This is a genomic window from Collimonas silvisoli (assembly GCF_018305005.1).
Lineage (GTDB): Bacteria > Pseudomonadota > Gammaproteobacteria > Burkholderiales > Burkholderiaceae_D > Collimonas > Collimonas silvisoli.
Map to the genome: position 1 here is coordinate 1 of NZ_JAGQEG010000013.1, position 57,671 is coordinate 57,671.

Sequence of the window (57,671 nt, forward strand, 5' to 3'; positions counted from 1 at the left end):
TGTATTCCTGTTTTGGATTTTTCTGTGCGTAACCGCGCAGATGAATCCCTTGCCGCAGATGGTCCAGCGCTGCCAGATGTTCGCGCCAATGGCTGTCGACGCTTTGCAACATGACGCTACGCTCGAAACCGGCGAACGATTCCTTGCCGACGATTTCAGTTTTGGCGGCATACGAACTATCTGCCGCTGCCAGCACCCGCTCCAGCAACTCTTCATCGGTCAGGTTCGGTTCCGACTTCAGCATCTCGGCGAGTGGCACTTCCAGATGCAACTCGCTGGATAGAGCGGCTTCCAGTGCGGGAATATTCCATTGTTCTTCGAGCGACTCTTCCGGTACATAGGTGCGGAAAGTGTCGTCCAGAACGCCTTCGCGCAATGATGCAACGGTCTCGGAAACGCCTTGCGCTTCCAGCAACTCGTTACGCTGCTGGTAGATCACTTTGCGCTGATCGTTGGCGACATCGTCGTATTCCAGCAACTGCTTACGGATATCGAAGTTACGCGCCTCTACTTTGCGCTGCGCCGACTCTATCGAACGCGATACGATGCCAGCCTCGATCGGCTCGCCTTCCGGCATTTTCAGGCGATCCATGATGGCGCGCACACGGTCGCCGGCAAAAATGCGCAGCAAGGCGTCATCCAGCGACAGATAGAAACGCGAGGAGCCTGGATCGCCCTGGCGTCCGGCACGGCCACGCAACTGATTGTCCACCCGGCGCGATTCATGGCGCTCAGTACCGATGATATGCAAACCGCCCGAATTGACCACATGGTCATGCAGCGATTGCCATTCATCGCGCAACTTGTCGGAGCGCAGTTGTTTTTCGGTTTCGCCGAGCGCCTCGTCGGCCTCGATGAACTGGATTTGTTTCTCGACGTTCCCGCCCAGCACGATGTCAGTACCGCGGCCGGCCATGTTGGTAGCGATAGTGATCGCCTTCGGACGGCCTGCTTGCGCGATGATTTCCGCTTCGCGCGCATGCTGCTTGGCGTTCAGCACATTGTGCGGCAGGTCGGCCTTGGCCAGGATCCCGGCCAGCAATTCCGAGTTTTCGATCGAGGTGGTGCCCACCAGCACCGGTTGTCCGCGCTCGTAGCAATCCTGAATATCCTTCAGCATCGCCATGTATTTTTCCTGGGCCGTCTTGTAGACCTGATCCTGCCGATCCTTGCGCTGATTCGGCCGGTTTTGCGGAATCACCACGGTTTCCAGACCGTAGATTTCCTGGAACTCGTAGGCTTCGGTATCGGCCGTACCAGTCATGCCGGCCAGCTTGCCGTACATGCGGAAATAATTTTGGAAGGTGATCGAGGCCAGGGTCTGATTCTCGTTCTGGATCTTGACGCCTTCCTTGGCTTCGACTGCCTGGTGCAAGCCATCCGACCAGCGACGGCCGGTCATCATGCGGCCGGTGAACTCATCCACGATGACGATTTCGCCGTTTTGCACTACGTAGTGCTGATCCTTGAAATACAAGGAGTGCGCGCGCAACGCAGCGTACAAGTGATGAATCAGGCTGATGTTGGCAGCGTCGTACAGCGACGCGCCTTCCGCCAGCAAGCCCATGTCGGTGAGGATCTGCTCGGCTTTTTCGTGGCCGGCTTCCGTCAGCAAGACTTGATGCGCTTTTTCATCCTTGGTGTAATCGCCAGGCACTTCAACCTTGCCCTTGCCGTCCGGCGTTTCTTCACCGATTTGCTGGGTCAGCAGCGGCGGCACTTCATTGATCTTGTAATACAGATCGGTATGGTTTTCAGCCTGGCCGGAAATAATCAGCGGGGTACGCGCTTCGTCGATCAGGATCGAGTCGACTTCATCGACGATGGCGAAATTCAGGGTGCGCTGCACGCGGTCGGCAGCGTCATACACCATGTTGTCGCGCAGATAATCGAAACCGAACTCGTTGTTGGTGCCGTAGGTAATGTCAGCCGCATAAGCAACTTGCTTGGCATCGTGTTCAACCGACGACAGGTTGACGCCGGTAGTCAGGCCGAGCCAGCCGTACAGGCGCCCCATCCATTCGGCATCGCGCTGCGCCAGGTAATCATTGACGGTCACCACGTGCACGCCCTTGCCGGAAAGTGCATTCAGATAAGCGGGCAAGGTCGCCATCAGCGTCTTGCCCTCGCCAGTGCCCATTTCGGCAATTTTCCCGTAATGCAACACCATGCCGCCGATCAGTTGCACATCGAAATGGCGCATTTTCAAGACCCGCTTGCCGGCTTCGCGGCAAATCGCGAATGCTTCCGGCAACAAGGCGTCGAGCTTTTCGCCGCCTGCAATACGCTGTTTCAGCTCTGGCGTTTTAGCTTGCAGCTCGGCATCGGACAGTTTTTCGAATGCGGGCTCAAGTGCATTAATTTGTCGGACGACTTTTTTATATTGTTTGAGCAGGCGCTGGTTGCGGCTACCGAAAATCTGGGTCAGTAATGACATGCTTGGATTCTAAAAAAAGTGCCGGCGACATTCCGTGGCATCTTATGGATGGCCCCGAAACCGGGCTGTGGCTAAATAATCGGAGAATTTTATCATGCAGTCCTCGACACATTGGGGTTATGCGCCAGGAAACAATAGCAAGTTGCGCAAATTGCGCCAGATCGGCGCTGCTTCCGAGCCCCCTTGCTTGTATTACGACAACATTTATTACTTCCCCGCCAATGTTGCTACCTTGGCCAGATCGGTGCCGGCATTCAGAAACTTGCGCGGATCCTGGGCCACGCCCTTGATTCTTACTTCGAAATGCAAATGCGGCCCGGTCGAGCGCCCGGTCGTGCCGATATCGGCGATATGCTGGCCGCGTTGCACAATATCGCCTACTTTCACGAGCAGCCTCGATGCATGCGCATAGCGGGTGATGATGTCATTGCCATGGTCGATATCGAGCATGTTGCCGTATTGCGGATGATATTCGGCCGCGATCACCACGCCTGCCGCTGCGGCGAAAATGGCGGTGCCGACCGACGCCGGGAAATCGAGTCCCTCATGAAATGCGCTGCGGCCGCTGAACGGATCGAGCCGCCAGCCAAAACTTGAAGAGTTGTAATTGACATTGACCGGCTGGTTGGTGGGCAGCAGCTTGGATTTGATCCGGTCGCTCATCAGCACGGTTTCAACCACGTTCAGATAGTCGGTGCGATAGCCGACATCGCGCGACATGGCGTCCAGCGCCTGTTGAAATTCACTCATGCTCATGTCGTGCGAGCGCCTGTCGTGAAGGCTGCTGGATTCGGCGCCGCCACGTCCCGGCGCTTCCTTGAAATTGAATTCTTCCGGCTTGACCCCCGCCAGCCCCTGGACTCGTTCGCCCAACGCATCCAGGCGCATCAGTTGGGCTTGCATTTCGCCGAGCTTGACGGCCATCGCCGCCAGGTTCTCTTTCAGATACTTATCTTTATCCGGCGCCCCGGCCGCGGAGCTGCTGGCTGTCTTGCCGACAACCGGCAAGAACGGCAGACCCACCGCGTAACGGGCGGTAAGAAAATACAGCAATCCAGTCGCCAGCAATACCGCCAATAAAAAACCGGCGATCATCAAGACGATGTGCTTGGCGCCTAAAGTAATGGACTTTGCGCGATTAAAACGCGGATGTAGCAGAATTACCTGCATTGCGGCTCCAGTGACGTCCTGAGCGGGTCACAGGTGTGATATGGTTTCACCATGATGCGTAGACTCTCACCTTCTTCTTACCGGCCAGCGACAACGGGTTCCAGGCCTCAAACTCAAAAAGCCGTTGCCGATTTTTTACGGGGGAATGACAAGATGGCGGCATTGCTGCCCGCTGTCACACGCATGGCGGCATTGCAAAAGCAATGTGCCATCGAATTGCCTGCCATGTTCAGTACCTGCGAAGTATTGCAATGTGAAGCCGGGCAACTGGTACTGTCAGCGCCTAACGCGGCTCTTGCCAGCAAATTGAAGCAGCAACTGCCACGCCTGCAAAACCAATTGCTGGCAGGAAATTGGCAGATTAATGCAATCCGAATCAAAGTGCAAGTAAGCCAAAACCTGGTAAAAGCGCCGACCGTCAAGCAAGCTCAACTTTCATCCAAGGCTGTTTCAGCTTTCTCTTCGCTGATGGAAGAACTGGAACCATCGGCTGCAAATGAAGCGCTGAAAAGCGCCATCGCAGCGATGGTCAGACGCTATAGCGACAAAAAATAGACCGCTATAAACAGAGGAAAACGCCATCTTGCAAAAATGGCATTATACAGAAATCGCAGAAACGCCTAACTCAAACGCCTAATTCAGCGCCCACTCTTGCCCGACCTGGCGCTGATAGGCGCCGGGCGCCTCTGCCAACTCATCGAAGCTGACTACCTCATACGCATCCGGCTGAGCCAATAAAGCGCGTAGCAACTGGTTATTCAATCCGTGACCGGACTTGTGCGCGGTGTAACTGGCCAGCAGCGGATGGCCGATCAGGTACAGATCGCCGATGGCGTCCAGGATCTTGTGGCGGACGAACTCGTTTTCATAGCGCAAGCCGTCGCTGTTGAGAATGCGGTACTCATCCATCACGATGGCGTTTTCCAGCGAACCGCCGCGCGCCAATCCCAGGCCACGCATGGTTTCCACATCTTGCATAAAACCGAAAGTACGCGCGCGCGCCACTTCTTTCACATACGACTGGATGCTGAAATCGACTTCTGCGGTCTGGCCGGTGCCATCCACCGCCGGGTGGTTGAATTCGATAAAAAACTTGAGTTTGAAACCGTTGCAAGGATCCAGCCGCGCCCACTTCTCGCGCTCGCCCTGGCCTTCACGCACCTCGACGGATTTTTTGATACGGACAAATTTCTTGGCGGCGTTTTGCTCTTCCAGCCCCGCTTGCTGCAACAGGAACACGAAGGATGACGCCGAGCCGTCCATGATGGGAATTTCTTCGGCAGTCACATCGACATACAGATTATCTATGCCAAGTCCCGAGCAAGCCGACATCAAATGCTCGATGGTCGATACCCGCACGCCGTCCTTGACCAGCACCGACGCCATGCGCGTATCGCCGACCTCGGTGGCTTTGGCCGGGAAGTCGACCGCCGGGTCAATATCGACGCGACGGAAAATGATTCCGGTATCCACGGCTGCCGGACGCAAGGTCAGCTCGACCTTGGTACCGGAATGGACGCCAATGCCTGTCGTCTTGACAATTTTCTTGATGGTGCGTTGTTTCAACATGATGACATTATAAGTCTGACTGATAATTATTCTGTAACGATGTGTATTCGCTGTGGGGTAAAAAACACGCCGTAACGCTTCTGCCCACGCATGCAAAAGCGGCGCCCCGGGGCGCCGCCTTATCTACTGACAATAAGCTAAGTTATGCCAGTTGCGCCAGCAAGGTTTCTGCGTTGGACACTTCGAACTTGCCGCCCTCTTCAACATTCAGTTGCTTGACCACGCCATCGTCGATCAGCGCGGAAAAGCGCTGCGAGCGCACGCCCATGCCGAACTTGCCGAAGTCGGCGTCCAAGCCCAGCGCCTTGACGAAATCGGCATTGCCGTCAGCCAGCAAACGCACAACGCCGGCGGCTTTCTGATCACGGCCCCAAGCCCCCATGACGAATGCATCGTTGACGGAAATCGCCCAAATTTCGTCTACGCCCTTGGCCTTGAATTCGGCCGCGTGCTGGATATAGCCTGGCAGGTGCTTGGCGGAGCAAGTCGGCGTGAAAGCGCCCGGTACTGCGAACAAGGCGATTTTCTTGCCCTTGACCAGATCGCTGACATTGAATGTATTTGGTCCGAGCGCGCAGCCTGCGGTTTCGGTTTCGATGAATTCTGCTAATTTGCCTTCTGGCAGGCGATCGCCGATCTTGATGCTCATGATGAAATCCTTGTCTAGATGATGAAGCCTCCGAAACCCGCAACGCTGAGCTGAGCTGAGCAGTGAGGCGGTATTTCAGAGGCGTCGGAGTTAGTGGATACAACAAAAGAAAACGCCGCGCCTTTCGACGCGGCGTGGAACCCGCAGTATGCCCTGTTCCGCAAAATCATGCAGAAGCCTGGCGATGATAGCGGGTATAAGAACCCGCCATCACTTCTGGCCAGGACAACGCAGATTTAGTCGGCCTGTTTGCGCAGGAAAGCCGGGATGTCGTAGGTTTCCATGCCGTTCTTTTCCAACGCCCTCACCGTGTCGGAAGCCGACTCGCGGCGCCATACTGCAGGCGCCTTCATGCCCTCGAACGACGAGCTGCCATGGCCCACCGATGGCTGGCCGTGCATCATCGGTTCGTTATGGGTACCGGTCCGCATCATCGGCGCTTGCACCAGTTGCACCGCCTTGCGCGCACGGCCCAGGCCGGTGGCCACCACGGTGACGCGGATATCGTCGCCCATGGTTTCGTCGTAGGCGATCCCTTGGGCAATCGATGCATCCGGCGCCGCAAAAGCACGCACGGTTGCCATCACTTCCTTGATTTCCTTACCCTTCAGGCTGCGGCTGGCGGTGACGTTGACCAACACTCCGCGAGCGCCGGACAGATCGATGCCATCCAGCAGCGGCGAGGCAACCGCCTGCTCCGCCGCCAGACGCGCGCGATCCACGCCGGATGCGGTGGCAGTCCCCATCATCGCCTTGCCTTGTTCGCCCATGATGGTCTTGACGTCGTTGAAGTCGACGTTGATATGACCAGGCACGTTGATGATTTCGGCGATCCCGGCAACCGCATTGTTGAGTACGTCGTCAGCGTGTTGCAGCCATTCCATCATGCTGTCGTCTTCATAAATCTCTTCGAGCTTTTCGTTGAGAATGATGATCAGCGAATCAACATGCTGGGACAATGCTTCCAGACCTTCATCGGCGATGTCCATGCACTTCTGGCCTTCGTAAGAGAATGGCTTAGACACTACCGCCACCGTCAGCGCGCCTTGTTCCTTGGCGATCTGCGCCACCACCGGCGCCGCACCGGTGCCAGTGCCGCCGCCCATGCCGGCAGCGATGAACACCATGTGTGCGCCACGCAACGCGTCTTCGATGCGGCCGCGCGATTCCTCGGCCAGCTGACGGCCAACCGACGGCTTCATACCGGCACCCAGACCGGTCTCGCCGATCTGGATCACGTTATGCGCCTTCGATTGCTTGAGCGCCTGTGCATCAGTGTTAGCAGCGATAAACTCCACGCCGGACACACCCTTGTTGATCATATGTTGGACCGCATTACCGCCAGCGCCGCCGACGCCGACGACTTTAATCACGGTGCCCAAAGTTGCATTGTCAAGCATATCGATTTCCATGATATTTCCTCATAAAGATGCAGCATTCAGTCAATAGGCATCACGCTGTGTGAGGCCTAGCAACTGACAACTGCGTGTTGCACAAACAACGTTAAAAACAAAAGTCGGATTAAAAAATATATTAAAAATTACCCAAGAACCATTCCTTCATGCGCTGCCAGATCGCCTTCGCAGAACCCTCCTGACGCGTCACGATGTAACCGCGCAGGTATTGCTTTTTCGCTTCCAGCAGCAAGCCCAGCACCGTCGAATAGCGCGGACTGCGCACCACGTCGGCCAACTGGCCGTGATACTCCGGCGTACCCAGGCGCGCCGGCTTAAGAAAAATATCTTCGGCCAGCTCGATCATGCCAGGCATCATGGCCGAGCCGCCGGTCAGCACCACCCCGCTCGACAGCACTTCTTCGTAGCCCGACTCGCGCACCACCTGATGCACCAGCGCAAACAGCTCCTCGACGCGCGGCTCGATCACTGCCGCCAGAGCCTGGCGCGACAAGGTGCGCGGATTGCGGTCGCCCAGGCCGGGCACTTCCAGCGTTTCGCCCGGATCGGCCAGAATCTGCTTGGCCACGCCGTAGCGCAATTTGATTTCTTCCGCTTCGTTGGTCGGCGTGCGCAACGCCATCGCCACGTCGTTGGTAATCTGGTCGCCGGCAATCGGAATCACTGCGGTGTGGCGAATCGCGCCCTCGGTGAACACCGCCACGTCGGTAGTGCCGCCGCCAATGTCGACCAGCACCACGCCCAGTTCTTTTTCGTCAGGCGTCAATACGGCGTCTGCCGCCGCCAGCGGCTGCAAGATCAGGTCCGACACTTCCAGCCCGCAACGGCGCACGCACTTGACGATGTTCTGCACCGCCGATACCGCACCAGTAACGATGTGCACCTTGACTTCCAGTCGGATGCCGCTCATGCCGATTGGTTCACGCACATCTTCCTGGCTATCGACAATAAATTCCTGCGGTACGGTATGCAGCAACTGCTGGTCGGTTGGAATGTTGACGGCCTTGGCCGTTTCTATAACGCGCGAGACGTCGGCGGTGCTGACTTCCTTGTCCTTGATCGCCACCATGCCGCTGGAATTGAAGCTGCGGATATGGCTGCCTGCAATCCCGGTATATACATTGCGGATCTTGCAGTCGGCCATCAGCTCGGCTTCTTCCAGCGCGCGCTGGATAGACTCGACGGTGGCTTCGATATTCACCACCACGCCTTTTTTCAGCCCCTTGGATTCAGACTGGCCAAGGCCGATGACTTCATGGCGCCCGTCGGCCAATACCTCGGCTACCACGGCCACCACTTTGGAGGTGCCGATGTCGAGACCGACGATCAAGTTTTTTGCGTCTTTTGTCATAGTGTTCCGCTTATTTTTTCTTGCTTCCCAATCCGGCCGACAAGCCGCTCGCCTTCAGCGCCAAGCCATTCGGATACCGCATATCCACACTTTCAATCCGGTTCTGCAAACGCGACAGCAGTTGCGGATAAATCTGCACCAGCCGTGCCACGCGATCTTTCAGCGTGCTCTTGTTTTGCTCGCGTCCCAACTCCACCGTCATGCCGTTGTCCAGCTTTACGCTCCATGCATAACGCGTCGATAAATTCACTTCTACCGGGTTCAGCTTCAGCGGCGCAAACCATGCACGGAACTCCGCCAGGCGCGCCGTCACATCTTTTTCACTGCCTTTCGGGCCGGACAAGCGCAGCAGCTCGCCGTCCTCTTCCGCCTCGTCCAGGTTGGCGGTAAACAAATCGCCATGCACCGACAGCAAACGGCCGTCGTCGTCCCAGGTAGCCAAGGGCTGATGCTCTTCAATCGTCACGATCAGCGTGTTCGGCCATTCACGCTGTACCGCCGCCTTGCGCACCCACGGCACCGATTCGAATGCGCTGCGCACCGTGTCCAGATTGGCAGTGAAAAAATTGCCCTTGACGCGCGGCAGCGCGCTAGCGCGAATGATCAATGGGTTGACGCGCCGCAGTTCGCTCTGCGCTGCCGCTTCAATCCGAATCGTCTTCAGCGTAAACATCGGACGCTGCGCCAGCCACCAAACGCCAGACGCCAGCAATGCGAGCGCGGCCAGTCCCAGCAAAGTGCCGGAGATCGCGTTCAACATTTTGATGTCTTGCCACATGGTTATCGACTTTATCGCTGGGATCGTTAGTTATTTCTTGAAATATTCACACTTTCTTTTTCGGACCGGGCTCAATCCGGCTTCCAGTCTTGCGACGGCTTCAAATCGAGCGAGGCCGAGTTCAGTATTTCTACGCACAGATCTTCGTAACTGACGCCATCTGCCTTGGCCGCTATCGGCACCAGCGAATGACCGGTCATACCCGGAGAAGTATTGATCTCCAGCAGGAATGGTTCGTTATCCGATGAACGCAACAGGAAATCGACCCGCGCCCAGCCCTCGCATCCCAGTGCATTGAATGCCTGCATCGCCAGCGACTGTATGCGCTGGGTCAATTCCTGGTCCAGCGGCGCCGGGCACAGATACTTGGTGTCGTCGGTAAAGTATTTATGCTGATAATCGTAATTACCTTCCGGTGCGCGAATCTCGACGATAGGCAAAGCCCGGGCGTTACGGCCGGCGCCCAGCACTGGCACCGTCAGCTCGCGCCCGGTGATGAACTCTTCCGCCAGTACCACCTCATCGTATTTGGCGCACAGGGCAAAACCCTCGCTCATGTCAGAATAGCCAACCACCTTGCTGATGCCGATTGTCGACCCTTCGTGCGGCGCTTTCAGCATCAGCGGCAGGCCCAGCACATCCGGCACCTGGCGCAGCTCTTCTCGGGTGGCGCTGCGTGCATCGAGAACGATGAAACGCGGCGTCGGCAGCGCCATGCTTTGCCAGATGCGCTTGGTCATGACCTTGTCCATCGCAATCGCAGACGCCATCACGCCCGGGCCGGTATAAGGAATGCCAAGCTGCTCCAGCGCGCCTTGCAAAGTGCCGTCTTCGCCGTAGCGGCCATGCAGGGCGATAAACACGCGGTCGAACTTTTCCGCCGCCAGTTCTGCCAAGCTGCGTTGCGCCGGATCGAAAGGATGAGCGTCGACGCCACGGCTTTTCAATGCCTGCAACACGCCCGTTCCAGACATGATGGAAACCTCGCGCTCGGCCGAACGCCCGCCGAACAGCACGCCGACTTTCCCGAATTGATTAGTCACCATTTTTTTACTCATTTTAATGCTCCACCAGTTGCGCCAACTTGCCGGGCACACCGCTGATCGAGCCCGCGCCCATCGTCATCACTACGTCGCCGTCGCGCGCGATGTTCAGAATCGATGCCGGCATATCGTTGATGTCTTCCACAAAAACCAGTTCCGCCATACCCGCCACCCGCAAAGCGTGCGCCAGAGCACGGCCATCGGCCGCGACAATCGGCGTTTCCCCGGCGGCATATACTTCCGCCAACACCAGCACGTCCACCGTAGACAGCACCTTTACAAAATCTTCAAACAGATCGCGGGTGCGGGTGTAGCGATGCGGCTGGAATACCAGCACCAGGCGCCGCCCCGGATAGGCGCCGCGCGCTGCGGAAATCGTCGCCGCGGTTTCCACCGGGTGATGGCCATAATCGTCGACCAGAGCAAATTCACCGCGTGGCTTGCCTTCGGCATCCTGCAATTTGATTTCGCCATAGCGGGTGAAGCGGCGGCCGACGCCGTTAAATTCGGTCAATGCCTGCTGAATCGCGCTATCTGCGACACCCAGTTCACGCGCAATCGCAATCGCCGCGCAAGCGTTCTGGACGTTATGCATGCCCGGCTGATTCAGGCTGATCGGCATTGCCGCATAGCCTTTTTGAATCACTGTGAATTGCATGTGGCCGGCCGCTGCCTTGGCGTCGATCGCGCGCACGTCGGCGTCAGCGTGGAAACCGTAAGTGGTAATCAGCTTGGAAATCTGCGGCATGATTTCACGCACATTGGCGTCATCCATGCACAGCACGGCGACGCCGTAAAACGGCAGACGCTGGGTGAATTCGACGAACGCCTGCTTCAGCTTGCCGAAGTCGTGATCATAGGTGTCCATATGATCGGCGTCGATATTGGTGATGACTTCGATCACCGGCGACAGATTCAGGAACGATGCGTCCGATTCATCTGCTTCGGCCACGATGAAGTCGCCGGAACCCAGCTTGGCGTTGGCGCCGGCGCTGGTGAGACGGCCGCCGATGACAAAAGTCGGATCCAGACCGCCTTGCGCCAGCACACTCGCGACCAGGCTGGTGGTGGTGGTCTTGCCGTGCGTGCCGGCGATCGCGATACCGCGCTTCAGACGCATCAACTCCGCCAGCATGACCGCACGCGGCACGATAGGAATGTGCTTTTCACGCGCTGCAACCACTTCCGGATTATCGGCTTGCACCGCGGTCGAAGTGACAATCGCGTGCGCCTGCTCGATATTCGCTGCCGCGTGTCCTCGGCTCACTTTAGCGCCAAGGCTAGCCAGGCGCCGGGTTGCGGCGTTATCGCCAAGATCGGAACCGGAAATGGTGTAGCCGAGATTAATCAGCACCTCTGCGATGCCGCTCATGCCACTGCCGCCAATTCCTACGAAATGGATATTTCTAACTTTATGTTTCATGGTCTTTACTCACTGCGCACCTGCCAATTCTTCGAGAACCTGCGCGATCGCCTGATTGGCGTCGCGCCGGCCGTTTTCATATGCTGCCTGCGCCATCGTCTGGCAGTCCTGACGCGAGATCCGCGTCAACAACGCGGCCAGGCGCTCTTTGCTTAATTCGGTTTGCGGCAAATGAATCGCCGCTTTCTGGGTCGCCATCCAGCGCGCATTGTCACGCTGGTGCGAAGTAGTCGACGCCACCAGCGGCACCAGCACGCTGGCGACACCGGCGGCGGTCAGTTCCGAAACCGTAATCGCCCCCGCGCGGCAAATCACCAGATCGGCGCCGGCGTAGCGGCGCGGCATGTCGTCGATAAACGCCACTACCTCCGCCGTTACGCCGGCCGCTGCATAAGCGCTGCGCAAGGCGTCGATATGCTGCTTGCCGGATTGATGCGTGACGCTTGGCCGTACATCGGCCGGGATCAGGGCCAAGGCAGCCGGCAAACAATCGTTGAGCGCTTTCGCCCCCAGGCTGCCGCCCACCACCAGCAAATGCAGGGGGCCGCTGCGGCCGCTATAACGCTCGGCCGGCAGCGGCAAGGCCATGATTTCCTTGCGTACCGGATTGCCGGTGACCAGCGCCTTGCTTGCCGCTCGTCCAAAATCCGCCGGAAAACCGAACAGCACCCGTTGCGCCAGCGGCGCCAGGGTCTGGTTCGATAACAGCAAGGCGGCGTCGGCATTCACCAGCACCAGGGGCACACCGCGCAAACGCGCCATCGCGCCGCCCGGCACCGTCACATAACCGCCCATGCCGAGCACCACATCGGCTTGACGCCGGCCGAGAATGCGGAAGCAAGCGGGAAAGCTGAGCAACATGCGCCAGACGCCGCGCATCGTGTGCGCCAAACCTTTGCCGCGCAAACCGGAGAACGTAATCTTGTCCATCGCTATGCCATGCTGCGGCACCAGATCGCACTCCATGCCGTGGGTAGTCCCGAGCCAGCTCACTTGCCAGCCGCGCGCGCGCATGGTATCGGCAATCGCCAGGCCTGGGAATATATGACCGCCGGTTCCCGCCGCCATGATCAGCAAACGTTTTGGGTTAGCGCTCATGCCCGGCCTCCGCGCATCAGAACCCGATTTTCGTAATCGATACGCAGCAAGATCGCCAGGCCGATGCAATTGATCAGCACCCCGGAGCCGCCGTAACTCATCAACGGCAAGGTCAAACCCTTGGTCGGCAACAGGCCCAGATTGACGCCCATGTTGATGAAGGTCTGCACCCCGATCCAGATGCCGATGCCCTTGGCAGTCAAGCCGGCAAAAGTCTGATCCATGGCGATCGCCTGGCGGCCGATTTCAAAGGCGCGCTTGATGATCCAGTAAAACAGCATGACCACTACCAGCACGCCGGCAAATCCCAGCTCTTCGCCAATCACCGCCAGCAGGAAGTCGGTATGCGCTTCCGGCAGATAGTGCAGTTTTTCGACGCTGGCGCCGAGGCCGACACCGAACAATTCGCCACGGCCGAAGGCGATCAGCGAATGCGACAGCTGATAAGCCTTGCCCAAGGCATTTTCTTCCGCCCAAGGATTCAGATAAGCGAAGATCCGCTCGCGCCGCCATGGCGACAGCCAGATCACCAAGGTAAACATCCCCGCCAGCATGGCGCCTATGCCGCCGAACCAGACGCCGTTGATCCCGCCCAAGAACAGAATCCCCATCGCAATGCACACGATCACGCCGAGCGCGCCGAGATCCGGCTCCAGCATCAACAGCAAACCGACCAGCCCGACCGCGGCGGTCATCGGTAAAAATCCTTTGGTCAGCTTATGCATGACTTCCTGTTTGCGCACCGTGTAATTGGCGGCGTACAGGACGATGAACAATTTCATCAATTCCGACGGCTGCAAGTTGAACACCCGGAATGACAGCCAGCGCTTGGCGCCGTTGACGCCGCGCCCAAGCCCGGGCACCAGCACCATCGCCAGCAAGATCAGCGTAATCACAAACAAATACGGCGCCCAGCGCTGCCAGGTGGCGATCGGAATCCGGAATGTCAGCAATCCCGCAACCAGGGAAACGCCGATAAAAATGGCTTGCCGCGCCAGGAAATGCGCATTCGTGTAGTTCGTATACTTGGGCGAATCCGGCAGCGCGATCGAGGCCGAGTACACCATCACCAGTCCGAACAGCATCAGCAGCACGACCACCCATACCAGCGGCTGATCGTATTCCATCATTTTCGAACGCTGGACGCCGGGCTTCTGGCGATCGAGCGTGCGCGGCCGCGGCGCAGCGGTATTCACTGAGCTGGCCGCAGGCTTGGCTGAAAATGATGGAAAGGCGAATTTCATAGGCCGACCTCGCCGCGTGACAAGGCCAACTCACGTACCGCGTCGACGAATACTTGTGCCCGATGTGCGTAATTGCGGAACATGTCGAAACTGGCGCAAGCCGGCGACAGCAATACGGCGTCGCCAGGATGCGCCAGCTCGGCGGCACGCGCCACGGCTTGTTCCAGCGTGGCGCAAGCAATGATGTCGATACCTGCCGCATGGCTTTCCACCGCAGCACGAATTGCCGCTGCATCGCGGCCGATCAACAGCAAGGCGCGGCCGTAAGCGGCCAATGGCGCTGCCAACGGCGCGAAATCCTGGCCTTTGCCTTCGCCACCGGCGATCAGCAACAGGCGGCTAGCGTTACCGCCGCCGTCACAACCGCGACCCAGGCCGTTCAAAGCCGCTACTGTAGCGCCGACATTGGTGCCCTTGCTATCGTCGTAGTATTCAACGCCGCCGATCGTGGTCACCAGTTCGACCCGATGCGGCTCGCCGTGATACTCGCGCAAACCGTGCAGCAGCGGCGCAAAAGGCAGATCGATGGCGCGGCACAAGGCCAGCGCCGCCAGGGCGTTGGCCGCATTGTGGCGGCCGCGAATCCGCAAGGCGTCGGCCGGCATCAGGCGTTTGACCGACACCGGCAGCAGGGCCAGTTGTTCTTTCTTGCCGCGTCGCTTCTCGACTCTTTCTTCTTCATCGCCCGGCACCGCTACTGACAACCACTGCATGCCGTTGTCGCTGACCAGGCCGAAACAATCGCCTTCAACCGGTTCGTCGAAACCGAAACTAGTGCTGTTGCCGGTTTTGAATTGCATCGTCAGAGGATCGTCGCGATTCAGCACGCGCATGGTGTCGGCGCTGAAAATGCGCGCCTTGTCGGCCACGTAGGATGCCATGTCGCCGTGCCAGTCCAGATGATCCTGGCTGATATTCAGAATGGTCGCCGCGTCGGCGTGCAGATTGCAGGTTGCATGCAATTGGAAACTGGACAGCTCCAACACCCAGACCTGCGGCAAGGCATCGTTCTCCAGCGCGCTGCGCAATACATCCAGCGCGGCCGGGCTGATGTTGCCCGCCACTTGTACCGTCAATCCGGCGCGTTCGCACAGCAAACCGGTCAGGCTGGTGACCGTGGTCTTGCCGTTGGTGCCGGTAATGGCAATCACTTTCGGCGCATAGGCCTGGCTCTCGCGCAATGCCGCCAGGGCTTGTGCAAATATTTCGATTTCACCCCACACCGGGATATTGCGGTCGGTCGCCGCCGACAAGATTTCTTTCAGCTCGCCGCCTGGCGCCAAACCCGGGCTGGTGACCGCGAAGTCGATACCGTCCAGCAAGCTGACGGCAAAGCCGCCGCCGTCATCGCCAGGGCCGACGAATTCCACTGCCGGGATTGCCTGTTGCAGCAGCGGCAGGCGTTCCGGCGCACTGCGCGTATCCGCCACGCGCACGGTCGCACCGCAATGTGCCAGCCACAATGCGGACGCCAGGCCCGATTCTCCAAGCCCTAATACCAGAACATGTTTACCCGTATAGTTCATTACCGCTTACCCGCCTACCGTAACTTCAGAGTTGAAAGCCCAAACAACACCAGCATCATCGAGATGATCCAGAAACGCACCACAACCTGGGTTTCTTTCCAGCCTTTTTGTTCATAGTGATGGTGCAAAGGCGCCATCAGCAACACGCGGCGGCCGACGCCGAAACGCTTCTTCGTATACTTGAAATAGATTACCTGCAACATCACCGACAGAGTCTCCACTACGAAAATACCGCCCATAATGAACAGCACGATTTCCTGGCGCACGATCACCGCCACGGTGCCCAAGGCGCCGCCCAAAGCCAGCGCACCGACATCGCCCATGAATACCTGGGCCGGATAGGCGTTGTACCAAAGGAATGCGAGCCCGGCGCCGGCCATCGCACCACAGAAAATCAACAGTTCGCCAGCGCCGGGAATATGCGGGATCAGCAGGTATTTGGCGAAAGTCACGTTACCGGTCAGATAGGCGAACAGTCCCAGCGCCGTACCCACCATCACGGTTGGCATGATGGCCAGGCCATCCAGGCCATCGGTCAGGTTGACTGCGTTGCTGGTGCCGACGATGACGAAATACGTCAGGGCCATGAAACCCCAGACCCCCAGCGGATAACTGATGGTCTTGAAAAACGGCACGATCAGATCAGCCTTCGGCGGCAGATCCAGGCTGAAACCGGATTCGACCCAGGCCACGAACAAATCCCAGACCTGGGTATTGTTCGGCGCCGATACCGAGAACGCCAGGTAGATCGCCGCCACCACGCCAATCACCGATTGCCAGAAATATTTCTCGCGCGAACGCATGCCGTTCGGATCCTTGTAGACCACCTTGCGATAATCGTCGACCCAGCCGATGGTGCCGAAGCCCAGCGTCACCACCAGCACGATCCAGACAAAACGGTTGCTCAGATCGCTCCACAGCAAGGTCGAAATGCCGATCGCAATCAGGATCAATACGCCGCCCATGGTCGGCGTGCCGGATTTGATCAGATGCGTTTGCGGGCCGTCGGTACGCACCGCCTGCCCGACTTTCAGGCGCGCCAGCATGCGGATCACGCTGGGCCCTGCGATCAAACCGATCATCAACGCCGTCAACGTCGCGAACACGGCGCGAAAGGTGATGAAGTTGAAGACGCGCAGGAAACTGAAATCCTGCTGAAAATTTTGTGCCAGCCATAGCAGCATGTTAGTGAGTCCCCTCAGATGTTGTACCGGCCAGATGCTGAACCGCGCGCTCCATTTTCATGAAGCGCGACCCTTTGATCAGCACCGTGGTGTCCGGTGTCATGGTGGCGTCGAGCGCGGCTAGCAACGCTGCGATGTCGTTAAAATGTTGTGCTTGCGGGCCGAAGGCAGCACTGGCGTCAGCCGCCAGCTGGCCCAGGGTGAATAACCGGGTGACGCCGCGTTGTAGCGCGTAAGCGCCGATCTCCTGATGGAATTCGCGTCCTTCGTTGCCCACTTCGCCCATATCGCCCAGCACCAGCAAGCGTGGCGCGTCGGCCGGCGCTTGCGCCAGCACATCGATAGCAGCCCGCACCGAATCCGGATTGGCGTTGTAGGTATCGTCGATCACCAGCGCGCCAACATAGCCGGCGGCCTGCGCCAGCTTGCGTTGCAGGCGGCCGCTGACCGGCGCGAACGATTCCAGGCCGCGCTTGATCGCGGCTATGTCGATGCCGATTGCCAGGGTGCAGGCGATGGCGGCGAGCGCGTTGCGCACATTGTGTTCGCCGGCGGCAGACAGTTGCACGATAAATTTTTGCGGACCCGCTGCAGTCGCCGCCGAAACCGTCAAGTCGCTGCCGAAGCCGTTCGCCGCGTTGGTGTAGCTGGCGCTGACATCGGCGTCAGGCGTCAGGCCGAAGCTGATGCTGCCCGCCTTGTCGGCGGCATAGCTGCGCCACAGGCCGGTATACGGATCATCCGCCGGGAACACGGCAATGCCGGTGGCTGGCAAGCCGCGTATCACGTTGCCGTTTTCTTCCGCCACCGCCGCCACGCTGGCCATGAATTCCTGATGTTCGCGCTGCGCATTGTTGACCAGCGCCACCGTTGGTTCGGCCAGCGCGGTCAGCAGCGCGATTTCGCCGGGATGGTTCATACCCAGCTCAATCACGGCAGCCTGATGAGCAGCCTCAAGCCGCAGCAAGGTCAGCGGTACGCCAATCTCGTTGTTGAAATTGCCGCGCGTCGCCAGCGATTTATCAACGCCAAAGGCAGCAACCAGGATCGCGGCAATCATTTCCTTTACGGTGGTCTTGCCGTTGCTGCCGGTGACGGCAATCAAGGGCAGCGTAAATTGTTGCCGCCAGCGCTGCGCTATCGTACCCAACGCGGCCCGGGTATCGCTCACCACCAGTGCCGGCACCGCCAACGTGGCTGGCGCTCGTTCCACCACCACGGCGGCTGCGCCTTGCGCCGCCACCTGACCCAGGAAATCATGGGCGTCGAAACGCTCGCCGCGCAAGGCGACAAACAACGAACCCGGTGTCACCGCACGGCTATCCGTGCACAGGCCATTCACTACGACCTGGGCGCTGCCATCGCTAGCCGCAGGCAATCCTAGCCACGCTTGCAATTGCTGCAATGAGGCGTTCATACGCTGCCGCCTTTCATGGTGGCCCGCGCAGCAAGCGCCAGCGCGGTATGGTCGGCATCCAGAAACGGCAATTTCTTTCCCTTTATTTCCTGATAAGTTTCATGGCCTTTGCCTGCCAGCAAGACCACATCGGCCTTGCCCGCATGGCGCACTGCCCACAGAATCGCGGCAGCGCGATCTTCCAGCGCCTGCGCAGCCTGCGGCGCTTTCATCCCGGCCAGAATCTGGCCGATGATGGCGCCCGGTTCCTCGTTGCGGGGATTGTCGCTGGTGACGATGACGTGATCGGCGAGTTCCGCCACGGCGCCCATCTGCGGCCGTTTGCCAGGATCGCGATCGCCGCCGCAACCGAATACGCACCACAACTCGCCGTGGCGTTGCTGCGTGACTTGCCGCAGGGTACTCAAAGTTTTTTCCAGCGCATCAGGTGTGTGTGCATAGTCGATCACTATCAGCGGTGCATCGTGGCCGCCGAACTGCTGCATTCGACCCGGCACGGCAACCAACAGTTCAATCGCATGCAGCGCGGCACTCCAGGCAACACCCTTGGCCAGCAACACCCCCAGAATGCCAAGTGCATTACTGACATTGAATTGTCCCACCAGATGCGTTTTGACCTGCGCCGAACCGAAAGGCGAATCCACATGAAATGCGGTACCGCCGGCGTTGGTGCGGATCGCCGAAGCGCGCAGCAGCGAAACGCCCGGCGGCGCTGCCAGCGCCTCGCAGGTATAGCCGATCACTGGAATGGCGGCTTGTTTCTGCTGCAAATGTTTGACCAGACGCAAGCCCATGGCGTCGTCGAGATTGATCACGGCTTGCTGCAATCCGGGCCAGTCGAACAATATGCGCTTGGCAGCTTCGTAGTGCTGTTCGTCGCCATGGTAATCCAGATGATCACGCGTGAAATTGGTGAACAAGGCGATGTCGACATGCAGCCCGTTCAGGCGCCCTTGCTCCAGACCGATCGAGGACGCCTCGATCGCCAGAGCGCTTACGCCTTGCCGGCGCATACTGCTCAACGCCTGTTGCAGCAGCAGTGCATCGGGCGTGGTGTTGCCGGTTTCTTCGAATTCGCCGCGCTGGCCATGGCTATATATTCCGGTACCCAAGGTGCCGATAACGCCGGTAGTCTGGCCCAGATGCGACAGTGCATGGCCCAGCCATTGGGTGCACGAGGTCTTGCCATTCGTGCCGGTGACGGCGACCACCAGCATGCCTTGATCGGCTTGGCCGTAATAGCCATGAGCGATCTGGCCGCTAAGCTGCTTGAGGCCGCTCACTGCGCGATGGGCAACGCTCCAGGCGGTGTCCCAGGTAAATTTCTGGTTCTCGTACAACACCGCGGACGCGCCGTTTTTCAGCGCCTGCGCAATGTAGGCACGGCCATCCGCGGCATCGCCCGGATAGGCAAAAAACACGTCGCCGGCCTTCACTTTACGCGAGTCCGACACCAGTTCCGCAGCAGCCGGGGCAACCCCCCTCAGCCACTGCTGAATCTCTTGCAATTGCTGTACCGTAGGCTTCTTCACAAGCCCTCCTGCGGACCATCGGTCGGGATAATAATATCTGTGACATTGGAATCCGGCGGCACGTTCAAAGCCCGCAAAGCGTTCGCAGCAACCGTCGCGAACACCGGCGCCGCGACGTCGCCGCCGAAGTGCGAGCCGATACTCGGTTCGTCAACCATGACGGCAATAATCAGGCGCGGATCGGAAGCAGGCGCGAAGCCGACGAAATCGGCAATATATTTTCTGACATATTTCCCGCCTTCAATCTTGTAAGCGGTACCGGTTTTGCCACCCACCCGATAGCCTGGAACCTGCGCTTTCGGCGCGGTGCCGCCTGGCGCGGTGACCCGCTCCAGCATGGCGCGCATAGTGAGCGCGGTCTTTTCCGAGACCACCCGCTGGCCAACCGGAGGCTCGATGACTTTCTGGAATGACAGCGGGATCAAGTCGCCGTTGCGCGCAAAAATCGTGTAGGCGTGCGCCATCTGGATCAAGGATACCGAGATGCCGTGACCGTAGCTCATGGTGGCCTGCTCGATCGGCCGCCATGATTTGAAAGGACGCACGCGGCCGGCAACTGCACCGGGGAAGCCGAATTTCGGTTGCTGGCCCAGACCGACGGTGGTGAACATTTCCCACATTTCTTCGGCCGGCATTTGCAACGCTATCTTGGCGGTGCCGAGATTCGAGGATTTCTGGATAATCTGGGCCACGCTCATGGTCAGCAAACCGTGCGGATGGGAATCGCCGATGGTGGCGGTGCCGATCGTCATCTTGTCCGGCACCTGAAAGGTGGTGGTGGCCTGGACCCGATTGGTATCGAGCGCCAGCGCCACGGTAAATGGTTTCAAGGTGGAGCCGGGTTCGAAGGTATCGGTCATCACCCGGTTGCGCAGTTGCGCGCCGGTCAATACCGAGCGGTCGTTGGGGTTGTAGCTTGGCAGGTTGGCCAGGGCCAGCACCTCGCCGCTCTTGGCGTCGACCACCACAATCCCGCCCGCCTTCGCCTTGAACTTTTCGACGGCTTCCTTGAGCTGGGTGAAAGCAATGTATTGGATCTTGCTATCGATCGACAACACCAGGTCTTTACCGTCATGCGGCTCCTTGACCGCTTCGATGTCCTCGACGATACGCCCGAGCCGGTCCTTGATCACGCGCCGGCTGCCGGTAGTGCCCGCCAGGTTTTTTTGCTGCGACAACTCCATGCCGTCCTGGCCGGCGTCTTCCACATTGGTAAAACCAACCACGTGCGCCGCCACTTCGCCTTCCGGATAGAAACGCTTGTATTCCTTGCGGGTTTCGATGCCATCGATGCCGAGCTTGATGATCTTGTCGGAAGTCTCTTGCTCGACCTGGCGCTTGAGGTAGACAAAATTGCGGTCGGAATCGAGTTTTTTGCTGAGTTCGGCATAGCTCATGTCGAGCAATTTTGCCAATTCCTGCAACTTCTCTTTCGGCGCCGCCTGCACGTCTTCAGGAATCGCCCAGATCGCCTTGACCGGCACCGACGACGCCAGCACCTGGCCGTTGCGGTCGGTGATCTTGCCGCGCGTGGCTGGCAACTCCAAGGTACGCGCATAGCGCGAAGCGCCTTGCTTTTGCAGAAAATCGGTGGAAATCCCTTGCAGCCACAGCGCTCGCGCGATCAACGCCAGGAAGGCCGCGAACATGGCGAACAACACCACCCGCGAACGCCATACCGGCAATTTGACCTTGAGCATCGGGCTGGCCGAAAACGGCACACCCTTGCCAGCGGCAATCCGTCCTGTATGCGAGCTGCGCGGGGGATTGCGCGTCATTTTTCCCCCACCGTCAGATATTGGGTACGGGCGGCGGTCAGCGGCACCATATTCAAGTCACGCGTGGCGCTGGCTTCAATTCTGGCGTTCTTGCCCAGCGTCGACTGGTCGAGCTGCAATTGAGCCCACTCGATGTCCAACTGGCGCGCCTGGCTGGCGGTCCGCTCCAGTTCAATGAACAGCTGGCGCGCTTGATACTGCGCATTGACCAGCGCCAATGCGCACAGCAGCAGCGCCAGGGCCAGGACAAAATTGAGACGCCCGCTCACGGCTGGCCTCCGGTAGATGCAGCGGTTCCAGTGGTTCCGGCTGCGGCCAGACGCTCGCCAACCCGCATGATGGCGGAGCGTGCGCGCGGATTTTCCGCGACTTCGGCATCCGATGGCTTGACCCGCGCCACCAGTTTCATTTGCGGCTGCGGCAGATCGACGGCACGGATCGGCAGGCGACGGTCGGGCTGCGGCAGCTTGGCTTTGGAAGCCATGAACTGCTTGACGATCCGGTCTTCCAGCGAATGAAAGCTGATCACGACTAATCTCCCTTGCTGGGCCATCTGCCGAAATGCCTGATCCAGTGCTATCGCGAGTTCTTCAAGCTCTTGATTGATGAAAATCCGTATAGCCTGAAAGGTACGAGTGGCCGGGTCTTTGCCTTTCTCGCGGGTCTTGACGGCGTTTGCCACGATCTGGGCAAGCTGTCGTGTGCCAGTAAGGGGCTGGATTGTCCGGCTAGCAACAATCGCCTTTGCAATCTGAACAGCAAACCGTTCTTCCCCATATTCACGTACCACCTTTCCGATTGTTTGTTCATCTGCAATTGCCAGCCACGCTGCTGCCGACATGCCGCGCGTCGTATCCATGCGCATGTCGAGCGGGCCGTCAGCACGAAAGCTGAAACCGCGGCTGGCATCGTCCACCTGCGGCGACGAGATGCCCAGATCCAGCAACACCCCGTCGACTTGTTGAATTCCTCTTTCCTGCAGCGCCTGCGCCATCGTCGCAAAGCTGTCGTGCACGATCTCAAAGCGCGGATCGGCGATGGTGCTGGCGGTGGCAATCGCTTGCGGGTCCTTGTCGAAGGCAATCAAACGACCGCGCGGCCCAAGGCTCTCCAAGATTTTCCGGCTATGGCCGCCGCGCCCGAAAGTACCGTCGACATAAATGCCGTCCGCGCGCGCGCCGGCAATTGCCAACGCATCGACAGCCTCATCCAATAACACGGTGCGGTGCTGGAACTCGGGCACCACTGGTTCACTCATGGCCGGCCCGTCAGAACGAAAAATTACTTAACACTTCGGGCATGCCAGCCGCAACTGCTTGCGACTCGCTCTCAGCCAGCTTGGCTGCATCCCAAATCTCGAAATGGCTTCCCATGCCCAGCAGCATGACCTCGCGCGTCAAACCGACCGCCGAGCGCAGCTCCGGCGCCACCAGAATCCGGCCGGCTGAATCAAGCTCGACGTCGGAGGCGTTGCCAAGGAAAATCCGCTGCCAGGCGCGCGCCGACATCGGCCATGCTGCGATTTGTTCGCGATGACTCTCCCAGACCGGGCGCGGAAATAACAGCAGGCAGCCGTGCGGGTGCTTGGTGAGCGTCAGCCGCCCCTCACACTGAACGGTGAGGGCGTCACGATGCTTGGACGGCACTGCCATCCGCCCTTTCGCATCGAGATTTAATGCTGACGCACCCTGAAACACCGCACACGCTCCTTTGTTTAATCCTGGAAATTTTCTTTGCTAGTCGGCAAAAATGCCCCACAAAAAGACACTTTTCCACACTTCCACCCACTTTAGAGGATGCACTATTCTAGGTCAAGCCATTTAGCAGCAGGCAATTGCAAAATATTCGAGTAAAGTCAATGACTTAGCACCGGTACCTAATAAACTGCCGAGAGTGTTCTTACATTGAATTACTAAATAAATGAAGGACTTAGCAGCATATGTAAATGTCAGCTCTCAGATATACACATGTGCTTGTCATGATTTTGCTGAAACAAAGGTTCACAATTGAACGAACCTTCCGACACGCAAAATGAGACAAATCGCAGATAAAGCGGGGAGTAGGCGGCTTGATAGTGCGGAATGGACGGCTGCAGATGACGGAAGATAATTAATTCATACTATAACGACAGAAGATAATCACAAATAATGCACTAACAATGCACTGTAATCGGGAGCGATTCCGGATCAACCTACCAGCCGGCCGCCGCGTACCCGCAAACCCTTCTTAGCCAAACCGGGCGCCAGCGCACTCAGGTGCGCCAGTGCATCGCCACTGTGCGCGTGACAGATCGCCACCGCCAGCGCATCGGCGGCATCCGTGCCCGGCAGGCCGGGTAACAGCAACAGACGCTGCACCATATCCTGCACCTGCTGTTTTTGCGCCTTGCCATGACCGGCGACCGCTTGCTTGATCTGCAAAGCGGTATATTCGGCCACCGGCAAATCCGCGCTGACCAAAGCACAAATAGCTGCGCCACGGGCTTGCCCGAGCAACAGCGTCGATTGCGGATTAACGTTGACGAAGACTTTTTCGATTGCCGAGCAATCCGGCGCATAGGTGCGGATGACTTCGGAAACGCTGGCCAGAATCACTTTCAGGCGCTGCGGCAAATCGGCGTCCGGGGTCTTGATGGTGCCCGAAGCGACATAGCTGAGCTTGCTGCCCTGCTTGTCGATGACGCCAAAACCGGTGGTCCGCAGACCGGGGTCGATACCGAGGATTTTCATATAGCCAGACGATGACCGAAGCGCTGCGCCGCCGCAAGCACGAAGCGCCGGTCGCAACTACTTAGTGACGGAAGTGGCGCGTGCCGGTGAGCAGCATGACCACGCCATGCTCGTCGGCAGCATCGATCACTTCCTGATCGCGCATCGAACCGCCCGGTTGCACCACGCAAGTGGCGCCGGCGTCGACCACCACGTCCAGGCCGTCGCGGAACGGGAAAAACGCATCCGAAGCCACCGCCGAACCAACCAGCGACAAACCGGCGTTTTGCGCCTTGATCGAGGCGATCCGGGCGGAGTCGACCCGGCTCATCTGGCCGGCGCCTACGCCCAAGGTCATGCCATTGCCGCAAAACACGATAGCGTTCGACTTGACGAACTTGGCAACGCGCCAGGCAAACATCAGATCCTGCAATTGCTGTTGGGTCGGCTGCTTCTTGCTGACCACTTTCAGTTCGCTCAGGACAACATTGCGCGCATCCGGCGATTGCACCAGCAAACCGCCGCCGACGCGCTTGAAGTCGTACTGATTGATGGCATGCGCCAACGGAATTTCCAGCAAGCGCACATTCTGCTTGGCAGCAAAGACCTGCTTGGCCTGCTCGGTGAAAGACGGCGCGATGATCACTTCGACGAATTGCTTGGCAACCGCTTCGGCGGCATTGCCGTCGAGCTCCTGGTTGAAGGCAATGATGCCGCCAAAGGCCGAAGTCGGATCGGTTTGCAGCGCTTTGCTATACGCTTCCAGCGGATTGCCGCCGATGGCAACGCCGCAAGGATTGGCGTGCTTGATGATGACGCAAGCGGTTTCGCTGAAGGTCTTGACGCATTCCCACGCGGCATCGGCGTCGGCAATATTGTTGTACGACAGTTCTTTGCCTTGCAACTGCTTGTAATTCGCCAGCGCGCCTTCGACATGGCGGGTGTCGCGGTAAAACGCCGCCGATTGATGCGGATTTTCACCGTAACGCATTTCCTGCACTTTTTCGAAATGCAGGTTCAGCGTCGCCGGATATGCGCTACGGCTAGCGTGCTGCTTGTCTTCGCCCAGCGAAGTGAAATAATTGGTGATCGCGCCGTCGTATTGGGCGGTATGGGCAAATACCTTCTTGGCCAACGCGAATTTGGTGCCGTAGCCGACCTCGCCCTGATTCGCCTTCAGCTCAGCCAGCACGCCAGCGTAATCGCTAGGATCGCAGAGCACGATCACATCTTTATGATTCTTGGCCGACGAACGCAGCATGGCCGGACCGCCGATGTCGATATTCTCGATCGCATCCTCCAGCGAGCACTGCTCCTTGGCAATAGTCTGCTGAAACGGGTAGAGATTGACCACCACCATGTCGATCATCGGAATCTGGTGCTGCGCCAGGGCGGCAACGTGCTCAGGGAAATCGCGGCGGGCCAGGATGCCGCCGTGTACTTTCGGATGGAGGGTCTTGACGCGGCCGTCGAGCATTTCCGGGAAACCGGTGTAATCCGCGACTTCCGTCACCTTGATGCCGTTGTCGGCCAGCAATTTTGCGGTGCCGCCCGTCGATAGAATATTCACTCCCAGCGCCGACAACTCTTTTGCGAAATCGAGTATCCCGGTTTTATCGGATACGGAAATGAGGGCTTGTTTAATCATGATGAAAACTCTGGAAGTGAATAACGGGAAGGAAAAGGGATAAATACATCATGCATCATTGCGAGGGAAGTGCCGCATCCCTTGACGAAAGCCATAGCCTGCTGCCGGCTTTCTGACTCTGCTGCCTACCGGCTTGGCGTCACTCGGGCATATCTTAAAACCGCGTCTTGAAACTGCGCCTTGAAACTGCTTCTAAATTTTACAAAAGACCGTGCTGCTGCAATTTCTTGCGCAGGGTGTTGCGGTTAATCCCCAGCATTTCGGCCGCATGCGACTGATTGCCTTCGGCGCGCGCGATCACGGCTTCCAATACCGGTTTTTCAACCGTGGAAATCACCATGTCATAGACGTTCGACGGCCGCTGCTCGCCCAGATCCTTGAAATATTTTTCCAGGCTTTGCCTCACCACGTCTTGGATACTTTCTTTACTCATTCTTTTTTACTATTCTTTTTTTAGGGACTTGCACAATTCCGTCAACGGCGCTATACCGCCACCTTGCTGAAGAAATCTTGCCAAGCCCTGTTTCTTGTTAATCTTCTTGTTAATCTTGTTCAGGCCGCCAGCATCTGCTCCGCCACCCCGTATTGTAACCGCTCCCCAACCGCAAACTGCGATTCGAAGAAGCTATTTACTGCGACCAGCTGCCGGCTGCAATCTTCCAGCAGATTCATGCGTTGCCGAAATGCCTCGCCGCCAGGCAAATCGCGCACATACCAGCCGATATGCTTGCGGGCGGTACGCACCCCCAGGTAATCGCCATAAAAACCATAGTGCGCGCGCAAATGCTCATCCATCAGCTGTTGCACTTCCGTCACCAGCGGCGCCGGCAAATATTCGCCGGTGCGCAAATAGTGATCGATCTCTCGGAAAATCCATGGCCGGCCCTGTGCCGCGCGCCCCACCATGATGGCGTCGGCTTTGGTGAACTCTAATACTTGCCGTGCTTTTTCCGGCGTCGTGATATCGCCGTTGGCGACTACCGGGATGGTGACCGCCGCCTTGACTGCGGCAATGGTCTGATATTCGGCGTCACCGTTATAGCCGTCGGCCCGCGTCCGTCCATGCAAGGTCAGCATGGCGATGCCGCTGGCTTCTGCCAGCCTGGCAATATTCAAGGCGTTTTTATTGAATCGGTCCCAGCCGGTGCGAAATTTCAGCGTGACCGGCACATCGACCGCACTCACTACCGCTTCCAGAATCTTCGCCACCAGTTGCTCATCTTGCAACAGAGCGGAACCACACCAGCTGTTGCACACTTTCTTGACCGGACACCCCATGTTGATATCGATGATTTGCGCACCGTGATCGACATTGTATTTTGCACATTCCGCCAGCATCAGCGGATCGGCGCCGGCGATCTGCACCGCCCGCGGCTCCATCTCGCCATCGTGATTGATGCGGCGCGAAGTCTTCTCGGTCTGCCACAGACGCGGATTCGAAGCGGCCATTTCCGATACCGCATAGCCGGCGCCCAGCTCTTTGCAAAGCTGCCGGAACGGTCTGTCAGTAACACCTGCCATGGGTGCCACAAAAACATTGTTGCGAAGGAAATAAGGGCCAATATTCACGGCGGCGTCACTAACTCGGGATGAAATCAGAAGGGGAAAGGCGTCATTTTATCGCGATTGCCGCAGCAAGCGGCGTTTTCATAGTCAAATAGGGCTTACGCAAAATTGTCCCGGCAAGGCATACCGACGCAGACAGTTCAAGCGTACGGCCAGGAGGTATAACGCCGCTGGGGCAGTTTTGCGTAAGCCCTATCAAAGTTCGTCTTCGGCCGCCGTGCTGGAGCTGCGCAGATGCTGGGTCGCGTAATGAATCAGTTCGTCCAGTCCGCGGCCGTCGGCGCCGTAAGTGGCAACCCCTACCGATAAAGCAAGCCGGATCGACCAGTTTTCGATGTTCACCGGGTGATGCTTGAAATGGCCGAGAAATGTCTCGGCCAGGTTATCGGCATCCACCGTATCGGTGGCTGGCAACACATACAGGAATTCGGTGGCGTTCCAGCGCCCGCCGCTATCGGTCTTGCGCAACTGCGCACCGGTATCCTTGGCGAATGCGGCCAGGATATTGTCGGCTACCGCCCAGCCATACAGATCATTGATCTTGTGAAAATCATCCAGCTGGCAATACAGAATCGATAACGGCGACTCATCCGTGGCGGTGACCGCCACCGCCTCTTCGTAGACGTGTACGATGCGGCGTCGTGTCAGCAAGCCGGTCAGCGAATCAAGTTGCGCTTGCCGCGTCAGCAGATGCGATAAATTGGATTGCTTCCAGATCACTTCGCAAACATGGCCGAAAGCCTGGAACGAAGCAAACCCGGTTTCTGAAAAATAATCCTGGCTATCCGCATAAAACACCATCATGCCGTGCATGCGGGCCTTTTCCGAGCGCAACGGTATGGCCAGCGCTGCCTTAACGGAACAGCGCTCCGGATGCGCTTGCCATGGCGCAAACAGCGCATGGAAATCGCTGTCATGGCCAGCCTCCCAATCGGCAATCTGGGCAAACGGTGCGACGTAATCAAAACAATCCTTGGCCAGATGCCAATGGCTCGATTCATTCAGCGCCTTGCCGACAATCGCCGCCGGTTTGATGGCCGCTCCCGAGTCGTCCTGGCAAAATCCCACCCACACCAATCGGATATGCGAACTGGCGGGCAAAATCATTTGGCACAGGCGTTTGACGCTTTCACGGCCGCTATAGGCTTGAGGCAGGGTTTGCAACAGTTGGTGCAGCACGCCAACCAGCGCCAGCTGTTCGTCATTCAGCGCTGGCGCAGCGGGGGCAGCCTGATTCCCCCCGGTCGATTCGACCAGCTGCTCGGAGTCAACGGCACGCTGAGCCCAGGACGGAAAGAGATTAAATTTCATGCTGGCGGCCCCACTGTTGTTTTAGTTCTTATCAGCAAGATTAGCACAGCCCCCCTGCTTTTATCGCAACTGTTTTTGCAGCAGCTTATACAGATTTATAACGATTTTGGGGGGCTTGCCGCCGAACGTCAACATAAGCGCCAAAACGCCGCTTGCTTGCACTCGGCAATGATCGCTTACCGGTCTCGTTTCATTGGTCAATTTCGTCGAGCGACAAGGCGTCCAGGTGCGCCACATCGGCCCAGCCATCCACCCGCAACGGTTGCGGCCATTCGGGATTCCAGCTCAGGCGATTGATGCTGGCGTTAAAAATATCGCAACTGCGCGGCTGCTCCAGGGGCAACTTATGCGCGCTTCGATAAATACCGTCGAGTACACCGCCATGGGTCACCACCGCAATCCGGCGCAAATTGCCGGGCGCCAGCAATGCCGACAAGGTCGTCACCACCCGCTCATAGAATTCACGCATGGTTTCCGCCACATGCTGGCCGGCCGGATAGCGGGCATCGACGTCACGCCCCATCAGCGCTGCATACGCTTCAGGAAAACGCTCGGCCGCTTCCGGGTAGCGCAAACCTTCCAGCGCGCCGTAGCAGCGTTCACGCAGTCCGGCCGCGAGCTGCAAACGAATACCGCGTGCGGCAGCCAACGGCGCAGCGGTTTGTTGCGCACGCTGCAGGTCGCTGCAAAAAATGGCGTCCAGTGCAACGCCATCCAGGCCGCGGGCCAGCGCTTGAGCCTGGCGCAAACCCACCGGATTGAGCGGGATGTCCAGATGGCCTTGCAGACGGCGCTGCAGATTCCAGTCGGTTTCGCCGTGGCGTATCAATAAGATTTCAGTTGTTGACATGTGTTTTCTGCAAGGCCGGCGCTTACAAGGCTGGATTCAAGGTGTAAAGACTGACAATCGATGTCTCGGCCAGAATATGCCCACGCATGGCCGCCAGCACTTGCGGCCCGGTAAATTTGCCGTCGACCGGCAAGCGCGCGATATCGAGTGCGTACAAGGTGAAAAAATAGCGGTGCACGACCTCGTCGTTCCATGGCGGGCAGGGACCGTCGTAGCCGAAATAATCGCCGGCCATCGCTGCATCGTCGGCAAACCAGCCGGTGTAGTCGTTCAAGCCATGACGGGCGCCAGCGATAGGGCCGTCATGAATTTCCGGACCTGGCTTACCGCGTGAGGTAATCCCGTCGCTAAAGGTCCCGGCTTCAATCGACGTGGCGTGCGGCGGCAGGTCGACCAGCACCCAATGAAAAAAATCGACGCGCGGCAGATCGGCCGGCACGGTCTTGCCCTCCTGATTGACGTCGTCGCCGCGCGACGGCACATCGGGATCGTGGCACACCAGCACCAGCGATTTCGTGCCGTCCGGCGGCTCGCCCCAGCCCAGATGCGGGTTGTGGTTAGCAGACAAGGTGATGCGGGTCTCGGGATGCACCACGGCGAAAGCGAATTCGCCTGGGATATATGCACCGTCGTTAAAAGAATGGCTCCAGAGTTGCACGATTAGCTCCTGTCGGTAAAGTAGTCAGGCTACGGTAAAACCATTTATGCTTTGGCGAGCGGCGGTTTCACCTGTAACCAGAAAGTCACCGGACCGTCATTGGTCAGGGACACTTTCATGTCGGCGCCAAAACGGCCGGTCGCTACCTGCGCATGCCGGCTTGCGGCTTGCCCGGCGAAATAGTCGAACAAGCGGCGGCCCTCTTCCGGCGCCGCGGCCGGTGTGAACGACGGCCGGGTCCCTGATTGCGTATCCGCCGCCAGGGTAAACTGCGGCACCAGCAGCAGGCCGCCGCCGACGTCGCTCAAGCTGAGGTTCATCTTCCCAGCATCGTCGGCGAACACGCGATATGCAAGCAACTTGCTCAACAACGCATCCGCTTCTTTTTCGCGGTCTCCGCGTTCGGCGCACAACAATACCATCAAGCCGCCATCGATGGCGCCGACGGTGACGCCATCCACCACCACACTGGCCTGGCTGACTCGCTGCAACAGGCCGATCATGCGCTCAGCGTCACCCGGGCAAACTTGCGCTTGCCGACCTGTATTACAAAGGTGGCTGCATCGATCTTCAAGCCTTTGTCGCTCACCACGGCGCCGTCAATCCGCACCCCGCCCTGCTCCACCATGCGCAACGCTTCCGAGGTGGATGGGCAGAGATTAGCCTGCTTGAGCAACTGGCCAATGCCCAGCGGTGCGCCGCTCAAGCTCAGTTCAGGAATATCGTCCGGGATGCCGCCCTTGGCGCGATTGTTAAAATCGCTCAAGGCGTCTTCCGCCGCTTGCCGGCTGTGGAAGCGCGCCACGATTTCCTGCGCCAGTGCGACCTTGATGTCGCGCGGATTCTGGCCGCCATCGACTTGCTCCTTGTAAGCGGCGATCTGCGCCAGCGACTTGAACGACAACAACTCGTAATAACGCCACATCATGACGTCGGAAATGCTCATCACTTTGGCAAACATGGTGTTGGCCGGTTCCGTGATGCCGATGTAGTTGCCCTTGGATTTCGACATCTTCTCAACGCCGTCCAGCCCCTCCAGCAAAGGCATGGTCAGGATGCATTGCTGCTCCTGGCCGTAATCCTTCTGCAATTCGCGGCCGACCAGCAGATTGAATTTCTGATCGGTGCCGCCCAGTTCCAGATCGGATTGCAGCGCTACCGAATCGTAGCCCTGCATCAGCGGGTACAACAGTTCGTGCACCGAAATCGGGGTGCCGGCCTTGAAGCGCTTGGTGAAATCTTCGCGCTCCAGAATCCGCGCCACCGTATATTTGGCCGACAACTGGATCATGCCGCGCGCGCCGAGCTTATCGGACCACTCCGAGTTGTAGCGGATTTCGGTACGGGCCGGGTCCAGCACCAGGCTGGCCTGGGCGAAATAGGTCTTGGCGTTTTCTTCGATTTGTTCGCGGGTCAGCGGCGGCCGCGTCACATTGCGTCCGGACGGATCGCCGATCATCGAGGTAAAGTCGCCGATCAAAAAAATAACGTTGTGTCCCAGATCCTGCAGTTGCCGCATCTTGTTCAGCACTACCGTATGGCCGAGATGCAAATCGGGCGCGGTCGGGTCCAGGCCCAACTTGATGCGCAAAGGTTTACCGCTTTGTTCGGAACGCTGCAGCTTGCGCGCAAATTCGCTCTCGATCAGCAGTTCGTCGACACCGCGCTTAGTGATCTCCAGCGCCTCTTGGGCCCGGTCCGACAGAATCAAAGGAGTGTTTTCGGCAGCAGAAGCAGAAGTAGTAACGGCGGCCTTCGGTGATGCGTTTTGAGAATCGTGAGCCATAAAAATCCAGCGAAAATAAAATCTAAAAGAGGTGCGCTTCCGCGCATATCACTGCGAAAACAAAGGGTTACAGAAATCGTCTGTTACATTAATCGGATTTATCCCGTTAGCGTCTAAGGTATAATCCGTGATCCCTTTTAATCCCGCCGCAAGTCGTTCAATCAAACAACAGCACAAGAATCGGTAGCAAACGGCAAATTTTAACGTATTGCATGTCTCTCAAAGATAAAATCATCAACTTGCGCTCCAGTATCAAGCCGTTTTTCGCGCAGATACCCGCGCGGGTCTATGCCTCGTTTGCCGATTCCACGCCTAAAACCCGTATTGTCTCCGCTTCCGCCGTATTGCTGACCCTGATTGCATTTGGCGCAGCCGGGGTTGCTCCGATGCCAATGGGTTCTGACGAAATCTCGGTAAAAGCGGTGGCTAAGCAACTCGAATTGCCCAGCCTCGGCGAGCAAATCGCAAAACTTGAAGCTCAGCAACAGCTGTATATTGCCGAAGACAAGATGCGCGCCGGCGATACCCTGGCGACCTTGCTGACGCGGCTTGGCGTGGACGACGACGAGGCCAGCAATTTCATTAAATCGGACAGCAGCGCACGCGCCGTGCTACGCCTCAAGACCGGCACCGTGGTACAAGCGCAAACCAGCAATGACGGCGTACTGCAGATGTTGCGCGCGACGATTGTCGACGGCCGTGACAACACCCCCAGAAATCTGCTGATTCGCCGCGACGGCGATAAATTTACTGTTGCCGAAGAAACCGCCACGATCGAACGACGCATCGAAATGCATACCGGCGTGATTCGCTCCTCGCTATTCGCCGCCACCGATGCCGCAGATATACCGGATAGCGTGGCGTCGCAAATCGTCGCCATGTTCGGCACCAACATCAATTTTGCCTCCGACCTGAAGCGCGGCGATCACTTTAATATCGCCTATGAAACATTTTGGCAAAACGGCCAGTTCATCCGCGCCGGACGTATCCTGGCCGGCGAGTTCATGAATGGCGGCAAACCATTCCAGGCCGTCTGGTTTGACGACCCGGGCAGCAACGGCCAGGGCGGCTACTACGGTTTCGACGGCAAATCGCTGAAAAAAGCATTTTTGAAATCGCCCCTGACCTTTACCCGCATTTCTTCCGGCTTCTCGATGCGGGTGCATCCTATCTTGGGCAAATGGAAAAAACACACCGGAGTCGACTTTGCCGCCACCACGGGTACGCCTATCCATGCCACCGCTGACGGCGTGATCGACTTTGCCGGCGTTGAAAGCGGCTACGGCAACGTGGTCATCATCAAGCACGATAGTAAATATTCAACTGTATATGCACACATGAGCCGCTTTGCGCCGACCTCGCGCAAGGGCGGCAAGGTGAGCCAGGGCGACGTCATCGGCTATGTCGGCATGACCGGCTGGGCTACCGGCCCGCATCTGCATTATGAGTTCCGGGTTGCCAACGAACCGCGCGACCCGATGTCGGTAGTGGTGCCTACCGCAACCCCGCTGGCCGGCGCCGAATTGCAGCGCTTCAACGCAGTTGCTGCCGATATCACGCACCGCTTTGCCTTGTTGAGCGGTAGTGAAGCAATTGCCGCACCGGCTGCCAAACTAGCTTCAAAATAAATTTGCAGCATGCCTCGGCCCTGCTGAATCTGGAATAAACATAGAACCGTTGTCAGGTCGCTAGTAAAATCAGCTGATCTCACAACGGTTTTATTATGCCCACTCCAACTATCCACAGCGGTTTGTTCATCGGCTTGATGTCCGGCACCAGCCTGGACGGCGTCGATGGCGTCATCGCTGCATTTCCCAGCGCTCCGGCGCAGCATCCGGTAGCGACTCTGGCATCGGCATACGTGCCCTTTTCAAGCGCGCTGCGAGCCGAACTGATGGCGCTGCAAACCGCCGGCCAGAATGAAATCGAACGCGAAGCGCTGGTCGCCAATACCTTGGGTTCACACTATGCTGCTTGCGTTGAACGCTTGCTCGCGGACGCCGGCTTGCGGCCGGACCAGATCCGCGCCATCGGCGTTCACGGTCAAACCATCCGCCATCGTCCCGAGCTCGGCTTTACGCGCCAAACCAACAACCCGGCACTGCTGGCCGAGCTGACCGGGATCGATGTGATCGCCGATTTTCGCAGCCGCGACATTGCCGCCGGCGGCCAGGGCGCGCCGCTGGTGCCGGCGTTTCATCAGGCGGTATTTGCCGCCCCTATCCAAACCCGGGTGGTGGTGAATATCGGCGGCATCGCCAACATCAGCGTGTTGCATGGCCGCGCAACGCCAGCGCAAAGCCGCGACGTTATCGGTTTCGATACCGGGCCTGGCAATGTCCTGATGGATCTGTGGATCAAGCGTCATCATGGCAAGAATTACGATGAGAACGGCTTGTGGGCGGCCAGCGGCCAACCTGCGCCAGCCTTACTCGACGCCATGCGCCGGGAAGAATACTTTGCCGCCGCGCCGCCCAAAAGCACCGGACGCGACCTGTTTCACGAGGCCTGGCTGGCAAAGCATCTGAGCGGCTTGCCAGCACTCAACCCTACCGACGTGCAGGCAACGCTGGCCGTATTGACTGCCACCACCATTGCGGACGCGATCGCACTGCATGCGCCGACGGCGCAAACCGTGTACGTCTGCGGCGGCGGCGCCTATAACCCGTATCTGATGCAGCAACTGGCGCAAGCGCTGCAGCAACGCCATCTGGCGGCAGCGGTGCAATCCACCGAGGCGCTCGGCATTGCTCCCAACCATGTCGAGGCGGTGGCTTTCGCCTGGCTGGCGCTGCGTTTCGACCAGCGTTTGCCGGGTAACTTGCCGCTGGTAACGGGCGCGCGCGACGCACGGATTCTGGGAGCGCTGTATCCTGCTTAGCCCGCTTAGCTAAACGCTGGCGGAATCGGAGTCAGCGAACCTGCCCCTTCCTTGACCCGTCCCGAAATAAAAAAGGACGCCCGGGGATTTCTCCCCGGCGTCCTTTTTTTAAAGAGCCGTCTATCAGTTATTAAGCTTAATCAGGCCGAGAAAGAAGAACCACAGCCGCAAGTAGTCGTCGCATTCGGATTCTTGATCACGAATTGCGCGCCTTCCAAATCATCCTTGTAGTCGATTTCAGCGCCGACCAGATATTGATAGCTCATCGAGTCGATCAATAGCTGCACACCATTCTTGCTCATGGTGGTGTCATCTTCATTGATGATTTCATCAAAGGTAAATCCGTACTGGAAACCGGAGCAACCGCCGCCCTGCACGAAAACGCGCAATTTGAGGTCTGGATTGCCTTCTTCTTCGATCAGCTGCGCAACCTTGGCGGCGGCGCTATCGGTAAATACGATCGGAGATGCGACTGCATCTTGGATTTCAGCGACAGCATTCATTTTTTGGCTCCTGCGGGGTACATACAATACTGCATTATAGGCGCTCGCCTGAATTCATGCAGGCAAAGCCTAAAACCGTGGTTTCAGGCAGATTGCGACATGGCAAGCTTCAGCACCGGCTCAGCCGCGTTCTGTTCATGGGTCAGCTTGCCGCTTACCAAAGCGCCGCTATGCATTTCCAGCGCCTTGTAATTTACATCACCGGTTATGCGGGCTTTCGGCTGCAATTCAAGCAGCTCGGCAGAATAAACATTGCCGCGGATTTCGCCGTTGACCACCAAATGGGCAACCCGCACGTCGCCTTCCACCTTGGCGCTCTCGGAAATCACCAGGACGCTGGTTTGACCAGCCTCAGCCAGCACATTGCCTTTCACATTACCGTCGATGCGGAGACCGCCCTTGAAATGGACATCGCCCTCGATACTGGTCGACGAACCAATCAAGCTATCGATAGTGCTCTTTGCTTTGCGATTGAACATGATGTTTCCTTTTTTACAAATTAGAGGTTTGCTGCGCACGCATCTGGCCTTTTTCCATGACCTTGGCTTGAATCGCCTTGACCACGGCGCCTTCCGGCAAAGTCAGTTCAGCCTCGACCCGCTGGTAATACTTGAAATCCAACTGGGAAGCGGCCTTCTCTGCGGCCGTGGCGTTGGCATTGGGGAAAGTCAGCACAACGCTTTTTCCAGCGACAGTGGCACTCACCAGCAGTTGCACGCTCCCAACAAAATTGCCGCTCTTGCCGCCTTGCATGATCAGCATCCGATAGCGCAATTGCGTCGGCGTCAGCAGTTCGGCGCTCAGACGCTGAATCGTAATACCTTGCTTGCCTGTCGCATTCGGCAGCAAGCCTTCAAAAAAAGCCAGATCCTCTTTCAGCTTGGCATTTTCGGCTCCCAGGGCCTTGATCTGCTGACCCAGCTGCTCCTGCGCCGCCTTCTCGATATTGAGCCGGCTTTCGGCGGCATTGACGGTGCTCGAAAATCGATCGCGCTCGGCCGTCAAAGTGCTCACTTTCTCATTCAGATCTGCCAACTGCTGTTTGCTCACTGCAGGACTACGACCGGTGAAATCACGCCCCAGATCATATATCCACATCGCGACGGCGCCGCCAAATCCCAGAACCAGCACCAGCAAAAGCGCTTTCAACGGCCATGGGAAATGGCTTTTCACCGTCATTTTCGGCGCCGAGATCGACATGCGCCGGACCCACAACTTATACTTCATCGCGGCCGGCTCCGTCGCTCAATAACATCTGCATACGACACAGCGGCCAACCGCATCATGGCATTACCGGCACGTGCAGCAAACCGGTGGTCTCTTCCAGGCCGAACATCAGGTTCATACATTGCACTGCCTGACCAGCCGATCCTTTGACCAGATTGTCTTGCACCACCAGCACCACCAACGTATCGCCGTTGTCAGGACGGTGCAAAGCGATCCGCAACATATTCGAACCGCGGGTGGAGCGGGTTTCCGGATGCGAGCCAAACGGCATGACGTCGACAAACGGCTCATTCTTGTAAGCATCTTCAAACAGCGCCTGCAGCGCCGCGTTGTCGATATCTTTGGTCAGACGCGCGTAAATGGTCGAATGCATGCCGCGAATCATCGGCACCAGATGTGGCGTAAACAGCAAGCCGACTTTTTTGTCGGTCAATTTGCTGAGCTGCTCTACCGTTTCAGGCGAATGCCGGTGGCCGGACACGCCGTAGGCCTTGAAATTGTCGCTGGCTTCCGAAAACAGCATGCCGATTTCCGTCTTGCGGCCGCCGCCTGATACGCCTGATTTGCAATCGGCGATGAGGTGCGAAGCATCTACTACGTCGGCCTTCAGCAAGGGTGCCAGCCCGAGTTGCATGGTGGTTGGATAACAACCTGGATTGCCGATGATGCGCGCTTTCTTGATGGCAGCGCGATTCAGCTCGGGTAAGCCATACACGGCTTCCTTCAACAGTTCAGGGCAGCTGTGCTGCATCTTGTACCACTTCTCGAATGCTGTCGTGTCCTGCAGGCGAAAGTCGGCGGCCAGATCGATCAGCTTGACGCCGGCTTCCAGCAGCTCCGGGGCTTGCGCCATGGCGACGCCGTGCGGGGTGGCAAAGAACACTACGTCGCACTCGGTCAGGCGCGCTTTCTCAGGCACCGAAAATGCCAGCTCTACACGGCCGCGCAAAGACGGATACATGTCGGCAATCGGCATGCCGTCTTCCTTGCGCGAAGTCACCGCCTGCAATTGCGCATGCGGATGGGTTGCCAGCAAACGCAGCAACTCGACTCCGGTATAACCCGTACCACCCACAATCCCGACTTTGATCATCTTTTTTTCCTTGCATGGAGCCGCACATGTTTTCAATCCGGTTTTTCGAACCTGAGATGAAAATTGTACGATGTTGGTACCCGATATTTTTGGGTAAATTGCCGCCAAGAGCGGGCTATTTTATCAGCCAATGAATCGTTAAGGCTGCTTAACATTCAAATCGGAAACGGCTTGCAATCACAAGCGCCGTAGCGCTTTGCCAATGTTACGTTTTCATAAAGAGACGCAACCAAGGAGACGCAACAAATGACAAAAAGCCGCCAGGCGCGAACCTGGCGGCTTTTCGATATTCTGAAAGCGTAGATTAGCGCTTGGAGAATTGTTTTGCGCGACGTGCCTTGCGCAAACCGACCTTCTTACGTTCAACTTCACGTGCATCACGTGTAACGAAGCCGGCTTTCGACAGTTCCGATTTCAACGTTGCATCGTAGTCGATCAGAGCACGAGTGATGCCGTGGCGAACTGCACCAGCCTGGCCGGACTCGCCGCCGCCGCTGACATTGACCTTGATGTCGAAAGTTTCGACATGGTTAGTCAGTTCCAGTGGTTGACGAATCACCATCAGACCGGTTTCGCGCGAAAAGTATTCATTCGCTGGCTTGCCGTTGACGACGATTTGGCCGGAGCCGGACTTGATGAAGACGCGAGCCACTGCACTCTTGCGACGGCCGGTTCCGTAATTGTAGTTACCGATCATGTCTGTTCCTTAGATTTCGAGTGCTTTAGGTTGCTGCGCAGTGTGCGGATGGCTGCCATCTGCATACACTTTGAGCTTCTTGATCATGGCGTAGCCAAGCGGACCCTTAGGCAGCATGCCCTTGACCGCTTTTTCCAGCGCACGACCTGGAAAACGCTGTTGCATTTTCAGGAAATTTGTTTCGTAGATGCCGCCTGGATAACCGGAGTGACGGAAGTACGTCTTGTCGGTTGCCTTGGCGCCAGTGACGCGCAGTTTGCCTGCATTGATGACGACGATGAAATCGCCGGTATCAACGTGAGGAGTAAATTCCGGTTTGTGTTTGCCGCGCAGTCGGAGTGCCACTTCGCTGGCAACACGTCCGAGGACTTTGTCCGTCGCGTCAATCACGAACCAATCACGCTGGACTTCATGGCCCTTAGCGGAAAAAGTTTTCATGTTGACTTCCTAACTAGTTTAATTCGCTCAAATGGTGGTTCCATCGCTATCGGAAACCAGGCTGTTACACCTGATCCTCGTCCTGCATCAGCGACAGACTCTTCCTTGTTATCTTTTCCTGAGCAAACGGAAAAGCCGTAAATTATAGCTTTTTCAATGACTTGGCGTCAAACAGATTGAATAAAATTACCATTTACGCTAGGAATTGTTGTAAATGCCGCTGTAAATGCAATCGCGTCGGTCATGCGGATAAAAGAAAACCCGAACTGCGCTTGGGCATCGGGTTTAAATCCACTCCAATGGAGGGGTGGAGGAGACATAACGCTAATTGCCGACAATCAATCCGGCAATCAAATTAATCTTAGCAAACGGAATTGTGCGTCGCAAGGCAAGAAACCGAGGTTTTCACCCAAAAATATGCCTTGAATTTTCCTTCAGCCAACGAAATCCAGGCTAAACCACATCCGCCAAGAGCAGTTAGAATATTGCGACACAATCACTTCCCACGGGATCATATGGAATGCACAGTTCGCTGGACCGGCTTGTCCGGCATGACGTTTTTAGCTGAAACCGGCTCCGGCCATGTATTGGCGATGGATGGCGCACCGGAGGGCGGCGGCCGCAATCTGGCGCCGCGGCCGATGGAAGTGGTGCTGGCCGGCACCGGCGGCTGCACCGCGTATGACGTGGTGCTGATCTTGCGCAAAAGCCGTCAGGATGTCCGCGGCTGCGACGTCACGCTGAAATCGGAACGGGCGGAGACAGAACCAAAGGTATTCACCAAGATTCACTTCCATTTCACCGTGCGCGGCCGCAATCTGAAGCCTAATCTGGTGGAGCGCGCCATCAAGCTGTCGCATGAAAAATACTGCTCGGCCTCGATCATGCTGGAAAAAACCGCCGAGATCACCCATTCCTTCGAAATCGTCGACGACCTGGCGGAAACCGCCGCCGACTAACTTTAGCTTTAGATATGGTAGGCGACTGTTGTCATCACTTTCGACATCGCCTGCATCACCCTTTGCACCGGGCGCGGCATTTCAGCCGCCCCCAATGCCCGCGCCGCCTCGCCGTGGGCGACTTCATCGTCGCGCATCTGCTCGACGATGGCGCGCGACTTGGCGTCTTGCAACGGCAATTTTTCCAGATGGCTGCTTAAATGCGCTTCGACCTGGCGCTCGGTTTCCGATACAAAACTCAGGCTGCGCACATCGCCCAGGCGCGCCGCCAACGTTCCCAGCGCATAGGAGCCGGCGTACCACAGCGGATTCAGGAGGCTGACGTGCGAACCCAGCTCACGCAAGCGTTCCGCAGTCCAGGCCAGATGATCTTCCTCTTCCCTGCCCGCTTCGGCAAATTGCTGTTTGATCGCCTCGCCTTGGGCGAAGCGGCCTTGGGCGTCATATAGCGCCTGCGCGCAGACTTCGCCGACGTGATTGACCCGCATCAGGCCAGCGCTGTGGCGCTGCTCGGCGGCATCCAGCACGCCGTCGGCTGCCTGCAACGCCGGATTCGGCCGGGATGCGGCGGCTTGTCCAGTGATCACTCGCAAGGCGTTGTCGAAATCGGCGATGGCTTTGTCTATGAATGGCATGTGAAGAGTCATTTATGGTGGGAAGTGATTGAATTTTATCAGGCTGGCATCAGTTACTGCGCTTTGGCCGAAACACTGCGGCGTCCGCATAAAAAGCCTGGCCCTGATCACCGCTCCAGCCTGGCACCCCCAACACCGGTAATGGCGTCAGACGTCCGATCAACGCGTCTTGCTGCGCCAGATCGCTAGCCACATGCCGGTCGATCCAGTCGCTCTTGGCTTCATCTGCCAATCCAAAATAAGACTCTGGAACGCTGATCACCAAAGTATGTGCAGTGATCGCCTTATAGGGCTGCACCAGTTTTTCCAGCAAGGCGTGGCCGAACAGCCAGACTTCGGCATCGCGGGCAAACATATGGCCTTGTTCGATAAACACTTGCTGCCATTGGTGCTGGCGCAAGGCGCCGATCAGCGCATGCCCGGCGGCATTGTCCGGCACCAAAAGCAGCGCCGCATTTTCATCAAAGATGGTGGCGGCGTCGCGCGCCGCGCCGCGCGGTTTGCTGCTGCCGGAGAGCGTGCCGGCCTTGGCCAGTTCGGCGGCTTGCAGTGCGTTCAGGCGCGCCTTGATGGCGGGGAATGACAACCAGATCAGCGCATTCAGGAAATCGTGGAGATTATCGCGGGTCGGCACCTTGCCGCTGCTGCCGATGAATGCTTCGTAGGCAGTCGCTGCCGGCAGTTCGGCTTGCGCCACAAAGCTGATCGGCAAACCCAGATAGTTGCGGATGGCGCGCTCTTGCGCGACTGCATTCAAGGCTTGCCGCCAGTCGCCGGCAGCAGTCAATCGCTGGCCGAGAGCGTGAAAAGGCTTGAGCCAGGGTTGCGACCAATCGATGGCTGCTGGCAAAGATGCGGACGCATCGGGAAAATGGGGAGCGACAGGAGTAGACATTTACCGCGCATTTTACCCCGCGCGCAGGCAACTCAGCCCAATGCCCGCCGCAAATTGTCCAGCCCGATCTCAGCGAAGGCGTCGGCGCAACGCACCACTTCGCCGATGACGATAATGCTGGGGCTGCCAAGGCCGCTGTCATGCAAAGCTTGCGGCAGCTGGTCCAGGCTGGTCAGCAGTTGCGCTTGCGTGTTCAAGGTCGCCGACTGGATCACCGCGACCGGCATAGTTCCGGCCATGCCCGCCGCCAGCAGACTCTGCTGCAACTGTGCACAACGCGCAACACCCATGTACACCACCAGCGTCAGGCCGCTTGCCGCCAACGCCGTCCAGTTCGGCTGCGCGCTTTCGCTCTTGCCATGGCCGGTGACGAAAATCACGCCCTGGCTATAGTCGCGATGGGTAGCCGCGATGCCGATGCTGGCCGCAGCTGCCATGCCGCTGGTAATCCCCGGCACCACCTCGACCGTCACTCCTTGCTGGCGCAAATGGGCGCGCTCTTCGCCGCCGCGGCCGAACAGATAGGGATCGCCGCCTTTCAGACGGACTACGCAATGACCTGCCTGCGCCTCCACCGCCATCAGGCGTTCGATGAATTCTTGCGAAGTCGATTGGCAGCCGCCGCGCTTGCCGACATGGATCACGCGTGCGCTATCTCGCGCATGCGCCAGCACCTCGGGATTGACCAGATCGTCCACCAGCAACACATCGGCCTGAGCGATCGCCTTGACGGCCTTCAACGTCAGCAAATCCGGATCACCGGGTCCGGCGCCTACCAGCATCACTTTGCCTGCTTGCTTCACGACTTGTTTCATGTTCATGCTCCTGCCATCAAGCCGCTTGCGCGACCGGATGGGCTTGTTTGCGATACAGGAATTCCAGCACCGAGGTCCGGTACTCGGCATACAACGGGTCCTGCGCCAGAGCCACACGTTCGCGCGGCCGGGCCAGCCGTACCTGCACGATGTCGCCGATGGTGGCGGCGGGACCGTTAGTCATCATCACGATGCGGTCGGACAACAGCACCGCTTCGTCAACATCGTGCGTCACCATCACCACCGTCGATGCAGTCTTGGCGACAATCTTCAGCAACTCGTCCTGCAAGTGAGCGCGGGTCAAGGCGTCCAGTGCGCCGAACGGTTCGTCCATCAGCAATACTTTAGGTTCCATCGCCAAGGCGCGGGCAATGCCGACCCGTTGTTTCATGCCGCCGGAAATTTCATGCGGACGCTTTTGTCCGGCCGCTGTCAGCCCTACCATCGCCAAAGCAGCCTTGGTACGCTCCTTCAAGGCGCTCTTGTTTTCGGTCGCCGCAAACACACGCTCCACACCAAGATAGATATTTTCGTGGCAGGTCAGCCAAGGCAGCAGCGAATGGTTTTGGAACACCACCGCGCGTTCAGGCGACGGGCCGCCGATTTCGCGGTTGGCGCAGATCAGCACGCCGTCGCTCGGCAGCAGCAGGCCGGCGATCAGATTCAACAGGGTCGATTTGCCGCAACCGGAATGGCCGATCAAGGTCACGAACTCGCCCTTGCGCACGGTCAGGTTGATATCGCGCAGCGCATGAAACTGGCCTTTGCTGGTGTTGAACACCATTTCGGCTTGATGGATATCGATGAATCTGGCGTCGCGTTGTTCCATGTTTTTCTCCGTCATGACTTGCTCCGGCACTGACTTAATTCGAAACCTGTTCGTAGGTAAATGTCTTGGCCAGCGCCACCAGCAATTGCTCCAGCAGCAGGCCGACCACGCCGATCACCACAATCGCGATGATGATGTGCGGCACGTTGAGGTTGTTCCATTCATCCCAGACCCAGAAGCCGATACCGACGCCGCCGGTCAACATTTCAGCGGCGACAATCACCAGCCAGGCAGTGCCGATTGCCAGCCGCACCCCAGTCAGCATGTACGGCAATACCGACGGCAACAGAATCTTGGTGATGATTTTCCATTCCGACAGATTCAGCACGCGCGCCACGTTCATGTAATCCTGCGGCACTCGCTGCACGCCGACAGCGGTGTTGATGATCATGGGCCAGATCGAACAGATGAAGATAGACCAGATCGCTGCCGGATTGGCAGACTTGAACACCAGCAAGCCGATCGGCAGCCAGGCCAGCGGCGATACCGGTTTCAGCAAACTGATGATGGGGCCGAACATGCTGGACAGGAATTTGACGCGGCCGATCATGAATCCCAACGGAATCCCAATCACCGCCGCCAGGCCGAAACCGACGGCGACACGTTGCAGCGAAGCCAGGATGTTCCAGCCTATGCCCTGGTCGTTAGGACTGGTCCGGTAGAACGGATCGGCAAACAGTTTGAGCGCTTCCTGCAAGGTCAGCATCGGCGTCGGGAACTGGCTGTTGTTCATCGCGATGATCTGCCAGATCAGCACCAGGAACGCCAGGCCGAGCAGCGGCGCAATGATTTGCATCAGCCAGGACGGCATGCTGCTGCGACGGCTGCTCATTTTCGGCGATGGCCGGAGTGTGACGACAGCGGCTTCAGGAACGGCTTCGGCCATCACGCTATTCATCGTTGCCGCTTGCCGATTTTCATTTGCCGCTATGTCCATGATTGCGCTCATATTTACTCCCGAATAAATCGCGGTTCTAGGTTTTGCCTGGCCTGGATTTATTTATGCGTGGATCTTGAAAGACGCCGCATAGGCTTGCGGATTCTTGCCGTCCCACACGGTGCCATCCATCAATTTCGAAGTCCGCAGCACGTCTTTCGGCACTGGAGTCTTCGTCATCGCCGCCGCATCTTTGTAGAGATCGATCTGGCTGACGGATTTGGCTACCGCCAGATAGTCAGGATCGGATTTCAGCAAACCCCAGCGCCGGTGCTGCGTCATGAACCACATGCCGTCGGACAGATAGGGGAAATTCACCAGGCCGTCGTTGTAGAATTTCATGTAATTCGGATCGTCCCAGGTCTTGCCCAGGCCGTTCTGATAGCGCCCCATGATACGTTGGTCGATCACATCCTTGCTGGTGTTGACATAGGATTTGTCGGCGATCGCTTCGGCCATCTTGTTCTTGTTGGCGAGCGAGGCGTCTATCCATTTTCCTGCCTCCAGCACAGCAGCAATCAGCGCACGGCAGGTGTTCGGATTCTTGGCGGCAAATTCGGCGGTGGTGCCGAGCACTTTTTCCGGATGATCCTTCCAGATTTCCTGCGTGGTAATCGCGGTAATGCCGACACCGTCGACAATCGCCCGATGGCCCCACGGCTCGCCGACGCAAAAGCCATCCATATTGCCGACCCGCATATTGGCCACCATCTGCGGCGGCGGCACCGTGATCACCTTGGCGTCCTTGAGCGGATTGACGCCGTTGGCGGCCAGCCAGTAATACAGCCACATGGCGTGGGTACCGGTCGGGAAGGTCTGGGCGAAAGTGTATTCACGCTTGTCGCTGGCCATCAGTTTGGCTAATGAAGGCCCATCCACCGCGCCCTTGTCGGCCAGCTTCTTGGAGAGAGTAATCGCCTGGCCGTTATTGTTGAGTCCCATCAGGATGGCCATGTCCTTTTTCTGGCCGCCGATGCCCATCTGCACGCCGTAGATCAAGCCCGACAAGACATGCGCGGCGTCCAGTTCGCCATTGGCCAGTTTGTCGCGCACGCCGGCCCATGAAGCTTCCTTGCTGAGGATAATCTTAATGCCGTATTTTTTATCGAAGCCGAGCAGCGACGCCATCACTACCGATGCGCAATCCGTCAAAGGAATGAAGCCGATCTTGACCTCGGTTTTTTCCGGCTTGTCCGAGCCTGCGGCCCATACACCCGTGCTTGATAGTCCCAACATGCTGGCTCCTGCCGCGAGAGTCGCGGTTTGTAGTATTTGGCGGCGCTTGCCGTCGACAAGCGCGTTCGGCACGTCTAGCGGCAGTGCATTTTTTGTTTCCATCGCATGGCTCCACATTGTTTCGGCAACAAAAAAGGCGTCGTCCCGCCATGAACGAGTCATGCGGAAAGACACCTTTGTCTTATGTGGAAAAGACCGCCGTTAGTCGATTCCAGCGGCGCCAGCGTTGGCGCTTGAAATTAACTATGCAAACCACGTGCCAGGATTTTTTATCAGATAGCGCTTGTTTTTCGCTCAAAAAGCGCACCTGTCTTGTGCATTGCACCAAACATGCACGCAGCAACCGGGCATTTTTATTTCCGTTAAGAACTTATGCGGGACTGATTCAGCCCAGTAAATCGGCGGCGTCGATAATGCGCTGCGCTACCTCGGACAATTTCAGGTTCTTGTCCATCGCCAGCCGGCGCAGCTTTTGATAAGCCTCCTGCTCGCTCAGCTTGTGGTGCTCCATCAGCAAGCCCTTGGCCCGTTCCAGCAGCTTGCGCTCAGCCAGCTTCAACTTGGTGTCTGATAACTCAGCCAACAGCTTTTGCTCTTGCCGGAAGCGCGCCAGCGCTACCTCCAGCACCGGCTTGATACGCGCCGTCTGCAGCCCCGCCACGATGTACGCGGAGACGCCGGCCGCCATTGCGGCTTCCATGCTGGAGGTTTTTGCGTCTTCGGTAAACAGGACGATGGGGCGGCGCGCATCGCGGGTCGCCACCACCACGTGCTCCAGTACATCGCGGGCGTCGGATTCGGCGTCGACGATGATCATGTCGGGTTGCAATTGCGCAATCCGCTCGGGCAGATATAAATCGGCCGGTAGCGAAGCGATGATGTTGTAGCCGGCCTCCAGCAAACCGATGCGCAAAGCCTTGCCGCGCGCGGCCTGGGCCTCGAACGCAGGATCGTCGTCGCCATCGATGGCGACCGGATTGACAACAACGATACGTAGACTTTGCATGCTTGAAACCCGTGTCCGAAGACGATTCAGTGAGCTACGGTTAGACAGGATGGAAAGATAATTTATCCATCCTTGTCCAGCATACAAGCAAAAATCGCACCATGACGATGCGAAAGGGAGATAACGGTGCGCTTACATTGCCTTATTTAGCCTTACGCCATCTGCCAATCTATCGTCTCGCCGCCGTTCAGCGGCACCAGGGTGGCGTCTCCCAGCGGCAGTTCAGCCGGCAAGATCCACGACTGCCGTTTCAATGTGATGCTGCCCTGATTGCGCGGCAGATTGTAGAAGGCGGGACCGTTAAAGCTGGCGAATGCTTCCAGCCGATCCAGCGCTCCCGCCTGGTCAAAGGCTTGCGCATACAATTCCATCGCGTGCAGCGCGGTATAGCAGCCGGCGCAACCGCAGGCGTGCTCTTTCAAACCCTTGGGATGCGGCGCCGAATCGGTGCCGAGAAAGAATCGGGTGCTGCCGGAAGTCGCCGCGCGCACCAGCGCCTGGCGGTGCTCTTCCCGCTTCAATACCGGCAGGCAGTAGTAATGCGGCCGGATTCCGCCCTTGAAGATTTCGTTGCGGTTATATAGCAAATGATGGGCGGTGACGGTAGCGGCTACCGGTCCCTCGGCGCTCTCGACATACTGGGCCGCCTCTTTGGTGGTGATATGTTCAAACACCACTTTCAGTTCCGGCATGTCGCGTCGCAGCGGTTGCATCACGCGCTCGATGAAGACCGCTTCGCGATCGAAAATATCGATCGCCGGATCGGTCACTTCGCCATGCACCAGGAACGGCATGCCGAGCTGCTGCATGGTTTCCAGCGTCTTGTAGCACTTGCTGAGGTCGGTCACGCCGGCGTCGGAATTGGTGGTGGCTCCTGCCGGGTACAGTTTTACCGCGTGGACGAAACCGCTATCCTTGGCGCGCCGGATTTCGTCGGGCGGCGTATTGTTGGTCAGATACAAGGTCATCAACGGTTCGAACGCCAGCCCCGACGGCAACGCAGCCAGGATGCGATCGCGGTAGGCCGCTGCCTGCGCAACGGTGGTCACCGGCGGCTTCAGGTTCGGCATCACGATGGCGCGGGCGAACTGGCGCGCACTGTGCGGCAAGACGCTGGCAAGCGCCACGCCATCGCGCAGATGCAAGTGCCAGTCGTCGGGGCGGGTAATGGTCAAGGTGTCGGTCATGTTCATTCTCTTGTGCAAAAAATCGTTCCAGCATGGCTGCCGGATTATTCGGGAAATGGCGCGCGGTCGTATGGTGCTCGATCAATCGCCAGGTCGGGATTGAATTTCAGGCTGCGCAGATAGGGTTTGGTGGCAAGCATGGTGCGGCAGGGTTCTGAGATTTACCATTTTACCGCAGCCGTGAGCGAGACTTTAGCTGGCGTAGGTGTTTTCCGGCTGGCAGGCACCGCCGCAGCGATCAAGCCAGCAATAAAAAAGCCGCCTGGATATGATCCAAAGCGGCTTCTTGTCTTGCGAAAAGCGCAGCAATCAGTGAATGATTTTCGCCAGGAAATCGCGGGCGCGGTCGGAACGCGGTGCACCGAAGAATTCTTCCTTCTTGCAATCCTCGACGACCAGGCCCTTGTCCATGAATACCACGCGATTGGCAACTTTCTTGGCGAAGCCCATTTCATGCGTCACCACCATCATGGTCATGCCTTCTTGCGCCAGGCCAACCATCACGTCCAGCACTTCATTGATCATTTCCGGATCGAGCGCCGAAGTCGGCTCATCGAACAGCATCGCAATCGGGTCCATCGAGAGCGCGCGGGCAATCGCCACGCGTTGCTGCTGACCGCCGGACAACTGGCCTGGGAACTTGTCTTTCTGTGCAATCAGGCCGACGCGGTCCAGATACTTCAAACCTTTTTCGTTTGCTTCATCCTGGCTGCGCCCCAGCACCTTGACTTGACCGATGGTCAGGTTTTCGCGGATCGACATATGCGGAAACAGTTCAAAGTTCTGGAACACCATGCCGATGCGCGCGCGCAGTTTCGACAGATTGGTCTTGGGATCGCCGACCGAGATGCCGTCGACAGTGATGTCGCCCTTCTGGAACGGCTCCAGGCCGTTGACGGTCTTGATCAATGTCGATTTACCCGAACCCGACGGGCCGCACACCACCACCACGTCGCCCTTGGCCACTTGCGTAGTGCAATCGGTCAGGACTTGAAATTGGCCGTACCACTTGCTGACGTTATTAAGCTTAATCATGAGTATTTCTCCTAATTCCTGAATTCTGTTTTGCAGGCCATGCCTTGTCCTCCGAGGACAAGGCATGGTCCGTTATCGAATAATCGCAACCCGTAGTTGCAGCTTCTTGACCAGCGACGACAAACCGAAGCTCATCACGAAGTACACCACGGCGACAAACATATACATTTCCACCAGACGGCCGTCACGTTGCGCGATCTTCGATGCGACGGTGACGAAGTCGGGTACCGATCCCAACACATAGACCAGCGAGACGTCCTGGAACAGCACGATGGTTTGCGTCAGCAGAATCGGAATCATGTTGCGGAACGCTTGCGGCAGCACCACATTGCCCATCATTTGCCAGTAATTCATGCCCAGCGCATAGCCGGCAGAAACCTGGCCGCGCGGAATCGACTGGATCCCGGAACGCATGATTTCGCAATAATAAGCGGCTTCAAACATAATGAAGGTGACCAACGCCGATGAGAAAGCGCCGACCTGAATCGGCTGCGACGCTCCGATAACCCAGGCGCCGATATACGGCACCAGGAAGTAGAACCAGAAAATCACCAGCACCAGCGGCACCGAGCGTATCAGGTTGACATAGCTGGTGGCGACGAGGGAAATCGCCTTGCTGTGCGACAGACGCATCATCGCCAGCAAAGTGCCGAACAGAATGCCGCCGATCATTGCCACCACGGTCAGCGTCAGCGTGAACTTCATGCCTGTTGTGAACAGGTAGAACCAGGAACGGTGGATGACGTCAAAATCGAAATTCGAAAACATGATTAATGCCCTCCCGCGTTGGCACTGCCGGCGGCAATAAATCCTGGAATCGCGATCACTTTTTCAAGCCAGCGCGCCAGCAACAAGGCAATTCCCGAAATGATCACGTAGATTACCGTGGCGCCAGTCAAGGCTTCGAAAGTCTGGAAGGTGAATTCACGCATCGAGTAGGTTGCGGCGGTCAGTTCCACCAGGCCAATCGTCAGTGCGACCGAGCTGTTCTTGATGATTGCTGCAAATTCGTTGGTCAGCGCAGGGACGATGATCCGGAACGACATCGGCAACAATACGTAGCGATATGTTTGTGGCAACGTCAGACCAAGTGCAGTACCCGCCAGCTTTTGGCCACGAGGGAGTGCATTAATGCCAGCGGAGACTTGTACAGCGATCCGCGACGACGTAAAAAAACCCAGCGCCAGGAAGGCGGTGATAAATGATGCGTTCGGCAGGCTCTTGAGCCAGCCGCCAATGCTGACAGGGACGATTTCCGGCATCACGAAATACCAGAGAAACATCTGCACGATCAGCGGGATATTACGAAATAATTCAACGTAACCATTGGCCAGGCGGACCGCCCATTTGTTCGGCATGGTGCGAATCGTACCGATCACCGTGCCAATGATCAGCGCCATGATCCAGGCCCCTGCGGACAGCGCAAGCGTCCACTTCAGACCGGTCAGCAAGGTGTCCAAATAAGTGCTGACACCGTCGGGAGACTCTTGCCAGAAGATGCCCCAGTTCCAGTTGTAATGCATATTAAGTCCCCTCTATTACTCTCTGCCCCATTGCTGCTGCCTGTATCCAGCGCACGAATTGTGCGCCGCAGCAATTCAATTCCAGATACAAAACGGGAGGCTTGCGCCCCCCATTCCTGTCTTTACGTTGCCAATCTTATTTTTTCTTCAAAGATTGTTTTTGTGCTTCAGGCACGGCAGCGTAAGCAGCCGGATCGCCCGAATCGGTCGGATTGGCAAATGCAGCCTTCAGTTGCGGGCTGACAGGCACGTTCAGGTTGATACCCTTTGGCGGAATTGGCTTCAAGAACCATTTTGCATAGATATCATTGATCTGGCCCGATTTGTACACATTGCCCAATGCCGTGTCGACCGCCTTCTTGAAAGCTGGATCGTCTTTACGTTCAATGATGCCGTACGGCTCAACCGACAGCGCTTCCGACGTGATCACGTAATCGTTCGGCGCTCTTGAGCTTGCAGCCAGCGATGCCAGCAGGATGTCATCCATCGCAAACGCTACGGCGCGGCCGGTTTCGACCATCAGGAAAGCTTCGGCATGGTCCTTGGCAGCCAGGATATTCATGCCCAGATTGCGCTCGCCGTTGAGGATGGTGATCTGCTTCAGGTTCGAAGTACCGGAAGTCGAGACAACGGTCTTGCCCTTCAGATCATCCAGCGTCTTGATGTTGGACGATTTTTTAGCCAGCAAACGGTTCGCTGTCACGTACATGGTCGGCGCAAAGGAAACAACCTTTTGGCGCTCTGCATTGTTGGTGGCGGAATCGCAGGACAGGTCGATCGTGCCATTGGAGATCAGCGGAATACGGGTAGCCGAAGTCACCGGCACCATCTTGACGTTCAAAGCGGTCATGCCGAGTTGCTTCTGAATGGCGGTCGCAGCTTTCAGGCACAAATCGATGGAATAACCTTGATAGGATTGTTTGTCATCAAGGTAAGAAAATGGGATGGAAGAATCGCGTACACCCAGGGTAATGGTGCCAGTATCTTTGATTTTTTTGAGTGTTCCAGTCAGTTCTTGTGCTTGCACGGAGCCAACCAGCACTCCCAAGCCAAGCAAAGCCGCAACTAATTTTGATGACATCATAGCAACTCCTGTAAAAAAATTATCTGTATAGTTTAACAAACTCACTGCCTCAGCAGCAGACTTAAACTCATGCTTATTTATTATTCTCACCTCTTCTCCAAAAATACCGGTCGCCACCTTTGTATAAATCGATAATTACAGCCAATTTCTTTACTTTTAGTTGCCAACCTGATCCGACGGAAAGCGCAATGACTCCCTGAAAAGATAGCCCATCGGCATGTTCAACGTAAGATTATTTTTTGCCGGAATCGGACTCAGGAACCACTTGGTGTACAACTTATAGATTTCGCCGTCGTGAATAATGCGCCCCATTTCACGGTCAACCACTGCCTTGTATGCCGCATCATCCTTAGGCAGCATGATGGCGTACGGTTCAGTGGTCAACGGTTCACCAACCACGGCATACGCCGCCGGATCCTTGGCGGTAGCCTTCAATCCATAGAGCAGCACATCGTCCATCACAAAGGCATCGGCAGCCTTGTCCTCCACCATCTTGAATGATTCGTTGTGATCGCGTCCTTCCAGCACGGTCATATTCAGCGAGCGGACCTGACCGCGGTCTATCAGCGATTTCACGCTGGTCGTGCCTTTGGTGGTCACCACTTTTTTGTCGCGCAGATCCGGCCAGTTTTTTATGTTGTCTGCGACCCGGACCAACATGCGCGACGACGCCATGAAATGCGCAATGGTAAAACTGACCTTCTTGCGCCGCTCCGCATTATTGGTGGTTGAACCACATTCCAGATCGACCTTCCCGCTTGCAATCATATCGATGCGATTGGAAGAGCTCACTGGAACATAGGCGATATTCAATTGCTGCAGTTTCAATTGCTGCTTCACCGCATCGGCTATCTTGAGACACAGATCGACTGCATAGCCAACCGGTTTTTTATCCTGATCCAAAAAAGAGAATGGAAATGACGCTTCGCGATAACCAATCGTGATGGTCTTGCTATTGCGTATTTTTGCCAGTGCGTCTTCTGCATGGGCAGTTGCCGCTGCGGCACTCAGCATCAATGCTAACGCCACAGCCAAGCCTGAATTACGCCGCGCGGCCGCATTATTGCGACCCTGGCCGCCTTTACCTTCCTTAGTTGCCACTTCACTCTCCTGTTGATTTGCGCTGTCGATATATTTTTTATGCAATGAATATGCTTAATGCAATATTCAAGCCAGCTGTTTTTCTGCCTGCGCGACTACTGTCGCATTCCTCTTATGAAGACAAATCCCCGATACAACCGGGGCCAGACGACACAAGCTCAAGCGGCATGCCGGTTGAGCTTGTGTAAAACGTTTCGACTATAACGCAACATCAATCAAGGATACAAACCTCGCATCTCGCGCGCTTGCAACACGCGGGTACAAGCGACAATAAATGCAGCGGTGCGCAGCGATACTTTCTTTTCTTCAGCCAGTTGCCAGACCGCGGCAAACGCTTCACGCATGATGCGGGTAAGACGCAGATTGATTTCGTCTTCAGTCCAGAAGAAACTGGAGAAATCCTGCACCCATTCGAAATAACTCACGGTTACACCGCCGGCATTGGCGATCACGTCAGGCACTACCAGCACACCCTTCTCGTGCAGGATGTCATCTGCTGCAGGGCTGGTCGGGCCGTTCGCGCCTTCGAGAATGATCTTGGCGCGGATGCTCGGCGCATTCTCCACGGTGATTTGCTGCTCCAATGCGGCAGGCACCAAAATATCGCAATCGACAGCCCAAAACTGCGCACGGTCGCTGATTTCTTCGCCGCCTTTGAAACCGGCGACGCTGCCGGTTTCATTGACGTGGGCTTGCAACGCCGCCACATCGAGGCCGCTGGAACGTACCACGGTAGAAATATGATCCTGCACCGCCACCACCTTGGCGCCGGCTTCCGAGAACAAGCGTGCAGCAATGCCGCCGACATTACCGAAACCCTGCACTGCAACCTTGGCGCCATGGATGTTCAAACCGCGTTTGACTGCGGCTTCGCAACCCACCACGAACACGCCGCGGCCGGTTGCCTCGCGCCGCCCCAGGCTGCCGCCCAGTGAAATCGGCTTGCCGGTCACCACGCCCGATGCAGTGCTGCCCTGGTTCATGGAATAGGTATCCATCATCCAGGCCATGATCTGTTCGTTGGTGTTGACGTCCGGCGCAGGAATGTCTTTGTTCGGTCCGATGATGATATTGATTTCGCTGGTGTAGCGTCGCGTCATGCGTTGCAATTCACCTTGCGACAAGGTCTTCGGATCGACCCGGATGCCGCCCTTGGCGCCGCCGTACGGTACGTTGACCGCCGCGTTCTTGACCGTCATCCAGGCCGACAAGGCCATCACCTCGGACAGGGTCACGTCCTGGTGGAAACGCACACCGCCCTTGCCTGGACCGCGCGACGTGTTGTGCTGGACGCGGTAACCTTCGAAGTGGGCAATGGTGCCGTCGTCACGTTCGATAGGGACGTCAACGATCAGCATCCGCTTCGGACGTTTCATGGTTTCAACCCAACGGGCCAAATTGCCAAGATAGGGTGTTACGCGATCGATTTGTTCGAGATAGTCGCCCCATGGGCCGATGCCATGCTGCGTGAGATAGGATGGAACTTCGTGCTTGATAGTCATATTTTTGCGCGCTCCTGGAAGTTGCAGACCGGCCCCCCTGATAAGAACAACATTGGGGTAAACAATAGAAAAACTACGGCGGGGCGAAATCGATCTAGTGGCGAATCGTAGGACACCGGCGTAGGGCAAAGCCAATGCTTTGTGCGCATGTAACTATGCGTTTTTTGCATTCATATTAAATATGCAATTTAAGCGTGACAGATGCGCGCAACAAATGCGCGCAGCAAACGCGACTTCTCCCCAAGCGTCCGACAATGTCGGATCGCTGGCCGGCTCAGAACTTAAGCGAGAGCTTGCGGGGTTTTACGTTTTGCGTTTTTGGCCGCTTCTTTGGCCGCGTCTTCCTGCTGTTGCAGCAGATAGGCCCATAACCTTGCCACCACCGGCTTGCCCGGCCTTTGCACGGTGGGGCGTTCGCGATACAGGCGGATTTCCATGGTGGCTTCCCATTCCGGCGCATCGTGGTCGACGCTGGCCAGTTGCTTCAGCTTGACTTCCCGGGTCACCGCAGACTCCGGCAAAAACGCTACGCCATGCCCCTCCAGCGCCATCATTTTCAAGCCTTCCGCCATGTCTGTTTCATAGCGTTTTTCAAGGTAGAGCGGCTTCTTGGCGTCGGCCAGGATCAATTCAACCATGCGCCCGAGATAGGCGTTGCTGGTATAGGACAAGAATGGCAGAGGCGCAGCCGCGCTGCCGGGAAAGGCAAAATCGGGCACACCGGCCTTATTGCAATGGGCATAGGCGCGCAATACTTCACTGCCTAAGGTGATCAGATCGTAGCGGCCGGTATCGAGCTGTACCGGCTGGCGCGGATGGTGATAGCACAGCAGCAGATCGCAGCCGCCGTCGACCATGGCCATCACGGCATCGTGCACATTCAGCGCCAGCAAGCGTGTGTTGAGCGGACCGAAGCCATTCTCCAGCAAGCGGATCCAGCGCGGCACATAGGTCAGCGATAAGGTATGCGGCACGGCGAAATCGACGGTGCTCAGGGCGGTCGGGCGCTTGCCGCGCATCAGCGCACGGGCGTTGTTGATCTGGCCCAGCATCTCCAGCGCCTGCTCGTAAAAGACTTCGCCGGCCGCCGTCAGGCGCGTCGGATAGGAAGTGCGATCAATCAGATCGGCTCCCAGCCACGCCTCCAGCGACTGGATGCGGCGCGAAAAGGCCGGTTGCGTGACATGACGCAATTCTGCAGAACGGCTGAAACTATGCGTTTCCGCCAACGAAATGAAGTCTTCTAACCATTTGCTTTCCATGCCGCTATCGTAACGCGAGTCGGCGCCGGCGGCATAGAAAATTGGCGCAGATCGGGCCAACAATCTGCGCCGGCGTTGTACTTCTACACCATCCGCACCACGTTTTCCGGGTAGCCGTCTTCGGCCCCTGGCGACGGGCTTGCCGCCTCTTCAGGATGCGCTTGCTGGCGCAGCCACATTTGCGCATAAGCGCCGTCCGCCGCCAGCAACTGGGCATGCGTGCCGCGCTCGATAATGCGGCCGTGATCCAGCACCAGGATTTGCGCGGCGTCGGCAATCGTCGACAAACGATGGGCAATCACCAGGGTGGTGCGGTCCTTGGCGATTTCTTTCAGCTGCGCCTGAATCGCCTGCTCGGATTTCGAATCGAGCGCCGAAGTGGCTTCATCGAAAATCAACACGGCGGGATTCTTCAGCAAAGTGCGAGCGATCGCCACCCGCTGCTTTTCACCGCCCGACAATTTCAAGCCGCGCTCACCCACCATCGAGTTATAGCCATCCGGCAGCGACTCGATGAAATCATGGATATGCGCAGCCTTGGCAACCGCAATGATTTCTTCCTTGCTGGCGCCCGGCTTGCCGTAGGCGATGTTGTACTCGATGCTATCGTTGAACAGCACCGTATCCTGCGGCACGATGCCGATGGCCTGGCGCAGCGAGGCTTGCGTGATGTCGCGCAGATCCTGGCCGTCGATCGTGATGCGGCCGCTGTTGATATCGTAAAAACGGAACAGCAGGCGCGACAAGGTCGACTTGCCGGAACCGCTATGGCCGACCACCGCGGTGGTGGTGCCGGCAGCGATCGTGAAATCGACATCGAACAAGATCTGGCGCTTGCTTTCGTAACTGAAATCCACATGCGCAAACCGCACCTGGGCGCCGCCGGTCAATAGCGGCCGGGCCTCTGCGGCGTCGGCAATCTCGCGATTCTCATCCAGCAGATGGAACAGCCGCTCCATGTCGGCCAGGCTCTGCTTGATTTCGCGATAGATGACACCGAGAAAATTCAACGGTATGTACAACTGGATCATGAAGGAATTGACCAGCACCAGATCGCCCAAGGTCATCTTGCCGTCGATCACGCCTTGCGTTGCGCGCCACAAGATCAACGTCACCGCTGTCGCAATGATCAGCGATTGCCCGGTGTTCAGCAAGGATAGCGAGCTCTGCGATTTCACCGCGGCAGTTTCGTAGCGCATCAGACCGTCATCGTAGCGTCGCGCTTCGTATTCTTCATTACCAAAATACTTGACGGTCTCGTAGTTGATCAGCGAATCGATAGCCTTGGTATTAGCGCTGGAATCAAGTGTGTTCATGGTGCGCCTGAAATGAGTGCGCCACTCGGTGACGGTCACCGTAAACGTGATGTAGCTGACCAGCGCCACCACCGTAATCCCGGCGAACCAGATATCGTAATGCAGCACCAGATAACCGAGCACCAGCGAGATTTCTATCAAGGTTGGCAAGATGCTGAACAGCGCGTAGGACACCAGCGACGAAATGCCGCGCGTGCCGCGCTCGATATCGCGCGTCATGCCGCCGGTCTGGCGATTCAAGTGAAACCGCAACGACAACGAATGCAAGTGGCGGAATACCTGCAAGGCGATGGTGCGCACCGCGCGCTGGGTCACCCGGGCGAATACGAACTCGCGCAATTCGGTAAACAAGGTAGTGCTCAGACGCAGTGCGCCATAGGCCACCAGTATGCCCAGCGGCAGCACCAGCATCGCCTGCGGATGGCTGACCGTGATGGTCATGCTGTCGACCAGTTTCTTCAGCACCAGCGGCACGCCTACGTTCGCCAGCTTGGCGCCCAGCATGAACAGCAGCGCCAGCGCAACCCGCCACTTATAGGTCCAGAGATAGGGCAGCAAGGTCTTGAGTGTGGCCCAGTCGCTACGCTTGGGTTGAGTGCTGCCTGCAGCGGCAGCGGCGTCCGGCGGCGGGGAAGAATGGCGACGCATAGAGTGACAATCTTAAAGAATGGTTTAAGCTACGGAAATATACGGATATAAAACTCATTGTAGCTCTCGGGGAAAATAACAGATGACTGATCAAAACAACAACCAATTACCGCCTGACACCATGCCGCAACTGCGCGTGATGCCGATGCCGTCCGACGCCAACGTCCACGGCGACGTCTTCGGCGGCTGGATCATGGCGCAAGTTGACATTGCCGGCTCGTTGCCGGCCACGCGCCGCGCCAATGGCCGGGTAGCGACGATTGCGGTGAATTCCTTTTTGTTCAAGCAGCCGGTATTTGTCGGCGACCTGCTGTCGTTCTATGCCGACATCGTCAAGGTTGGCAATACCTCCATCACCGTCAACGTCGAGGTGTATGCCGAACGTAACCGCTTGCAGACAGAAGTCGTGAAAGTGACGGAAGCGACGCTGACTTATGTCGCCACCGATGCGCAGCGCAAGCCGCGTCAGCTGCCGCCGCTCACGCCCTGATTTATATCCTGATTTGCACCGAGCTCGCCGGAAATGCCGGCCGCCGCCGCTTGCACTACCGCGATCAGTGCATGCATCCGTTTCAGCGGCATGTAAGGCACGGTGCTGGAGACGCTGATGGCAGCGACAATCACATGGCTGGCGTCATATATCGGCGCCGCCACACAGCGTATCGACGGCTCGTTATCTTCCAGGTCGAAGGCATAACCGCCTTTGACATATTCACGCATC

56 protein-coding genes (1 of these 56 running past the window's edge) are annotated in these 57,671 nt (G+C 57.5%); 5 read left to right on the plus strand and 51 right to left on the minus strand.

What is annotated here, in order from left to right; all coding sequences use genetic code 11:
• Positions 1-2,437: preprotein translocase subunit SecA (gene secA / locus KHU33_RS04925; RefSeq protein ID WP_211461397.1), on the minus strand; the 2,437-nt coding region annotated here is incomplete at its 3' end.
• Between the two features lie 207 nt (positions 2,438-2,644).
• Positions 2,645-3,607 (minus strand): M23 family metallopeptidase, encoded by a 963-nt coding sequence (locus KHU33_RS04930; protein ID WP_211461398.1) that lies wholly within the window; start codon positions 3,605-3,607, stop codon positions 2,645-2,647.
• 54 nt (positions 3,608-3,661) lie between these two features.
• Here KHU33_RS04930 and KHU33_RS04935 point away from each other — a divergent pair, with 54 nt between their 5' ends.
• Positions 3,662-4,162, plus strand: a complete 501-nt coding sequence (locus tag KHU33_RS04935; RefSeq protein WP_211461456.1) for a hypothetical protein — start codon at positions 3,662-3,664, stop codon at positions 4,160-4,162.
• A 78-nt stretch (positions 4,163-4,240) separates the two neighbouring features.
• Here the strand turns inward: KHU33_RS04935 and lpxC are convergent, their stop codons facing one another.
• From lpxC to tyrS, 26 genes are all read right to left on the minus strand, one after another.
• Entirely contained in the window at positions 4,241-5,176 is a 936-nt protein-coding gene (gene lpxC / locus KHU33_RS04940; protein ID WP_092397056.1) for a UDP-3-O-acyl-N-acetylglucosamine deacetylase, read from the minus strand.
• 142 nt (positions 5,177-5,318) lie between these two features.
• Positions 5,319-5,825, minus strand: a complete 507-nt coding sequence (locus KHU33_RS04945; protein ID WP_211461399.1) for a peroxiredoxin — start codon at positions 5,823-5,825, stop codon at positions 5,319-5,321.
• A gap of 236 nt (positions 5,826-6,061) precedes the next feature.
• Positions 6,062-7,237: a cell division protein FtsZ gene (gene ftsZ, locus KHU33_RS04950; protein ID WP_211461400.1), complete on the minus strand. Its 1,176-nt coding sequence runs from the start codon at positions 7,235-7,237 to the stop codon at positions 6,062-6,064.
• A 121-nt stretch (positions 7,238-7,358) separates the two neighbouring features.
• Positions 7,359-8,591 (minus strand): cell division protein FtsA, encoded by a 1,233-nt coding sequence (gene ftsA, locus KHU33_RS04955; RefSeq protein ID WP_211461401.1) that lies wholly within the window; start codon positions 8,589-8,591, stop codon positions 7,359-7,361.
• A gap of 10 nt (positions 8,592-8,601) precedes the next feature.
• Positions 8,602-9,369 (minus strand): cell division protein FtsQ/DivIB, encoded by a 768-nt coding sequence (locus KHU33_RS04960; RefSeq protein ID WP_211461402.1) that lies wholly within the window; start codon positions 9,367-9,369, stop codon positions 8,602-8,604.
• Positions 9,370-9,440: 71 nt separating this feature from the next.
• On the minus strand, positions 9,441-10,427 hold the full coding sequence (locus tag KHU33_RS04965; protein WP_211461403.1) for a D-alanine--D-alanine ligase: 987 nt from the start codon (positions 10,425-10,427) through the stop codon (positions 9,441-9,443).
• A 1-nt stretch (position 10,428) separates the two neighbouring features.
• Positions 10,429-11,835: a UDP-N-acetylmuramate--L-alanine ligase gene (murC, locus tag KHU33_RS04970; RefSeq protein ID WP_211461404.1), complete on the minus strand. Its 1,407-nt coding sequence runs from the start codon at positions 11,833-11,835 to the stop codon at positions 10,429-10,431.
• Positions 11,836-11,844: 9 nt separating this feature from the next.
• Positions 11,845-12,933: an undecaprenyldiphospho-muramoylpentapeptide beta-N-acetylglucosaminyltransferase gene (murG, locus tag KHU33_RS04975; RefSeq protein ID WP_211461405.1), complete on the minus strand. Its 1,089-nt coding sequence runs from the start codon at positions 12,931-12,933 to the stop codon at positions 11,845-11,847.
• Complete coding sequence (gene ftsW / locus KHU33_RS04980; protein ID WP_211461406.1) at positions 12,930-14,177, minus strand: putative lipid II flippase FtsW; 1,248 nt, start codon at positions 14,175-14,177, stop codon at positions 12,930-12,932. The genes murG and ftsW overlap by 4 nt, the downstream gene beginning before the upstream one ends.
• The gene (gene murD / locus KHU33_RS04985; RefSeq protein ID WP_211461407.1) at positions 14,174-15,703 is read right to left on the minus strand and encodes a UDP-N-acetylmuramoyl-L-alanine--D-glutamate ligase; all 1,530 of its coding nucleotides are present in this window, start codon (positions 15,701-15,703) and stop codon (positions 14,174-14,176) included. Before murD ends, ftsW begins: the two co-directional genes overlap by 4 nt.
• A 14-nt stretch (positions 15,704-15,717) precedes the next feature.
• Entirely contained in the window at positions 15,718-16,887 is a 1,170-nt protein-coding gene (mraY, locus tag KHU33_RS04990) for a phospho-N-acetylmuramoyl-pentapeptide-transferase (RefSeq protein WP_211461408.1), read from the minus strand.
• Position 16,888: 1 nt separating this feature from the next.
• On the minus strand, positions 16,889-18,304 hold the full coding sequence (locus KHU33_RS04995; RefSeq protein WP_211461409.1) for a UDP-N-acetylmuramoyl-tripeptide--D-alanyl-D-alanine ligase: 1,416 nt from the start codon (positions 18,302-18,304) through the stop codon (positions 16,889-16,891).
• The gene (locus KHU33_RS05000) at positions 18,301-19,836 is read right to left on the minus strand and encodes a UDP-N-acetylmuramoyl-L-alanyl-D-glutamate--2,6-diaminopimelate ligase (protein WP_211461410.1); all 1,536 of its coding nucleotides are present in this window, start codon (positions 19,834-19,836) and stop codon (positions 18,301-18,303) included. The genes KHU33_RS04995 and KHU33_RS05000 overlap by 4 nt, the downstream gene beginning before the upstream one ends.
• On the minus strand, positions 19,833-21,614 hold the full coding sequence (locus tag KHU33_RS05005) for a peptidoglycan D,D-transpeptidase FtsI family protein (RefSeq protein ID WP_211461411.1): 1,782 nt from the start codon (positions 21,612-21,614) through the stop codon (positions 19,833-19,835). Before KHU33_RS05005 ends, KHU33_RS05000 begins: the two co-directional genes overlap by 4 nt.
• Positions 21,611-21,883: a cell division protein FtsL gene (gene ftsL / locus KHU33_RS05010; RefSeq protein ID WP_329956024.1), complete on the minus strand. Its 273-nt coding sequence runs from the start codon at positions 21,881-21,883 to the stop codon at positions 21,611-21,613. Before ftsL ends, KHU33_RS05005 begins: the two co-directional genes overlap by 4 nt.
• Positions 21,880-22,872, minus strand: a complete 993-nt coding sequence (gene rsmH / locus KHU33_RS05015) for a 16S rRNA (cytosine(1402)-N(4))-methyltransferase RsmH (protein WP_211461412.1) — start codon at positions 22,870-22,872, stop codon at positions 21,880-21,882. Before rsmH ends, ftsL begins: the two co-directional genes overlap by 4 nt.
• Positions 22,873-22,882: 10 nt before the next feature.
• Complete coding sequence (mraZ, locus tag KHU33_RS05020) at positions 22,883-23,311, minus strand: division/cell wall cluster transcriptional repressor MraZ (RefSeq protein ID WP_211445157.1); 429 nt, start codon at positions 23,309-23,311, stop codon at positions 22,883-22,885.
• A gap of 489 nt (positions 23,312-23,800) precedes the next feature.
• A complete protein-coding gene (gene ruvC / locus KHU33_RS05025; protein WP_211461413.1) occupies positions 23,801-24,343 on the minus strand; it encodes a crossover junction endodeoxyribonuclease RuvC in 543 nt (180 codons plus the stop codon).
• Positions 24,344-24,404: 61 nt separating this feature from the next.
• Entirely contained in the window at positions 24,405-25,970 is a 1,566-nt protein-coding gene (purH, locus tag KHU33_RS05030) for a bifunctional phosphoribosylaminoimidazolecarboxamide formyltransferase/IMP cyclohydrolase (protein WP_211461414.1), read from the minus strand.
• A gap of 199 nt (positions 25,971-26,169) precedes the next feature.
• On the minus strand, positions 26,170-26,403 hold the full coding sequence (locus KHU33_RS05035) for a Fis family transcriptional regulator (protein WP_211461415.1): 234 nt from the start codon (positions 26,401-26,403) through the stop codon (positions 26,170-26,172).
• Between the two features lie 119 nt (positions 26,404-26,522).
• Positions 26,523-27,539, minus strand: a complete 1,017-nt coding sequence (gene dusB / locus KHU33_RS05040; protein WP_211461416.1) for a tRNA dihydrouridine synthase DusB — start codon at positions 27,537-27,539, stop codon at positions 26,523-26,525.
• A 192-nt stretch (positions 27,540-27,731) separates the two neighbouring features.
• A complete protein-coding gene (locus tag KHU33_RS05045) occupies positions 27,732-28,847 on the minus strand; it encodes a GGDEF domain-containing protein (protein ID WP_211461417.1) in 1,116 nt (371 codons plus the stop codon).
• A gap of 190 nt (positions 28,848-29,037) precedes the next feature.
• Complete coding sequence (locus KHU33_RS05050) at positions 29,038-29,697, minus strand: histidine phosphatase family protein (protein WP_211461418.1); 660 nt, start codon at positions 29,695-29,697, stop codon at positions 29,038-29,040.
• Positions 29,698-29,719: 22 nt separating this feature from the next.
• Positions 29,720-30,355 carry a YbhB/YbcL family Raf kinase inhibitor-like protein gene (locus KHU33_RS05055; protein ID WP_211461419.1) on the minus strand — a complete coding sequence of 212 codons (636 nt, stop codon included), beginning with the start codon at positions 30,353-30,355 and terminating at the stop codon, positions 29,720-29,722.
• A 44-nt stretch (positions 30,356-30,399) separates the two neighbouring features.
• The gene (dtd, locus tag KHU33_RS05060; protein WP_211461420.1) at positions 30,400-30,858 is read right to left on the minus strand and encodes a D-aminoacyl-tRNA deacylase; all 459 of its coding nucleotides are present in this window, start codon (positions 30,856-30,858) and stop codon (positions 30,400-30,402) included.
• Positions 30,855-32,141, minus strand: a complete 1,287-nt coding sequence (gene tyrS / locus KHU33_RS05065; protein ID WP_211461421.1) for a tyrosine--tRNA ligase — start codon at positions 32,139-32,141, stop codon at positions 30,855-30,857. Before tyrS ends, dtd begins: the two co-directional genes overlap by 4 nt.
• 212 nt (positions 32,142-32,353) lie before the next feature.
• On the opposite strand from tyrS, the gene KHU33_RS05070 reads away from it, so the two are divergent.
• Together KHU33_RS05070 and KHU33_RS05075 are read left to right on the plus strand one after the other, a co-directional pair.
• Positions 32,354-33,769 (plus strand): M23 family metallopeptidase, encoded by a 1,416-nt coding sequence (locus KHU33_RS05070; protein ID WP_211461422.1) that lies wholly within the window; start codon positions 32,354-32,356, stop codon positions 33,767-33,769.
• A gap of 95 nt (positions 33,770-33,864) precedes the next feature.
• Positions 33,865-35,022 (plus strand): anhydro-N-acetylmuramic acid kinase, encoded by a 1,158-nt coding sequence (locus KHU33_RS05075; RefSeq protein WP_211461423.1) that lies wholly within the window; start codon positions 33,865-33,867, stop codon positions 35,020-35,022.
• Positions 35,023-35,162: 140 nt separating this feature from the next.
• On the opposite strand, the gene erpA is transcribed toward KHU33_RS05075, so the two are convergent.
• From erpA to rplM, 6 genes are all read right to left on the minus strand, one after another.
• The gene (gene erpA / locus KHU33_RS05080) at positions 35,163-35,525 is read right to left on the minus strand and encodes an iron-sulfur cluster insertion protein ErpA (RefSeq protein ID WP_211461424.1); all 363 of its coding nucleotides are present in this window, start codon (positions 35,523-35,525) and stop codon (positions 35,163-35,165) included.
• Between the two features lie 83 nt (positions 35,526-35,608).
• Positions 35,609-36,004 carry a bactofilin family protein gene (locus tag KHU33_RS05085; RefSeq protein ID WP_211461425.1) on the minus strand — a complete coding sequence of 132 codons (396 nt, stop codon included), beginning with the start codon at positions 36,002-36,004 and terminating at the stop codon, positions 35,609-35,611.
• A gap of 13 nt (positions 36,005-36,017) precedes the next feature.
• A complete protein-coding gene (locus KHU33_RS05090; RefSeq protein ID WP_211461426.1) occupies positions 36,018-36,752 on the minus strand; it encodes a DUF6776 family protein in 735 nt (244 codons plus the stop codon).
• Positions 36,753-36,807: 55 nt separating this feature from the next.
• Positions 36,808-37,845, minus strand: a complete 1,038-nt coding sequence (gene argC / locus KHU33_RS05095) for an N-acetyl-gamma-glutamyl-phosphate reductase (protein ID WP_211461427.1) — start codon at positions 37,843-37,845, stop codon at positions 36,808-36,810.
• A gap of 304 nt (positions 37,846-38,149) precedes the next feature.
• Positions 38,150-38,542 (minus strand): 30S ribosomal protein S9, encoded by a 393-nt coding sequence (rpsI, locus tag KHU33_RS05100; RefSeq protein ID WP_061534642.1) that lies wholly within the window; start codon positions 38,540-38,542, stop codon positions 38,150-38,152.
• Between the two features lie 9 nt (positions 38,543-38,551).
• The gene (gene rplM, locus KHU33_RS05105) at positions 38,552-38,980 is read right to left on the minus strand and encodes a 50S ribosomal protein L13 (protein ID WP_211461428.1); all 429 of its coding nucleotides are present in this window, start codon (positions 38,978-38,980) and stop codon (positions 38,552-38,554) included.
• 515 nt (positions 38,981-39,495) lie between these two features.
• On the opposite strand from rplM, the gene KHU33_RS05110 reads away from it, so the two are divergent.
• Positions 39,496-39,939, plus strand: coding sequence for an OsmC family protein (locus KHU33_RS05110; RefSeq protein WP_211461429.1), 444 nt, complete (start codon positions 39,496-39,498; stop codon positions 39,937-39,939).
• An 8-nt stretch (positions 39,940-39,947) separates the two neighbouring features.
• Here KHU33_RS05110 and coq7 read toward each other — a convergent pair whose 3' ends face one another.
• The 16 genes from coq7 to KHU33_RS05190 all read right to left on the minus strand — a co-directional run bounded on the left by coq7 (position 39,948) and on the right by KHU33_RS05190 (position 56,950).
• Positions 39,948-40,574, minus strand: coding sequence for a 2-polyprenyl-3-methyl-6-methoxy-1,4-benzoquinone monooxygenase (gene coq7 / locus KHU33_RS05115; protein ID WP_211461430.1), 627 nt, complete (start codon positions 40,572-40,574; stop codon positions 39,948-39,950).
• Positions 40,575-40,623: 49 nt separating this feature from the next.
• Positions 40,624-41,469 carry a DUF3025 domain-containing protein gene (locus tag KHU33_RS05120; protein ID WP_211461431.1) on the minus strand — a complete coding sequence of 282 codons (846 nt, stop codon included), beginning with the start codon at positions 41,467-41,469 and terminating at the stop codon, positions 40,624-40,626.
• A gap of 32 nt (positions 41,470-41,501) precedes the next feature.
• Positions 41,502-42,284, minus strand: a complete 783-nt coding sequence (gene cobA / locus KHU33_RS05125) for a uroporphyrinogen-III C-methyltransferase (RefSeq protein WP_211461432.1) — start codon at positions 42,282-42,284, stop codon at positions 41,502-41,504.
• 16 nt (positions 42,285-42,300) lie between these two features.
• The gene (locus KHU33_RS05130; RefSeq protein ID WP_407928245.1) at positions 42,301-43,128 is read right to left on the minus strand and encodes an ABC transporter ATP-binding protein; all 828 of its coding nucleotides are present in this window, start codon (positions 43,126-43,128) and stop codon (positions 42,301-42,303) included.
• A gap of 19 nt (positions 43,129-43,147) precedes the next feature.
• Positions 43,148-43,945, minus strand: coding sequence for a nitrate ABC transporter permease (ntrB, locus tag KHU33_RS05135; RefSeq protein ID WP_407928246.1), 798 nt, complete (start codon positions 43,943-43,945; stop codon positions 43,148-43,150).
• Positions 43,946-44,113: 168 nt separating this feature from the next.
• Positions 44,114-45,388, minus strand: coding sequence for a CmpA/NrtA family ABC transporter substrate-binding protein (locus KHU33_RS05140; RefSeq protein WP_211461434.1), 1,275 nt, complete (start codon positions 45,386-45,388; stop codon positions 44,114-44,116).
• A 283-nt stretch (positions 45,389-45,671) separates the two neighbouring features.
• On the minus strand, positions 45,672-46,292 hold the full coding sequence (locus KHU33_RS05145) for an ANTAR domain-containing response regulator (RefSeq protein ID WP_211461435.1): 621 nt from the start codon (positions 46,290-46,292) through the stop codon (positions 45,672-45,674).
• A gap of 152 nt (positions 46,293-46,444) precedes the next feature.
• The gene (pyrC, locus tag KHU33_RS05150) at positions 46,445-47,479 is read right to left on the minus strand and encodes a dihydroorotase (protein WP_211461436.1); all 1,035 of its coding nucleotides are present in this window, start codon (positions 47,477-47,479) and stop codon (positions 46,445-46,447) included.
• Positions 47,480-47,788: 309 nt separating this feature from the next.
• Positions 47,789-48,514 carry an amino acid ABC transporter ATP-binding protein gene (locus tag KHU33_RS05155; protein WP_211461437.1) on the minus strand — a complete coding sequence of 242 codons (726 nt, stop codon included), beginning with the start codon at positions 48,512-48,514 and terminating at the stop codon, positions 47,789-47,791.
• A gap of 72 nt (positions 48,515-48,586) precedes the next feature.
• Positions 48,587-49,282: an amino acid ABC transporter permease gene (locus KHU33_RS05160; protein WP_211461438.1), complete on the minus strand. Its 696-nt coding sequence runs from the start codon at positions 49,280-49,282 to the stop codon at positions 48,587-48,589.
• Between the two features lie 2 nt (positions 49,283-49,284).
• Entirely contained in the window at positions 49,285-50,037 is a 753-nt protein-coding gene (locus tag KHU33_RS05165) for an amino acid ABC transporter permease (RefSeq protein WP_211461439.1), read from the minus strand.
• Between the two features lie 136 nt (positions 50,038-50,173).
• Positions 50,174-51,121 carry an amino acid ABC transporter substrate-binding protein gene (locus tag KHU33_RS05170; protein WP_211461440.1) on the minus strand — a complete coding sequence of 316 codons (948 nt, stop codon included), beginning with the start codon at positions 51,119-51,121 and terminating at the stop codon, positions 50,174-50,176.
• Positions 51,122-51,277: 156 nt separating this feature from the next.
• Entirely contained in the window at positions 51,278-52,135 is an 858-nt protein-coding gene (locus KHU33_RS05175) for an amino acid ABC transporter substrate-binding protein (protein ID WP_211461459.1), read from the minus strand.
• A 302-nt stretch (positions 52,136-52,437) separates the two neighbouring features.
• The gene (locus tag KHU33_RS05180) at positions 52,438-53,724 is read right to left on the minus strand and encodes a Glu/Leu/Phe/Val family dehydrogenase (protein WP_211461441.1); all 1,287 of its coding nucleotides are present in this window, start codon (positions 53,722-53,724) and stop codon (positions 52,438-52,440) included.
• Between the two features lie 281 nt (positions 53,725-54,005).
• A complete protein-coding gene (locus tag KHU33_RS05185) occupies positions 54,006-54,986 on the minus strand; it encodes a LysR family transcriptional regulator (RefSeq protein WP_211461460.1) in 981 nt (326 codons plus the stop codon).
• Positions 54,987-55,069: 83 nt separating this feature from the next.
• A complete protein-coding gene (locus KHU33_RS05190) occupies positions 55,070-56,950 on the minus strand; it encodes an ABCB family ABC transporter ATP-binding protein/permease (protein WP_211461442.1) in 1,881 nt (626 codons plus the stop codon).
• Positions 56,951-57,032: 82 nt separating this feature from the next.
• On the opposite strand from KHU33_RS05190, the gene KHU33_RS05195 reads away from it, so the two are divergent.
• Complete coding sequence (locus tag KHU33_RS05195; protein WP_211461443.1) at positions 57,033-57,440, plus strand: acyl-CoA thioesterase; 408 nt, start codon at positions 57,033-57,035, stop codon at positions 57,438-57,440.
• On the opposite strand, the gene KHU33_RS05200 is transcribed toward KHU33_RS05195, so the two are convergent.
• Positions 57,416-57,671 carry the 3' portion of an IclR family transcriptional regulator gene (locus tag KHU33_RS05200; RefSeq protein ID WP_211461461.1) on the minus strand. The gene runs 593 nt beyond the window's last position, so the window shows 256 of its 849 coding nt (coding positions 594-849); its start codon lies off the right edge, out of view — the gene reads right to left on this strand; it ends in the stop codon at positions 57,416-57,418. The genes KHU33_RS05195 and KHU33_RS05200 overlap by 25 nt on opposite strands.

Bases quoted from the DNA above. Each gene is read 5' to 3' on its own strand.
- tyrS (WP_211461421.1), bottom strand. From the start codon at position 32,141: ATGGCTCACGATTCTCAAAACGCATCACCGAAGGCCGCCGTTACTACT.
- rsmH (WP_211461412.1), bottom strand. From the start codon at position 22,872: ATGAGTGAACCAGTGGTGCCCGAGTTCCAGCACCGCACCGTGTTATTG.
- murD (WP_211461407.1), bottom strand. From the start codon at position 15,703: ATGAACTATACGGGTAAACATGTTCTGGTATTAGGGCTTGGAGAATCG.
- coq7 (WP_211461430.1), bottom strand. From the start codon at position 40,574: ATGCCATTCATAGACAAAGCCATCGCCGATTTCGACAACGCCTTGCGA.
- KHU33_RS04930 (WP_211461398.1), bottom strand. From the start codon at position 3,607: ATGCAGGTAATTCTGCTACATCCGCGTTTTAATCGCGCAAAGTCCATT.
- KHU33_RS04960 (WP_211461402.1), bottom strand. From the start codon at position 9,369: ATGTGGCAAGACATCAAAATGTTGAACGCGATCTCCGGCACTTTGCTG.
- KHU33_RS05110 (WP_211461429.1), top strand. From the start codon at position 39,496: ATGGAATGCACAGTTCGCTGGACCGGCTTGTCCGGCATGACGTTTTTA.
- dtd (WP_211461420.1), bottom strand. From the start codon at position 30,858: ATGATCGGCCTGTTGCAGCGAGTCAGCCAGGCCAGTGTGGTGGTGGAT.
- argC (WP_211461427.1), bottom strand. From the start codon at position 37,845: ATGATCAAAGTCGGGATTGTGGGTGGTACGGGTTATACCGGAGTCGAG.
- KHU33_RS04935 (WP_211461456.1), top strand. From the start codon at position 3,662: ATGCGTAGACTCTCACCTTCTTCTTACCGGCCAGCGACAACGGGTTCC.
- KHU33_RS05070 (WP_211461422.1), top strand. From the start codon at position 32,354: ATGTCTCTCAAAGATAAAATCATCAACTTGCGCTCCAGTATCAAGCCG.
- lpxC (WP_092397056.1), bottom strand. From the start codon at position 5,176: ATGTTGAAACAACGCACCATCAAGAAAATTGTCAAGACGACAGGCATT.
- KHU33_RS05155 (WP_211461437.1), bottom strand. From the start codon at position 48,514: ATGATTAAGCTTAATAACGTCAGCAAGTGGTACGGCCAATTTCAAGTC.
- erpA (WP_211461424.1), bottom strand. From the start codon at position 35,525: ATGAATGCTGTCGCTGAAATCCAAGATGCAGTCGCATCTCCGATCGTA.
- murG (WP_211461405.1), bottom strand. From the start codon at position 12,933: ATGAGCGCTAACCCAAAACGTTTGCTGATCATGGCGGCGGGAACCGGC.
- KHU33_RS05145 (WP_211461435.1), bottom strand. From the start codon at position 46,292: ATGCAAAGTCTACGTATCGTTGTTGTCAATCCGGTCGCCATCGATGGC.
- KHU33_RS05175 (WP_211461459.1), bottom strand. From the start codon at position 52,135: ATGCTGAGTGCCGCAGCGGCAACTGCCCATGCAGAAGACGCACTGGCA.
- ruvC (WP_211461413.1), bottom strand. From the start codon at position 24,343: ATGAAAATCCTCGGTATCGACCCCGGTCTGCGGACCACCGGTTTTGGC.
- KHU33_RS05130 (WP_407928245.1), bottom strand. From the start codon at position 43,128: ATGACGGAGAAAAACATGGAACAACGCGACGCCAGATTCATCGATATC.
- KHU33_RS05170 (WP_211461440.1), bottom strand. From the start codon at position 51,121: ATGATGTCATCAAAATTAGTTGCGGCTTTGCTTGGCTTGGGAGTGCTG.
- KHU33_RS05180 (WP_211461441.1), bottom strand. From the start codon at position 53,724: ATGACTATCAAGCACGAAGTTCCATCCTATCTCACGCAGCATGGCATC.
- KHU33_RS05045 (WP_211461417.1), bottom strand. From the start codon at position 28,847: ATGAAATTTAATCTCTTTCCGTCCTGGGCTCAGCGTGCCGTTGACTCC.
- murC (WP_211461404.1), bottom strand. From the start codon at position 11,835: ATGAAACATAAAGTTAGAAATATCCATTTCGTAGGAATTGGCGGCAGT.
- KHU33_RS04995 (WP_211461409.1), bottom strand. From the start codon at position 18,304: ATGAACGCCTCATTGCAGCAATTGCAAGCGTGGCTAGGATTGCCTGCG.
- ftsZ (WP_211461400.1), bottom strand. From the start codon at position 7,237: ATGGAAATCGATATGCTTGACAATGCAACTTTGGGCACCGTGATTAAA.
- KHU33_RS05195 (WP_211461443.1), top strand. From the start codon at position 57,033: ATGACTGATCAAAACAACAACCAATTACCGCCTGACACCATGCCGCAA.
- KHU33_RS05190 (WP_211461442.1), bottom strand. From the start codon at position 56,950: ATGCGTCGCCATTCTTCCCCGCCGCCGGACGCCGCTGCCGCTGCAGGC.
- rplM (WP_211461428.1), bottom strand. From the start codon at position 38,980: ATGAAAACTTTTTCCGCTAAGGGCCATGAAGTCCAGCGTGATTGGTTC.
- KHU33_RS05140 (WP_211461434.1), bottom strand. From the start codon at position 45,388: ATGGAAACAAAAAATGCACTGCCGCTAGACGTGCCGAACGCGCTTGTC.
- KHU33_RS05160 (WP_211461438.1), bottom strand. From the start codon at position 49,282: ATGTTTTCGAATTTCGATTTTGACGTCATCCACCGTTCCTGGTTCTAC.
- KHU33_RS05120 (WP_211461431.1), bottom strand. From the start codon at position 41,469: ATGTCTACTCCTGTCGCTCCCCATTTTCCCGATGCGTCCGCATCTTTG.
- purH (WP_211461414.1), bottom strand. From the start codon at position 25,970: ATGATTAAACAAGCCCTCATTTCCGTATCCGATAAAACCGGGATACTC.
- KHU33_RS05090 (WP_211461426.1), bottom strand. From the start codon at position 36,752: ATGAAGTATAAGTTGTGGGTCCGGCGCATGTCGATCTCGGCGCCGAAA.
- KHU33_RS04965 (WP_211461403.1), bottom strand. From the start codon at position 10,427: ATGAGTAAAAAAATGGTGACTAATCAATTCGGGAAAGTCGGCGTGCTG.
- ftsA (WP_211461401.1), bottom strand. From the start codon at position 8,591: ATGACAAAAGACGCAAAAAACTTGATCGTCGGTCTCGACATCGGCACC.
- KHU33_RS05050 (WP_211461418.1), bottom strand. From the start codon at position 29,697: ATGTCAACAACTGAAATCTTATTGATACGCCACGGCGAAACCGACTGG.
- KHU33_RS05185 (WP_211461460.1), bottom strand. From the start codon at position 54,986: ATGGAAAGCAAATGGTTAGAAGACTTCATTTCGTTGGCGGAAACGCAT.
- KHU33_RS05085 (WP_211461425.1), bottom strand. From the start codon at position 36,004: ATGTTCAATCGCAAAGCAAAGAGCACTATCGATAGCTTGATTGGTTCG.
- KHU33_RS05165 (WP_211461439.1), bottom strand. From the start codon at position 50,037: ATGCATTACAACTGGAACTGGGGCATCTTCTGGCAAGAGTCTCCCGAC.
- KHU33_RS04945 (WP_211461399.1), bottom strand. From the start codon at position 5,825: ATGAGCATCAAGATCGGCGATCGCCTGCCAGAAGGCAAATTAGCAGAA.
- pyrC (WP_211461436.1), bottom strand. From the start codon at position 47,479: ATGACCGACACCTTGACCATTACCCGCCCCGACGACTGGCACTTGCAT.
- ftsW (WP_211461406.1), bottom strand. From the start codon at position 14,177: ATGAAATTCGCCTTTCCATCATTTTCAGCCAAGCCTGCGGCCAGCTCA.
- KHU33_RS05005 (WP_211461411.1), bottom strand. From the start codon at position 21,614: ATGACGCGCAATCCCCCGCGCAGCTCGCATACAGGACGGATTGCCGCT.
- ntrB (WP_407928246.1), bottom strand. From the start codon at position 43,945: ATGAGCAGCCGTCGCAGCAGCATGCCGTCCTGGCTGATGCAAATCATT.
- mraY (WP_211461408.1), bottom strand. From the start codon at position 16,887: ATGCTGCTATGGCTGGCACAAAATTTTCAGCAGGATTTCAGTTTCCTG.
- KHU33_RS05035 (WP_211461415.1), bottom strand. From the start codon at position 26,403: ATGAGTAAAGAAAGTATCCAAGACGTGGTGAGGCAAAGCCTGGAAAAA.
- rpsI (WP_061534642.1), bottom strand. From the start codon at position 38,542: ATGATCGGTAACTACAATTACGGAACCGGCCGTCGCAAGAGTGCAGTG.
- KHU33_RS05075 (WP_211461423.1), top strand. From the start codon at position 33,865: ATGCCCACTCCAACTATCCACAGCGGTTTGTTCATCGGCTTGATGTCC.
- cobA (WP_211461432.1), bottom strand. From the start codon at position 42,284: ATGAAACAAGTCGTGAAGCAAGCAGGCAAAGTGATGCTGGTAGGCGCC.